General features: G+C 63.1%; 56 protein-coding genes and 1 pseudogene (2 of these 57 cut by a window edge). 30 read left to right on the forward strand and 27 right to left on the reverse strand.

Annotation, left to right across the window (positions count from 1 at the left end; all coding sequences use genetic code 11):
• Positions 1-947: the beginning of an efflux RND transporter permease subunit gene (locus tag WFR25_RS16245; RefSeq protein WP_336972279.1), read on the reverse strand. 2,209 nt of this gene lie to the left of the window's left edge; 947 of the gene's 3,156 nt are visible here — the first part of the coding sequence; it begins with the start codon at positions 945-947; the stop codon falls past the left edge of the window.
• A gap of 4 nt (positions 948-951) precedes the next feature.
• Positions 952-2,073, reverse strand: a complete 1,122-nt coding sequence (locus WFR25_RS16250; RefSeq protein WP_419723161.1) for an efflux RND transporter periplasmic adaptor subunit — start codon at positions 2,071-2,073, stop codon at positions 952-954.
• A gap of 144 nt (positions 2,074-2,217) precedes the next feature.
• Between WFR25_RS16250 and WFR25_RS16255 the strand changes: the two are divergent.
• Both WFR25_RS16255 and WFR25_RS16260 read left to right on the forward strand, forming a co-directional pair.
• Positions 2,218-2,385 (forward strand): annotated as a pseudogene (locus WFR25_RS16255) (TetR/AcrR family transcriptional regulator); the annotation flags it as partial.
• Positions 2,386-2,421: 36 nt separating this feature from the next.
• The gene (locus WFR25_RS16260) at positions 2,422-2,805 is read left to right on the forward strand and encodes a TetR/AcrR family transcriptional regulator (RefSeq protein WP_336975052.1); all 384 of its coding nucleotides are present in this window, start codon (positions 2,422-2,424) and stop codon (positions 2,803-2,805) included.
• 28 nt (positions 2,806-2,833) lie between these two features.
• Here the strand turns inward: WFR25_RS16260 and WFR25_RS16265 are convergent, their stop codons facing one another.
• The 4 genes from WFR25_RS16265 to phaR all read right to left on the reverse strand — a co-directional run bounded on the left by WFR25_RS16265 (position 2,834) and on the right by phaR (position 8,360).
• Positions 2,834-5,734, reverse strand: coding sequence for a M16 family metallopeptidase (locus WFR25_RS16265; protein ID WP_336972283.1), 2,901 nt, complete (start codon positions 5,732-5,734; stop codon positions 2,834-2,836).
• 69 nt (positions 5,735-5,803) lie between these two features.
• Positions 5,804-7,330, reverse strand: coding sequence for a proline--tRNA ligase (gene proS, locus WFR25_RS16270; protein WP_336972285.1), 1,527 nt, complete (start codon positions 7,328-7,330; stop codon positions 5,804-5,806).
• Between the two features lie 94 nt (positions 7,331-7,424).
• Positions 7,425-7,772: a hypothetical protein gene (locus WFR25_RS16275; protein WP_336972287.1), complete on the reverse strand. Its 348-nt coding sequence runs from the start codon at positions 7,770-7,772 to the stop codon at positions 7,425-7,427.
• Positions 7,773-7,793: 21 nt separating this feature from the next.
• Complete coding sequence (gene phaR / locus WFR25_RS16280) at positions 7,794-8,360, reverse strand: polyhydroxyalkanoate synthesis repressor PhaR (protein WP_336972289.1); 567 nt, start codon at positions 8,358-8,360, stop codon at positions 7,794-7,796.
• Between phaR and WFR25_RS16285 the strand changes: the two genes are divergently transcribed.
• A complete protein-coding gene (locus WFR25_RS16285) occupies positions 8,359-9,462 on the forward strand; it encodes an alpha/beta fold hydrolase (protein WP_336972292.1) in 1,104 nt (367 codons plus the stop codon). The two genes, phaR and WFR25_RS16285, sit on opposite strands and share 2 nt — an antisense overlap.
• A 45-nt stretch (positions 9,463-9,507) precedes the next feature.
• Entirely contained in the window at positions 9,508-10,680 is a 1,173-nt protein-coding gene (locus WFR25_RS16290) for an acetyl-CoA C-acetyltransferase (protein WP_336972294.1), read from the forward strand.
• Positions 10,681-10,745: 65 nt separating this feature from the next.
• Here WFR25_RS16290 and WFR25_RS16295 read toward each other — a convergent pair whose 3' ends face one another.
• The 10 genes from WFR25_RS16295 to WFR25_RS16340 form a co-directional block, all read right to left on the reverse strand.
• On the reverse strand, positions 10,746-11,309 hold the full coding sequence (locus tag WFR25_RS16295) for a sugar O-acetyltransferase (RefSeq protein ID WP_336972296.1): 564 nt from the start codon (positions 11,307-11,309) through the stop codon (positions 10,746-10,748).
• Positions 11,310-11,321: 12 nt separating this feature from the next.
• Positions 11,322-12,365: an alanine racemase gene (gene alr, locus WFR25_RS16300; RefSeq protein ID WP_336972299.1), complete on the reverse strand. Its 1,044-nt coding sequence runs from the start codon at positions 12,363-12,365 to the stop codon at positions 11,322-11,324.
• Positions 12,366-12,418: 53 nt separating this feature from the next.
• Positions 12,419-14,011, reverse strand: a complete 1,593-nt coding sequence (locus WFR25_RS16305; RefSeq protein WP_336972300.1) for an MFS transporter — start codon at positions 14,009-14,011, stop codon at positions 12,419-12,421.
• Positions 14,012-14,030: 19 nt separating this feature from the next.
• Positions 14,031-14,402: a tRNA-binding protein gene (locus WFR25_RS16310; protein ID WP_336972302.1), complete on the reverse strand. Its 372-nt coding sequence runs from the start codon at positions 14,400-14,402 to the stop codon at positions 14,031-14,033.
• Positions 14,403-14,477: 75 nt separating this feature from the next.
• Positions 14,478-16,463: an acetyl/propionyl/methylcrotonyl-CoA carboxylase subunit alpha gene (locus tag WFR25_RS16315; RefSeq protein ID WP_336972303.1), complete on the reverse strand. Its 1,986-nt coding sequence runs from the start codon at positions 16,461-16,463 to the stop codon at positions 14,478-14,480.
• A gap of 125 nt (positions 16,464-16,588) precedes the next feature.
• Positions 16,589-17,590 (reverse strand): biotin synthase BioB, encoded by a 1,002-nt coding sequence (bioB, locus tag WFR25_RS16320; RefSeq protein WP_336972304.1) that lies wholly within the window; start codon positions 17,588-17,590, stop codon positions 16,589-16,591.
• Positions 17,590-19,743, reverse strand: coding sequence for a methylmalonyl-CoA mutase (gene scpA, locus WFR25_RS16325; protein ID WP_336974914.1), 2,154 nt, complete (start codon positions 19,741-19,743; stop codon positions 17,590-17,592). The genes bioB and scpA overlap by 1 nt, the downstream gene beginning before the upstream one ends.
• A gap of 24 nt (positions 19,744-19,767) precedes the next feature.
• On the reverse strand, positions 19,768-20,205 hold the full coding sequence (gene mce / locus WFR25_RS16330; protein ID WP_336972305.1) for a methylmalonyl-CoA epimerase: 438 nt from the start codon (positions 20,203-20,205) through the stop codon (positions 19,768-19,770).
• The gene (gene bktB, locus WFR25_RS16335) at positions 20,202-21,383 is read right to left on the reverse strand and encodes a beta-ketothiolase BktB (RefSeq protein WP_336974915.1); all 1,182 of its coding nucleotides are present in this window, start codon (positions 21,381-21,383) and stop codon (positions 20,202-20,204) included. The genes mce and bktB overlap by 4 nt, the downstream gene beginning before the upstream one ends.
• Before the next feature lie 33 nt (positions 21,384-21,416).
• Positions 21,417-22,949, reverse strand: coding sequence for an acyl-CoA carboxylase subunit beta (locus WFR25_RS16340; RefSeq protein WP_336972306.1), 1,533 nt, complete (start codon positions 22,947-22,949; stop codon positions 21,417-21,419).
• A 109-nt stretch (positions 22,950-23,058) separates the two neighbouring features.
• Here WFR25_RS16340 and WFR25_RS16345 point away from each other — a divergent pair, with 109 nt between their 5' ends.
• The 5 genes from WFR25_RS16345 to WFR25_RS16365 all read left to right on the forward strand — a co-directional run bounded on the left by WFR25_RS16345 (position 23,059) and on the right by WFR25_RS16365 (position 28,621).
• The gene (locus WFR25_RS16345; protein WP_336972307.1) at positions 23,059-24,474 is read left to right on the forward strand and encodes a helix-turn-helix domain-containing protein; all 1,416 of its coding nucleotides are present in this window, start codon (positions 23,059-23,061) and stop codon (positions 24,472-24,474) included.
• 44 nt (positions 24,475-24,518) lie between these two features.
• A complete protein-coding gene (locus WFR25_RS16350; protein ID WP_336974916.1) occupies positions 24,519-25,679 on the forward strand; it encodes an aromatic ring-hydroxylating oxygenase subunit alpha in 1,161 nt (386 codons plus the stop codon).
• Positions 25,676-27,286: a phytoene desaturase family protein gene (locus WFR25_RS16355; RefSeq protein WP_336972309.1), complete on the forward strand. Its 1,611-nt coding sequence runs from the start codon at positions 25,676-25,678 to the stop codon at positions 27,284-27,286. The genes WFR25_RS16350 and WFR25_RS16355 overlap by 4 nt, the downstream gene beginning before the upstream one ends.
• 14 nt (positions 27,287-27,300) lie before the next feature.
• Positions 27,301-28,317, forward strand: coding sequence for a 2-oxoadipate dioxygenase/decarboxylase family protein (locus WFR25_RS16360; protein ID WP_336972310.1), 1,017 nt, complete (start codon positions 27,301-27,303; stop codon positions 28,315-28,317).
• Between the two features lie 61 nt (positions 28,318-28,378).
• Positions 28,379-28,621: a hypothetical protein gene (locus WFR25_RS16365; protein ID WP_336972311.1), complete on the forward strand. Its 243-nt coding sequence runs from the start codon at positions 28,379-28,381 to the stop codon at positions 28,619-28,621.
• A 321-nt stretch (positions 28,622-28,942) separates the two neighbouring features.
• On the opposite strand, the gene WFR25_RS16370 is transcribed toward WFR25_RS16365, so the two are convergent.
• From WFR25_RS16370 to WFR25_RS16385, 4 genes are all read right to left on the reverse strand, one after another.
• Entirely contained in the window at positions 28,943-29,164 is a 222-nt protein-coding gene (locus WFR25_RS16370; RefSeq protein WP_336972313.1) for a DUF2093 domain-containing protein, read from the reverse strand.
• A gap of 16 nt (positions 29,165-29,180) precedes the next feature.
• Positions 29,181-30,584, reverse strand: coding sequence for an NAD(P)H-dependent flavin oxidoreductase (locus WFR25_RS16375; protein WP_336972315.1), 1,404 nt, complete (start codon positions 30,582-30,584; stop codon positions 29,181-29,183).
• A 156-nt stretch (positions 30,585-30,740) separates the two neighbouring features.
• Positions 30,741-31,886, reverse strand: coding sequence for a glycosyltransferase family 4 protein (locus WFR25_RS16380; RefSeq protein ID WP_336972316.1), 1,146 nt, complete (start codon positions 31,884-31,886; stop codon positions 30,741-30,743).
• Positions 31,887-31,894: 8 nt separating this feature from the next.
• On the reverse strand, positions 31,895-32,764 hold the full coding sequence (locus tag WFR25_RS16385; RefSeq protein WP_336972318.1) for an alpha/beta fold hydrolase: 870 nt from the start codon (positions 32,762-32,764) through the stop codon (positions 31,895-31,897).
• 37 nt (positions 32,765-32,801) lie between these two features.
• Here WFR25_RS16385 and WFR25_RS16390 point away from each other — a divergent pair, with 37 nt between their 5' ends.
• Both WFR25_RS16390 and astD read left to right on the forward strand, forming a co-directional pair.
• Positions 32,802-34,196 (forward strand): protein adenylyltransferase SelO family protein, encoded by a 1,395-nt coding sequence (locus tag WFR25_RS16390; RefSeq protein ID WP_336972321.1) that lies wholly within the window; start codon positions 32,802-32,804, stop codon positions 34,194-34,196.
• 40 nt (positions 34,197-34,236) lie between these two features.
• On the forward strand, positions 34,237-35,670 hold the full coding sequence (astD, locus tag WFR25_RS16395) for a succinylglutamate-semialdehyde dehydrogenase (RefSeq protein WP_336974917.1): 1,434 nt from the start codon (positions 34,237-34,239) through the stop codon (positions 35,668-35,670).
• Here astD and WFR25_RS16400 read toward each other — a convergent pair.
• Positions 35,651-35,932, reverse strand: coding sequence for a hypothetical protein (locus WFR25_RS16400; RefSeq protein WP_336972323.1), 282 nt, complete (start codon positions 35,930-35,932; stop codon positions 35,651-35,653). The genes astD and WFR25_RS16400 overlap by 20 nt on opposite strands.
• Before the next feature lie 357 nt (positions 35,933-36,289).
• On the opposite strand from WFR25_RS16400, the gene cobA reads away from it, so the two are divergent.
• Genes cobA through WFR25_RS16425 form a run of 5 tightly spaced genes read left to right on the forward strand, consistent with a single transcriptional unit; the run spans position 36,290 to position 40,204 of the window.
• Complete coding sequence (gene cobA / locus WFR25_RS16405; protein ID WP_336974918.1) at positions 36,290-37,066, forward strand: uroporphyrinogen-III C-methyltransferase; 777 nt, start codon at positions 36,290-36,292, stop codon at positions 37,064-37,066.
• Positions 37,063-37,359 (forward strand): DUF2849 domain-containing protein, encoded by a 297-nt coding sequence (locus tag WFR25_RS16410; protein ID WP_336972325.1) that lies wholly within the window; start codon positions 37,063-37,065, stop codon positions 37,357-37,359. Before cobA ends, WFR25_RS16410 begins: the two co-directional genes overlap by 4 nt.
• Before the next feature lie 2 nt (positions 37,360-37,361).
• Complete coding sequence (locus WFR25_RS16415) at positions 37,362-38,993, forward strand: nitrite/sulfite reductase (RefSeq protein ID WP_336974919.1); 1,632 nt, start codon at positions 37,362-37,364, stop codon at positions 38,991-38,993.
• Entirely contained in the window at positions 38,986-39,426 is a 441-nt protein-coding gene (locus tag WFR25_RS16420) for a DUF934 domain-containing protein (RefSeq protein WP_336972326.1), read from the forward strand. Before WFR25_RS16415 ends, WFR25_RS16420 begins: the two co-directional genes overlap by 8 nt.
• Positions 39,419-40,204: a phosphoadenylyl-sulfate reductase gene (locus WFR25_RS16425; RefSeq protein WP_336972329.1), complete on the forward strand. Its 786-nt coding sequence runs from the start codon at positions 39,419-39,421 to the stop codon at positions 40,202-40,204. The genes WFR25_RS16420 and WFR25_RS16425 overlap by 8 nt, the downstream gene beginning before the upstream one ends.
• Before the next feature lie 49 nt (positions 40,205-40,253).
• Here the strand turns inward: WFR25_RS16425 and WFR25_RS16430 are convergent, their stop codons facing one another.
• Positions 40,254-41,741 (reverse strand): replicative DNA helicase, encoded by a 1,488-nt coding sequence (locus tag WFR25_RS16430; RefSeq protein ID WP_336972330.1) that lies wholly within the window; start codon positions 41,739-41,741, stop codon positions 40,254-40,256.
• Between the two features lie 137 nt (positions 41,742-41,878).
• On the opposite strand from WFR25_RS16430, the gene WFR25_RS16435 reads away from it, so the two are divergent.
• From WFR25_RS16435 to WFR25_RS16455, 5 genes are read left to right on the forward strand one after another with little or no spacing between them, the layout of a single operon-like run.
• On the forward strand, positions 41,879-42,361 hold the full coding sequence (locus WFR25_RS16435) for a UPF0262 family protein (protein WP_336972332.1): 483 nt from the start codon (positions 41,879-41,881) through the stop codon (positions 42,359-42,361).
• A gap of 28 nt (positions 42,362-42,389) precedes the next feature.
• Positions 42,390-43,058, forward strand: a complete 669-nt coding sequence (locus WFR25_RS16440) for a GH25 family lysozyme (RefSeq protein ID WP_336972334.1) — start codon at positions 42,390-42,392, stop codon at positions 43,056-43,058.
• The gene (locus WFR25_RS16445) at positions 43,055-43,537 is read left to right on the forward strand and encodes a cytidine deaminase (protein ID WP_336972336.1); all 483 of its coding nucleotides are present in this window, start codon (positions 43,055-43,057) and stop codon (positions 43,535-43,537) included. Before WFR25_RS16440 ends, WFR25_RS16445 begins: the two co-directional genes overlap by 4 nt.
• An 8-nt stretch (positions 43,538-43,545) precedes the next feature.
• Positions 43,546-44,100, forward strand: coding sequence for a dCTP deaminase (gene dcd / locus WFR25_RS16450; RefSeq protein WP_336972338.1), 555 nt, complete (start codon positions 43,546-43,548; stop codon positions 44,098-44,100).
• A gap of 46 nt (positions 44,101-44,146) precedes the next feature.
• The gene (locus tag WFR25_RS16455; RefSeq protein WP_336972339.1) at positions 44,147-44,920 is read left to right on the forward strand and encodes a metallophosphoesterase; all 774 of its coding nucleotides are present in this window, start codon (positions 44,147-44,149) and stop codon (positions 44,918-44,920) included.
• A gap of 228 nt (positions 44,921-45,148) precedes the next feature.
• Here the strand turns inward: WFR25_RS16455 and WFR25_RS16460 are convergent, their stop codons facing one another.
• Both WFR25_RS16460 and WFR25_RS16465 read right to left on the reverse strand, forming a co-directional pair.
• Complete coding sequence (locus WFR25_RS16460) at positions 45,149-45,853, reverse strand: anti-sigma factor family protein (protein WP_336972340.1); 705 nt, start codon at positions 45,851-45,853, stop codon at positions 45,149-45,151.
• The gene (locus WFR25_RS16465; protein ID WP_336972342.1) at positions 45,850-46,338 is read right to left on the reverse strand and encodes a sigma-70 family RNA polymerase sigma factor; all 489 of its coding nucleotides are present in this window, start codon (positions 46,336-46,338) and stop codon (positions 45,850-45,852) included. The genes WFR25_RS16460 and WFR25_RS16465 overlap by 4 nt, the downstream gene beginning before the upstream one ends.
• 134 nt (positions 46,339-46,472) lie before the next feature.
• Here WFR25_RS16465 and WFR25_RS16470 point away from each other — a divergent pair, with 134 nt between their 5' ends.
• Positions 46,473-47,729, forward strand: a complete 1,257-nt coding sequence (locus tag WFR25_RS16470; protein WP_336972344.1) for a S8 family serine peptidase — start codon at positions 46,473-46,475, stop codon at positions 47,727-47,729.
• A 97-nt stretch (positions 47,730-47,826) separates the two neighbouring features.
• Positions 47,827-48,480 (forward strand): hypothetical protein, encoded by a 654-nt coding sequence (locus WFR25_RS16475; RefSeq protein WP_336972345.1) that lies wholly within the window; start codon positions 47,827-47,829, stop codon positions 48,478-48,480.
• A 132-nt stretch (positions 48,481-48,612) separates the two neighbouring features.
• On the opposite strand, the gene ctrA is transcribed toward WFR25_RS16475, so the two are convergent.
• Both ctrA and WFR25_RS16485 read right to left on the reverse strand, forming a co-directional pair.
• Positions 48,613-49,320, reverse strand: coding sequence for a response regulator transcription factor CtrA (gene ctrA / locus WFR25_RS16480; protein WP_336974920.1), 708 nt, complete (start codon positions 49,318-49,320; stop codon positions 48,613-48,615).
• A gap of 255 nt (positions 49,321-49,575) precedes the next feature.
• A complete protein-coding gene (locus tag WFR25_RS16485; protein WP_336972347.1) occupies positions 49,576-50,469 on the reverse strand; it encodes a LysR family transcriptional regulator in 894 nt (297 codons plus the stop codon).
• Between the two features lie 115 nt (positions 50,470-50,584).
• On the opposite strand from WFR25_RS16485, the gene WFR25_RS16490 reads away from it, so the two are divergent.
• Together WFR25_RS16490 and wrbA are read left to right on the forward strand one after the other, a co-directional pair.
• Complete coding sequence (locus tag WFR25_RS16490; protein WP_336972349.1) at positions 50,585-51,304, forward strand: pirin family protein; 720 nt, start codon at positions 50,585-50,587, stop codon at positions 51,302-51,304.
• A 109-nt stretch (positions 51,305-51,413) separates the two neighbouring features.
• Positions 51,414-52,016: an NAD(P)H:quinone oxidoreductase gene (gene wrbA, locus WFR25_RS16495; RefSeq protein ID WP_336972351.1), complete on the forward strand. Its 603-nt coding sequence runs from the start codon at positions 51,414-51,416 to the stop codon at positions 52,014-52,016.
• Positions 52,017-52,148: 132 nt separating this feature from the next.
• Here the strand turns inward: wrbA and WFR25_RS16500 are convergent, their stop codons facing one another.
• Positions 52,149-53,105, reverse strand: a complete 957-nt coding sequence (locus WFR25_RS16500) for an acyltransferase family protein (protein WP_336972353.1) — start codon at positions 53,103-53,105, stop codon at positions 52,149-52,151.
• 70 nt (positions 53,106-53,175) lie between these two features.
• On the opposite strand from WFR25_RS16500, the gene WFR25_RS16505 reads away from it, so the two are divergent.
• The 5 genes from WFR25_RS16505 to WFR25_RS16525 form a co-directional block, all read left to right on the forward strand.
• Positions 53,176-53,853, forward strand: coding sequence for an RluA family pseudouridine synthase (locus tag WFR25_RS16505; protein ID WP_336972355.1), 678 nt, complete (start codon positions 53,176-53,178; stop codon positions 53,851-53,853).
• A 6-nt stretch (positions 53,854-53,859) separates the two neighbouring features.
• The gene (arfB, locus tag WFR25_RS16510; RefSeq protein WP_336972357.1) at positions 53,860-54,282 is read left to right on the forward strand and encodes an alternative ribosome rescue aminoacyl-tRNA hydrolase ArfB; all 423 of its coding nucleotides are present in this window, start codon (positions 53,860-53,862) and stop codon (positions 54,280-54,282) included.
• A gap of 68 nt (positions 54,283-54,350) precedes the next feature.
• On the forward strand, positions 54,351-54,851 hold the full coding sequence (locus WFR25_RS16515) for a GAF domain-containing protein (protein WP_336972359.1): 501 nt from the start codon (positions 54,351-54,353) through the stop codon (positions 54,849-54,851).
• Between the two features lie 179 nt (positions 54,852-55,030).
• Positions 55,031-56,080: an RcnB family protein gene (locus WFR25_RS16520; RefSeq protein WP_336972360.1), complete on the forward strand. Its 1,050-nt coding sequence runs from the start codon at positions 55,031-55,033 to the stop codon at positions 56,078-56,080.
• An 85-nt stretch (positions 56,081-56,165) separates the two neighbouring features.
• Positions 56,166-56,388, forward strand: partial view of a VOC family protein gene (locus WFR25_RS16525; RefSeq protein WP_336972361.1) — the 5' portion only. 155 nt of this gene lie beyond the right edge of the window; only the first 223 of its 378 coding nucleotides appear in the window; its start codon is at positions 56,166-56,168; its stop codon lies beyond the right edge, outside the window.

The following is a 56,388-nucleotide window of genomic DNA, read 5'->3' on the forward strand; positions in this document are numbered from 1 at the left end:
TTCTTGGACAGCGTGTTTATCTGCGCCTTTACGGATTCCACGGTGTCGAGTGCATTCGCGCCCGGCGCCAGCTTGATGCCGAAACCTGCGGCTGGATGGCCGTTGAACTTGGCGCTGAAGCTGTAATTTTCCGAGCCCAGTTCGACCCGGGCAACGTCAGACAGACGTACCACGGACCCGTCGCTGTTCGAACGCAGCAATATCTGCTGGAACTGCTCGGGCGTGCGAAGGCGCGACTGTGCCGTCACCGTGGCGTTAAGCGCCTGCCCCTCAGGTGACGGAGCGCCACCGATCTGGCCGGCCGAAACCTGCGCATTTTGGGCAACAATCGCCGCCTTGACGTCTCCGGTGGTGACCGCCAGCGTCGCCATCTTATAGGGGTCAAGCCAGATCCGCATCGCATATTGGGCGCCGAGCAACTGCGTATCGCCAACACCCGGCACGCGGCTCAATGGGTCCTGAAGCGTCGCAGCAACGAAATCGCCTGCATCCTGCTGATCATGGATACCATCGTCAGCATAGAGGGCCATGATCATCAGGAAGCTGGAGGTCGACTTGGTGACGCGCAGACCCTGCTGCTGCACTTCCTGCGGCAACAGCGGCGTCGCCTGGGCCAGCTTATTCTGCACCTGCACCTGTGCGATGTCGGCGTCGGTCCCCTGCTCAAAGGTCAGATTGATCGACAGATTGCCTGCGCTGTCGCTGGTCGAGGAGAAATAGCGCAGATTGTCGATGCCCTTGAGCTGCTGCTCAATGATCTGCGTGGTGGTGCTTTCCAGCGTCTCCGCGTTCGCGCCCGGATAGGTGGTGGAGATCGTCACCGAAGGCGGCGCAATCTCAGGAAATTGGGCGACCGGGAGCGAGCGGATAGCCAGAAGACCCGCCAGCATGATGACGACCGCGATGACCCATGCAAAGATGGGTCGATCAATGAAATACCGTGCCATGCTGTCAGTTCCCGCCCGTCGCGACCGTAATCTGTTGCGGCTTGCCTGGCTTCACGACCGTTCCTGGACGCAGATTGAGCAGTCCTTCCACGATCAACTGATCGCCAGCCTTCAGTCCGCTCGTCACGATCCACTTGTCGCCAATCGCGCGATCAATCTCTACGGTCCGCACTTCAACCTTGTTCTGGGCGCCAACGACCATCGCCGTCGCACGACCGCGTGCATCACGTGTGATGCCCTGCTGCGGCGCCAGGATCGCCTGAGTCCGCTGTCCTTCGACTAGTTGCGCGCGCGCATACATGCCCGGCAAAAGCAACCCGTCGGGATTGGGGAAGATCGCGCGCAGCGTGACCGCGCCCGACGTCGGATCAACCGACACCTCGGAAAATTGCAACCGCCCTTCGATCGGATAGGCCTTGCCATTGGGCAGCAGCAGCTTGACGCGCGCACCCTCCGCTTCGGTCACGCCACCGCTCCGCATCGCTTCCTTCAGGTCCAGCAACTGCGCCGCCGACTGCGTCAGATCCACAAAGACCTGATCGGTCCGCTGAATGGTTGACAGCGCGTCCGCCTGCCCAGCCTGCACCAGCGCGCCAGGCGTATAGAGCGATCGCCCGATCCGACCGGAAATAGGCGCGCGAATGCGGGTAAACCCCTGATTGACCTGGGCCGCCTGCACCGCCGCACGCTGCGCCGCAACATTTCCGCGCGCCTGCATGGCAGATGCATTGGCGTTGTCAGCCTCCTGCTTGCTGACCGCGTTGATGCCGACCAATTCCTTATATCGCTGGGCCTGCAGCGCAGTCGCGTTGATCGTTGCCTGCGCATTGGCCAGACTGCCCTGCGCCTGCGCCAGCGCAGCCCGATAGGGCGCGTCCTCAATCTCGTATAGCACCTGCCCGGCGCGCACCATGCTGCCCTCCGTGAACAGGCGGCGACGGATCACGCCACTGATCTGCGGGCGCACTTCCGACGTTTCCACGGCAGAAATCCGGCCAGGAAGCTCATTCAACAACGGCGCTGCCTCGACCTTCATCGCCACCACACCCACGGCGGGCGGCGGAGGCGCAGGCTGTTCCTTTTCACCGCAGGCGGCAAGCGCCAGGGACGAAACACATATCATCATGCCCAGGCGGCTGAAGGGTCGCATAAAGATTCCTATTTTTCTTATTTGCAGGCGCAAGCACCGGAATGAATGTTCATTCCGCTTGCCCTGCAATTAGGATTGTGCAACTGCGAGTTCAAGAAGAAAATGGAGTGGACAGGAAAAATGGTTGCGGTGCAGCATGAATTGGGAAGCCGAGAACGCATATTGCTGGCTGCTCGCTCCCTGTTCGCAAATCAGGGGTTCCATCAAACCCCCATCGCCGAACTCGCAAGCGCGGCAAAAGTTTCCGTTGGCCAGATATATCGGCTTTTCAAGGGCAAGGAAGACATTATTTCCGCCATTGTGGAGGCAGATTCAGCCGAACGCATGACTGAATTGACCAGCCTTTGCGAACAGCTAAAGGCCGGCGACCTCAGCATCGAACGGACCTTCGAACTGATGACGCTCATGGTGTTCGATTCGAAGGAAGAGGCTTTGTCCTTCGACATATTGGCCGAAGCGTTTCGCAATGCGTCGGTGGGAGCGACGATCACGAACATGTGCCTGCGCTATCGCGAGGTGCTGCGCGAATTGGCCTGCGTCGCCAACCCGCGACTGTCGGGCGACGCGCTCGACGCCGCTGAGGAGATGATCATGGCCTGCATGTTCGGCCTTGGCCATCGCAGTCTTTCCATGCCCCGGTTAAGCGCAGAAATGACCGCCATCTGGACGGCTCGTCTAATCGTAGCGGGGCTGAAGGCAGCCGGTTAAGGCAATACCTCCATTCTCTACCCGCCCCTCATTTCGCTGTCACGCCCTCGGGCAGCACGACCGCCGACCAGCTTTTGCCCGGCACCAGATATTTCCCGGCCAGCGCCTGTACATTGGCCGGGGTAACGCTCAACAGGTCCGCCGCCATGGTTCGCATCGCCTCGACATAACGGGGATCGCGGGTCGCGCCCTCCATCTGATTCATCCAGAAGACATTGCCTGTGCTGGCCCGCGCCAGCATCTGGCGCATCGGCGCGACGGCCCGCTGCAATTCATCATCGGAGACAGGCTTGGCCACCAGGTCCGCAGCGGTATCTTTGACGATACCATAGAAATAATTGACCTTTTCCGGCTTCACCTGGCTTGACACCAATATGTAACCGCCACTGTCGAACGAGAAAGGCCAGTTATTCTGAACACTGGGCGAATAGGCTGCCCCTTCGGCGGAGCGCAGCTTGTCGAACAGCCGATCGTTGAAAATCTGCGTCAGGATTTCCAACTGCCGCGCCTCGCGGGTCATGGCAAAGCCGCCCGCCGTCGGCCATGCCATGACGGCGCCCGCCTGCTCCTTGTCGCCCTTGTGCCGCAGCACTACAGGCACTTCGACATGCGCCGGAAAGCGCGAAACCTTATTCGCGGCCGGGACAGGCTTGTCCGCCCGCGCAGGTAGCGCGCCAAAGGTCGCAGCCACCGCCTGGATGGCGTCATCGGCCTTCACCTGCCCGAAAATCTGCACCTCGATCGGCCCGGATGCCAGGATCGGCTCCCATGTCGCGCGGAAGGCCTGCGGCGTCAGCGCCTCAATCTCCTGCCGCGATGGCGTGCGATAGCGCACGTCCTTGCTGTGCAGAAGCCAGTTGAGGTCGCGACCCAACACCGCGTCAGGTGAGCGCGACATGGCGTCATAGGCCAATATGGCCCCCGCTTTCACCCGTGCAATCGGCGCGGGATCCCAGCCGGGCTGGGCCAGCTTGGTCGCGAACAGCTTGAGTTGATCCTTATAGTCCGCAGGCCGCGTCACCGCCGCCATCTCGAACGCATCGTCATCGACCGAGAAATCGAAGCCCATGCGGCGACCATTGGTCAGGTCGTCCAGTTCGCGCTGCCCCAGCTTGCCAATCCCGCTCGCCACCAGCGCATAGTCCGCCGCCCAACTGGGCACCGGCTTGGTCGGCGACAGGTCCAGTTGGCCATGTCCAAAGCGCACATTGATCCGCACCTTCTCCGTTTCGGCATCATTGGCGAACAGCGTCAGCTTGACGCCGTTGGAGAAGGTCACGGTCTCCATGCCCTGCAAACCGACCGGCGTGCGCGACACGACCGTGCCCGGCGCACCCAGCTTGGGCAGGTCGTCCATCGTCACCGTGCCATTGGCAAGCCGTGCATTTTTCGCCGCCGCGACCGGTTCGGCCAGCGCCGCCGCCAGCTTCTGCTCGGCCCCCGGCTGCGCCTTGCCCATCATCAGCAACGCGCGGAATACCCCCGCCGAAAAGAGCCGCTGGGTGGATTCCAGCATCTTCTGCGGCGTCATCATCGGCTTACCCGACCGGAAGATATCAAGCGCCGCCTGCGGGCTGACCGTGGTTTCGCGAATATCGACCGCGCTCACCAGATCGCTCGCCTGCTTGGCGCCCGCCTCGGTATCGTAATTTTCAACCTGCACCGCCAGCGCCGTGTCGAACTGGGCATATTCGCGGTCAATCTCTTCCTTGCTCGGCGGAGTCGCCTTCGCATCCTCGATAATCGCGCGAACGTCGGCCAGCGCCTTTTCCCAATTATCCGCCACCGGAACGATGGTGATGAAGGTGCCGTCGACAGAGCGGCTGACATCCTGCTGATCCGCGCTCGCCTGCAAAAAACTGCCCCCACCACGCGCCGCCTGCTCCAGCCTGCGGTTGATGATCTGCAGCGCCAGCATGTCGGTCAGCTTGTCCTGATTATAGACAATCGTGTCCGCACGCGGCTTCCATGGCCGCAGGAAGGCCATGGTGATCCCGGTTGGCACCCCCGCTTCCACCAGCACCTTTGTCGCGGGCCTCTTGGCGTCCGGCTCACCGAAATCGGGCTGCGTCGCCCCCTGCCCCGGCACGGTCCAGGCCGAAAAATGATCCTTGATCAACTGCTCCGCCACCACCGGGTCAATATCGCCAGCGATGGAGATCACCGCATTTTCTGGGCGATACCAGCGCTGATGAAAGGCCTCCGCGCTTGCAGCGGTCGCGCCGGTCAGTGTCTTCACCGTGCCGATCGGTGCGTGATCCGCCAGCGGTTGCCCGGCAAAGAAATGCAGGCGGCTGGCATCCGAAAGCCGCATCTGCGGCCCATAGGCTTCGCGCATCTCGGCCAGCACCACCGCCCGCTCGGCGGCCACCGCACTGTCGACGATGTTCGGCTCGGTCATCATGCCCGACAGGATTTTCATGCTCTCACCCAGCCCCGCCGGGGTCGCCTGTGGCAGATCGAGCGCATAAGTCGTGCCGGTCGGTGTCGTCTGCGCGTTGCTGTCACTGCCGAAGGTCACGCCCAGCCGCTGCCAGATCCGCTTGGATTCGCCATCGGGCACATGTTTGGAACCGCGCATCGTCAGATGCTCCATGAAATGGGCGAAACCCAATTCATCGGGCTTTTCCATCAGCGACCCGACATCGACCCGCAGGCGGATACTGACCTGCCCCGGCGGCACGCCATTGCGCCGCACGGCATAGCGAAGTCCGTTGGGCAATGTGCCGAACCGCCATGCCGGATCAATCGGCACGTCACTATTTTCATATAGCCACGGCCGCGCCTGCGCCTTGGCCGACCCCTGTTTGACCGGGGTGTCGGTCTGCGTTGCAAGGGGGGCCTGCGCCTGCGCCGGGACGGCAAGCCCCGAAAGCATCAGCGAAAGGACAGACAGCGAAGCGGCGGTGCGCCGAAAGGAAAGGCTCATAGACTGTGCAGCCTAGAGCGATTTTCCTGAATGGCTACTGACAATCGGGGCAATGACCCCGACGCACGATCAATAGGAGCGCCCGACCAACACCCGCTCCACCGCCTTGTCGCCGGTAAAGATGCATGTGCCGTCCGCAGCAATCGCGTCCATCGGCACATTCCGCAGCGTCAGCTTCTCGCCCTTCAGCCACGCGATCACCTTGTCCAGCGCTTCGCCGGTCGGCTTCGCCCACTGCACCTCGGCCCAGCCCGGCCGCGCACTTGCATCGAAATAGGCCTTGAGCGCATCCAGAGTCGCCACGTCGCGATTGATGTTGGTATGCAGCCGCGCAGAGGCCTGATCGAACAGCGTTTGCTGGATTTCCTCCAGCATCGCCGTTGCGCCCGCGACGAAATCGCCTCGCGCAACGCCAGCGCTATTCAGCTTGCCATCTTCCCGATACAGATGATCGCGGCGGATGACCGACACATTGCTCGCCGCCAGATCACGGCCGCCAACCTCGATCACGATCGGCGCGCCCTTCTTGACCCAGCCCCAGCGCTTGGTCGCCGCCTTGGCCGGACGACGATCCAGCAGCGCGCGCACTGGCTCACGGAACACGTCCAGCCTGTTGAGGTCAGCCACGATCGCGCTGCAATAGTCCAGGATCGCAGCGTCTTCCTCTGTATCGCGCAGCATCGGCACCACCACCACCTGATAGGGTGCAACGCGTGGCGGCACGCGCAGACCGTCATCATCGCCATGCACCATGATGAGGCCACCGATCATCCGCGTGGACATGCCCCAACTCGTCGTCTGCGCCAGTTCCTGTTGCCCTTCGGCGTTCTGGAACTTGATATTCTGCGCCGCGGAAAAGGTCGTGCCCAGAAAGTGCGAGGTGCCAGCCTGCAACGCCTTGCCATCCTGCATCATCGCCTCGATCGAGTAGGTCGCGACGGCGCCGGGAAAACGCTCATTCTCAGGCTTTTCGCCCGCAACCACGGGCAGCGCGATGCATTCCTCGGCAAAGCTGCGATAGACTTCCAGCATCTTCATCGTTTCTTCCAGCGCCTCAGGCACGGTCGCATGGGCGGTATGCCCCTCCTGCCACAGAAATTCGCTGGTGCGCAGGAACATGCGGGTCCGCATCTCCCAGCGCACGACATTGGCCCACTGGTTGATGAGCACGGGCAGATCGCGCCACGATTGAACCCAGCGAGAGAAAGCCGCGCCGATCACCGTCTCCGATGTGGGGCGCACCACCAGCGGCTCCTCCAGCTTCGCTTCGGGATCGGGGACCAGCTTCCCGTCCTTCTGGATCAGCCGGTGATGGGTGACGACCGCCATTTCCTTGGCGAAGCCATCGACATGCTCGGCCTCTTTCTCGAAATAGGAAAGCGGGATGAACAGCGGGAAATAGCAATTCTCGTGGCCTGTCGCCTTGATCCGGTCGTCCAGCAGCTTCTGTATCCGCTCCCAGATGCCATAGCCCCATGGACGGATGACCATGCATCCACGCACGCCACTTTCCTCGGCCATGTCGGCCTCCGAAACGACGGCCTGATACCAGGCGGAAAAATCCTGCTCGCGGGTAACGGAAAGGGCATGTTTCACGGGATCGACGGGCCTTGCACTGAAAGGAGACTATGGACCGCGCCATAGGCGATGCGCGGTGCCGCTGTCGACCCCTCCCCAATGGCCATGGAAGTCAGCCGCCCGTAGGCACGCCCAGCCTGTCGAGCCAGGCCCGCGCCTGCTTCGGCTCTCCTACGGCGCTTGACGGGACCGGTCCCCGCGCCGCCATGAAGCCTTGATGCAGCGCGAACGGTTCCAGCCCCAGTTGCGCGCGCATGTCGTCTATATCCTCGGCCATGTCGCAGAGGCTGGCCACCACGGGAGCAATCTTCGCCCGCGCCGCCTTATCCTTGTTATGATCGAACAGGCCCCACGCCCCGGCAGCCGTTGCTTGAAGGGCCGCGATCAGCGCGGCCCTATAGTCGCTTTCCAGCTCCTCACGATGGACGTCCAGTCTTTCAAGGCGATCTGCCTTTGCCATGAAATCGCCCTGACGCCCCGTTCAGCCCAGCTTGTCGATTTTCGCGTTCATCGCCGCCAGTTGCGCCTTCAGTTCCGCGATCTCGTCATCCTTGTCGCTCTCTTCAGCCGGGGCGCTCGTACCGGGGACACCCGGAACGCCGCCCTTGAAGGCGCTGGTCGCGGCCTCGAACATCTGCATGTTGCGCTTGGCGATCTCGGCCAGCGGACCACCGCCAAAGGCACCCTGCATCGCCTGCTGGAACTGCAGCTGGTTCTTGCGGAATGCATCCATCGACGCTTCCAGATATTGCGGCACCATCGACTGCATCGAATCGCCATACATGGAAATCAACTGCCGCAGGAAGTTGACGGGCAGCATGTTCTTGCCGCGCTGCTCCTCTTCCATGATGATCTGGGTCAGGACATTATGGGTGATGTCATCACCACTCTTGGCATCGACGACCACGAACTCGCGCCCCTCGCGCGTCATCTGCGACAACAGGTCCAGCGTGATGTAGCTGGAGGTTTCGGTATTGTAGAGACGTCGATTGGCGTACTTCTTGATGACCACAGGTTCCGACTCGTTCGCCGGTTTCGACTTTGCCATGAAAGCTCCTCCCATCCCTGAGAATGTTGCATTAGCACAAGGCGTTGCCGCACCGCAACATGGCCCCCGCCCATTGCCGCTGTTTCTGGACCTTTTATGGCGCCAGACAGAGGGCGATCCCGATTTGAGACGCCGCGCCTTCCTTGGCTTGCGCCGCTATCAGTCGGCCATTCGCCCATCACCACCGCCTGCTTTGCCCGCCTTTGCTGCGGCGGGATCTGCAAAAATGCTGCGCGCCGGCACGGATGACGCCAGCACGAACGATGATCGCGCGCCCGTGGTCTTCATCCCCTCACTCATCAATCCGCCGCGCGTGCTGGACATATCGGCGGACCGCTCGATGGTGCGCCATATGGCGGCGGCGGGACATGACGCCTTCCTGATCGACTGGGGCACACCGACCGCTGCCGACCATGGCCTTGACCTGACCGGCCATGTCACCGACCGACTCCTCCCTCTCCTTGCCACACTCTCGCGCCCGCCGATCCTGGTCGGCTATTGTCTTGGTGGCACGCTGGCGCTGGGTGCGGCAAAGGCAGCGGGCGTACAGGCAATCGCGACCATCGCTGCGCCCTGGCAGTTCAGCGGTTTTCCGCAGGCCGACCAGCAACAGGTCGCCTCCCTCTGGCGCGGTGCAAAACCGATGTGCCAGCGACTGGGCTATGCGCCGATGGAGGTGCTGCAATCGGGCTTCTGGTCACTCGATCCCGACCGCACGATCCGCAAATATGCTGCCTTTGCAGACATGGCCGACGGCTCGGCGCAACAACATGCCTTCATGGCGATCGAGGATTGGGCGAATGAAGGCCCCCCCCTGACCTTTGCCGCCGCGCGTCAATTGTTCGAAGATTTCTACACCGGGAACGATACGGGTGAAGGCCGCTGGCAGATTGCGGGCGCAGCCGTCGATCTCGCAGCCCTCTCCTGCCCCAATTTTTCGATCTGCTCCTCAACCGATCGCATCGTGCCCGCTGCCGCCGCGCCGCCGCTGGCCGACACCCGCACGCTCGCCACCGGCCATGTCGGCATGATCGTCGGCAGCAACGCGCGCGCAAACGTCTGGAATCCGCTGTCCGACTGGCTTTCGCGTGTTGGCGGATGATGCTAAAGGGCCGCGAAACGCTCCCTTGAACAGAGGATATGTCCATTGACCGATATCGTCATCACCGCCGCCAAGCGTACCCCCGTGGGCAGTTTCCTAGGCAGCCTCGGCAGCGTTCCCGCGCATGAACTGGGCAGCATCGCAATTCAGGCCGCACTGACGCAGGCGGGCGTGTCGCCCGATGAAGTCGACGAAGTGATATTGGGCCATGTCCTGACCGCCGCGCTGGGCCAGAACCCGGCTCGTCAAGCCGCCGTCGCCGCGGGCATCCCCGTCGATCGCACCGCCTTCGCCATCAATCAGGTCTGTGGTTCCGGCCTGCGCGCCGTCGCCCTCGCGGCGCAGGCGATCGCCACCGGCGACGCGCGCATCATGGTCGCGGGGGGACAGGAAAGCATGTCCCTCTCCCCCCACGCGCAAAAGCTGCGCGGCGGCACCAAGATGGGTAATGTCAGCCTGGTCGATACGATGGTCCTCGACGGCCTGACGGATGCCTTCAACGGCTATCATATGGGCATCACCGCCGAAAATCTGGCGGAGAAGTATCAGATCACCCGCGAAGATCAGGACGCCTTCGCCGTCGCCAGCCAGAACAAGGCCTCTGCCGCCCGCGCCTCGGGCCGCTTCAAGGACGAGATTGCAGCGGTCACGATCAAGGGCCGCAAGGGCGACACCATCGTCGACACCGACGAATATATCCGCGACGGCGCGACGATCGAGGCGATGGCTGGCCTGAAGCCCGCCTTCAAGAAGGACGGCACCGTCACCGCCGCCAACGCCAGCGGCCTGAATGACGGCGGCGCAGCGCTTGTGCTGATGAGCGCGGATGATGCCGCCAAGCGCGGTGCGACCATCCTTGGCCGCGTTGCCAGTTGGGCGACCTGCGGCGTCGACCCGTCGATCATGGGCATCGGCCCGGCCCCGGCCAGCCGCAAGGCGCTGGAAAAAGCGGGCTGGTCGGTCGCCGACCTCGACCTGATCGAAGCCAATGAAGCCTTCGCCGCGCAGGCACTCTCGGTCGGCAAGGAACTGGGCTGGGACGCGTCGAAGGTCAACGTCAATGGCGGCGCGATCGCCATCGGCCATCCCATCGGCGCATCGGGCGCGCGCATCCTGACCACCCTGCTCTATGAAATGGGCAAGCGCGACGCGAAGAAGGGTCTTGCCACCCTCTGCATCGGCGGCGGCATGGGCATCGCCCTGTGCATCGAGCGGTAAGCTAACGCATCGCCAACCGGCGAGAGAGGCCGCTGACCTGTACAGGTCAGCGGCCTTTTCTTTATTTAGTCTATCGGCGTTCTTACCCGCGCCGGGTTACCCATCACCGTGGCGCCCGCAGGCACATCGCGGGTGACGACGCTACCCGCTCCGATGATGGCATCATCACCGACCGTCACACCCGGCAGGATAATCGCGCCGCCGCCAATCCACACATTGCGACCGATCGAAATGGGCTTGCCCGACTCCAGCATCCGCGCCCGCAGCGCCGGGTCGCGCGGATGATCCGCCGTCAATATCTGGACGCACGACCCGATCTGCGTTCCCGCGCCGATGGTCACGGCGACCACGTCCAGGATGACGCAGTTGAAGTTCAGGAACACCCCGTCGCCCAGGCTGATATTATAGCCATAGTCGCAATGAAATGGCGGACGGATGACCGCACCCGCGCCGACGCTGCCCAACGCCTCCACCAGCATCGCGTGGCGGGCCTCGACCGTCTCGGCCAGCGAAGCATTATATCGCGCCATCCATGCAAAAATGCGCGCGCTGTCGGCGATCAGTTCGGGGCTATTGGCGATATAGAGGTCGCCCGCCAGCATCTTCGCCTTCTCGCTCCGTTCATCCATATCGCTTGGCCATTAGTTCCAAAGCCGATCGAACCGCGCGCCAAGCCCCGTCAGCAATTCATATTGCGAAAGCCCCGACACCGCTGCCGCTTGCGGAAGTGCATAGTCGATCGTCAGCCAGTCCCCCTCCCCCACATGCGGAGCCGCACCCACATCCACCGCGATCAGATCCATCGACACCCGCCCGATCACCGGCAGCCGCACGCCATCGCCGACCGCAGCCCCACGCCCGGAAAAGCCGCGCAGATAGCCATCGGCATAGCCCAGATTCAGCACCGCGACCTCCATGTCCGCTGGCGCCTCATGGGTCGCATTATAGCCGATCGTGTCGCCCGCAATCACACGCCGCCGCTGCAAAATCTGCGCCTGCGGCTGCACTACCTGCGCGATATGCCCCTTTGCTTCCCCACGCGGCACCCCGCCATAGAGCGCCACGCCGGGCCGCGTCAGGTCATGGGCATAATCCTCACCCAGACAAATACCCGCGCTGTTCGCGAGGCTGTAGCGCCGCGCAGGGACCACCGCCCGCAGCGCCGCGAAACGATCCCGCTGTACGGCATTCAGCGCGCTCTCCTCATCGCCCGAGGCAAGGTGGCTCATCAGCGTTTCGACCCGCAGCCCCGCGATCATCGCCGCCACATCGCCGCCCCAGTCCAGCCCCAGCCGGTTCATGCCGGTATCGACCATCACGTCGCAGGCGCCACCACCCGCCGCTTTCCAGCGCGCGATCTGCCCGATCGAACATAATACAGGCCGTGCGCGCGATTTGAGTGCCGGCGCCATATCCTCGTCTCGCACGCCATGCAGAACCGAGAGCGAGAGGCCATCAGCGATCGGCTCCAGTGCCGCCGCCTCCGCCCAGTTGGAGACGAAGAAATCGCGGCACCCCGCCGCCGCCAGCCGCGCCATGACCTCAGCCGCGCCCAGCCCATAGCCGTCCGCCTTGATCGCCGCGCCGCAAGCCGCGCCGCCGCCCCGCGCCCTCAGCCAGCGCCAGTTGGACACAAGCGCGTCGCCATTCAGGCGCAGGCGCAGCGGAGCGGTAAAGCCAGTCATTGCCCCGCCGATAGCGCCATCCCGCCCCAAGGTCGAGCGTCCGCTTCGCCTATTCAGGCGTCCAGCCTGTTGCCCCGCGTCTCCGGCAGGGCGATCAGGCAGGTCACGAGTGCGGCGGCAACCACGACCATTGTGTACCACAGCCCCGCATAGGGATCGCCCGTCCGCGCGACCATATATTGACTGACCAGCGGTAGAAATCCGCCGAAATAGCCGGTGCCGATATGATAGGGGATGGACAGAGAACTATAGCGGATGCGCGCCGGAAAATATTCCGACAACAAAGCCGCGACCGGCCCATAGGTCGCCCCCGAAAGCGTCCACAGCAGCAGCAACGCGCCGAACAACAGCATCGCCCGCGGCCAGTCCGGCGTTATCGTCCCGAAATCATAGCCCTTGGCCTTGAGCGCGTTATCCAGCCCAACCGCGCTCAAATCCACAACCGGCAGCCCGCCGATGCTGACGGCGGGCGTTGCACCAACCTGTTTCTCATAAGGAAGGCCGCGCTTGGAAAAATGATCGAGCAGTTTGCCACAGACGGTTGGTTGCACCTTCGCGAAAGGATCGAAACGACAATCCGGCCCGCTGACGACTACGGGCGCCCGCTCCGCCGCTGCGGCCAGCGCCGGGTTCGCCGTGCTGCCCATGAACTGATAGAGCGGTATCAACAGCGCCAGCACCAGCGCATAGCCGATGATGATCGGCTTCTTGCGCCCCACCCGATCCGACAGCCAGCCAAAGAAGATGAACGCGCCCATCCCGGCAAAGGCGCTGCCGCCCACCAGCAACTGCGCGATACCGGGCGACACATGCAGCCCGCTCTGGAGGAAATAGAGCGCCTGGAACATCACCGTATAGGCGATCACGGTAAAGCCCGCCGCGATCCCGATCATAGCGACCAGCATCCGCTTCCTGTTGCCGGGATAGGTGAAGGCTTCCTTGAGCGGATTTTTCGCCTGCGTCCCCGCTTTCTTCATCGCCATGAATACCGGGCTTTCGCGCAGCATCAACCGCATCCAGAGCGAAATCGCCAATAGCGCAAGCGAGAAGATGAAGGGCAGCCGCCAACCCCAGGCCTGCCACACCTCTGGCCCCACGATCCATTGCGTACCGACCACGACGATCAGCGACAGGATGAACCCGCCGATCACGCCCGCCTGAATGAAGCTGGTATAGAAGCCGCGCTTGCCCGCTGGCGCATGTTCCGCGACATAGATCGCCGCCCCGCCATATTCACCGCCCAGCGCCAGCCCCTGCGCGATCCGCAACAGGATCAGGATGATCGGCGCGGCCACGCCGATGCTGGCGGCGGAGGGCGTCAGCCCCACCCCCGCCGTCGCGACCCCCATCAGGATGATGGTCGCCAGGAATGTATATTTTCGTCCCAGCCGATCGCCCAGATAGCCGAACAGCATCGCGCCCAGCGGCCGAAAGCCGAAGCCGATGGCGAAACCCGCCAGCGAATAGAGCAACTCCACAGTCGGATTGTCGGTGGGAAAGAAGGTGCGGCCAATGATCGGCGCCAGCACCCCGTAGATATAGAAATCATACCATTCGAACACGGTGCCCAGCGCCGAAGCGGTAATGACCAACCGGTCCCGCTTCGCGTCCATCACATAGTCACCACCGACTGCCGCCCCCGCCATCCTGCCCCTCCCAAAGTCCTTAGAACAACCGCGCCCCGTTCGGCACTGCCTTGTCCGGCGCGAACAGCGTCACCGCACCCGCCTCGTCCGCAAAGCCCAATGTCAGCACTTCAGACAGAAATTTGCCGATCTGGCGCGGCGCAAAGTTGACCACTGCCGCGACCTGACGCCCCGGCAGGGCATCCAGCGTGTAATTCTCTGTAATCTGCGCACTCGATTTCTTATGGCCAATCCCCGGCCCGAAATCGATCAGCAGTTTATAGGCCGGCTTGCGCGCATCGGGATAGGCTTCCGCCGAAACGATGGTCCCGATGCGGATATCGACCGCCAGGAAATCATCGAAATCGATGGTATCAGCAGGTAGCGCGGCAGGGTCGTGAGTCAGGTGCATGGAGGCACCCTATCCGTTCGTCGCGGGCGAAGTCGAGAGAGGCTCTCGCTTCCCCCGAAACGAACGGCATGAAGGCTATTCCATCTCCAGGATGATCGCATCCACCGGCAGGCTTTCGCCCTGCGCCGCCGACACGCTCTTGACGGTCCCCGACTTCTGCGCGCGCAGGATATTTTCCATCTTCATCGCCTCAATGACCGCAAGCGGCTGTCCGGCCTCCACCTTGTCGCCTTCCTTGACGTTCAGCGCGACAAGCAGGCCCGGCATCGGGCAAATCAGGTAGCGCGACAGGTCTGGCGGGATCTTTTCGATCATGTGCGCCGCATAGGGCGCAGCATGTGCGGGCAGGATGCGCAGCTTGTGGCTCGCCCCATGCGCCGTCAGCACGAAGCCCGCGCGCACGGACGCGATCTTCACGGCCAGTTCGTCGTCGCCAAACTCGGCCTCAATCAGCCGGTCGCCCGGCGTATATTCCAGCGCCATGTCGATCGCTTCGCCATCCACGCTCACATCGTCGCCCTTGATGACGACGTCGTGCAACAGGTCGCCAATCTTCACCTGCCAGCCGGTCGGGGCCTTCAGCTTGTTGCCCAGTTGCCCGTCGATCCGCCGTGCGCGATCAGCCTGCGCCATCGCCGCAAAGGCTCCGATCGCCGCCAGCCTCTTGAGCAGTTCCGGTGACGCGGGCGCGCCCTGGAAGCCGTCGGGATATTCCTCTGCGATGAAGCCGGTGGTGATGTTGCCCGAGCGGAACCGCTCATGCTGCATCAGCGCCGACACGAAATCGATATTGTGGCCCGGCCCGTCAATTTCGAACCGGTCGAGCGCCGCGATCTGCTTGTCGATCGCCTCCAGCCGCGTCGGCGCCCAGGTAATGAGCTTGGCGATCATCGGGTCGTAGAACATGCTGACCTCGCCGCCCTCTTCCACGCCATCGTCCACACGCACGCCGTCAATGGCCTCGGGCGGATTATAGCGGATCAGGCGACCAGTGGACGGCAGAAAGCCGCGATAAGGGTCTTCGGCATAGACACGATTCTCGATCGACCAGCCGTTGATCTTCACATCGTCCTGGCCGAACGCCAGCGCCTCGCCATTGGCGACGCGGATCATCTGCTCGACCAGATCGAGGCCGGTGATTTCCTCGGTCACGGGATGTTCAACCTGCAACCGGGTGTTCATCTCCAGGAAGTAGAAGCCCTCGCCGGTCGTGTCCGCGCCCGACACGATCAGTTCGACCGTCCCCGCGCTGAAATAGCCGACCGCACGCGCCAGCGCGACGCACTGTTCGCCCATGGCCTTCCGCATCTTGGGCGTGACGAAGGGCGACGGCGCTTCCTCGACCACCTTCTGGTGGCGACGCTGGATCGAACATTCGCGTTCGTTCAGATAGACGATATTGCCGTGCTGATCGCCCAATATCTGGATTTCGATATGGCGCGGGCTTTCGATGAACTTCTCGATGAACACGCGGTCATCGCCAAAGCTGTTCAGCCCTTCGCGCTTGGTTGCCTCAAAGCCTTCGCGCACATCCTGCTCGCTATAGGCCAGCCGCATCCCCTTGCCGCCGCCGCCAGCCGATGCCTTCATCATCACCGGATAGCCGATCTCGTTGGAGATCTTCACAGCATGTTCGGTGTCCTCGATCACGCCGACAAAGCCGGGGACGACATTGACGCCCGCTGCCATCGCCAGCTTCTTGGACTCGATCTTGTCGCCCATCGCCGCGATCGCATTGGCGGGGGGGCCGACAAAGATGATGCCCTCGGCGTCCAGTGCCTTCCGGAAGCTCTCCCGCTCCGACAGGAAGCCATAGCCCGGATGCACGGCGTCAGCGCCTGTATCCTTGCACGCCTGAATGATCTTGTCCGCGATCAGGTATGATTGGGCGGCGGGCGACGGGCCGATATGTACAGCCTCATCCGCCAGCAGCACATGCGGCGCGCGGCTGTCGGCGTCCGAATAGACCGCCACGGTCTTGATGCCCATCTTGCGCGCCGTGCGAATGACGCGGCACGCGATTTCGCCACGGTTCGCGATCAGGATCTTGGTGATTGCCATTCTTGTTCCTGCCCCAGTCTGTCTAAGTCCATGTCCGTCACCCCGGATTTAAGCGGGACCAGAACCGCAGGCACTTCCCGCGACACTCTGGATACCGGATCAATTCCGGCATGACGGGTGTGTGATTATTCCGCCGCCTCCAGATGCGCCTTAACTTCGGCCTGCATCGGCACCACGCCCAGCTTGGCGAACAACGCCGTGTCGGCATTGTCGCCTGCGTTCGGCGTCGTCAGCAGCCGGTCGCCGGTGAAGATACTGTTCGCGCCCGCCATGAAGCACAGCGCCTGGCACGCCTCGCTCATGCTCTCGCGGCCCGCACTCAACCGCACCATGCTCTGCGGCATCACGATCCGCGCCACGGCCACGGTCCGCACGAACTCGATCTCGTCGATCTTGGCGAGCGGCGTGTCGGCCAGCATATCGCCCAGCACCGTGCCCTTGACCGGCACCAGCGCGTTGATCGGCACGCTTTGGGGGTGTTCGGGCAGGGTCGCGAGCGCATGGAGAAAGCCGACGCGATCCTCACGCGCCTCACCCATGCCGACTATCCCGCCCGAGCAGACGTTAATCCCGCTATTGCGAACATTTTCCAGCGTTTCCAGCCGGTCGTCAAAGGTCCGGGTGGTGATGACCTTCTCATAATGTTCGGGCGAGGTGTCGATATTATGGTTGTAATAATCGAGGCCCGCGTCGGCCAGCGTCTTCGCCTGCCCCTGCGTCAGCATCCCCAGCGTCATGCAGGTTTCCATGCCCATCTGGCGCACACCCTTCACCATCGACACGATGGCGGGCATGTCCCGCTCCTTGGGATTGCGCCAAGCAGCACCCATGCAAAAGCGCGAACTTCCCGCATCCTTCGCTTGTGCCGCAGCCTGCATGACCGATTGCACGCTCATCAACTTTTCAGCCTTCAGGCCCGATTCCGCCGAGGCGGACTGGTTGCAATAGCCGCAATCCTCCGGGCACCCACCGGTCTTGATCGACAGCAGAGTCGATAGCTGGACCTCATTGCGCGGGAAGTTCGCGCGATGGATGGTCTGGGCCTCGAACATCAGATCGTTGAAGGGCAGGTCGAACAGGGTCGCGATTTCCTCGCGCGTCCAGTCGATGCGAACAGGTGCGGTCATTAGGCGGCTTCCTCCAGCCCGGCAGGGGGCATGTTGTGGCCGAGGAGGCGCAGCACATCGGCGGCGCATTCCACGACATTGGAACCCGGCCCATAAATGCCCTGAACGCCCGCGTCACGGAGGAAGTCATAGTCCTGCGGCGGAATGACCCCGCCTGCGATCACCTTGATGTCGTTGCGACCGGCCTCGCGCAGCTTGGCGATCAGGTCGGGGATCAACGTCTTGTGCCCTGCCGCCAATGATGACGCCCCCACTACGTCGACGCTGCTCTCCAGCGCCAGCACCACGGTTTCCTCCGGCGTCTGGAACAACGGTCCCGACACGACGTCGAACCCCATGTCCCCGAACGCGGAGGCGATGACGTTGGCGCCTCGATCATGCCCATCCTGCCCCATCTTTGCGACGAGCAGTTTGGGCTTGCGACCGAGGCGCCGCTCGACGGCCTGCACTCCGTCAAGAACCTGTTGCCAGCGGCTATCCCCCTCATAGGGGGCCGCATAAACGCCCTTCACGGGCGTTGGCGTCGTACCGTAGCGATTGAAGCTCTCTTCCATCGCCGATGAAATCTCGCCCAGCGTGGCGCGTGCGCGCGCGCACTCCACGGCCAACGCCAGCAGGTTATTCTCGATGCTCGAAGGCTTGGTCGCGCCTTCGCGCAACGCCTGCAAAGCGGCTTGGCACTTGTCCTCGTCACGCTCGGCCTTGGTCTTATTGATGCGGGCGATCTGGCCTTCGCGGACCTTGGCGTTGTCGATGTCCAGCGTTTCGAGGAAATCCTCGGTCGCGAGGCGGTATTTGTTGACGCCCACGATCACGTCATCGGCGCGGTCGACACGCGCCTGCCGCCCGGCCGCCGCTTCCTCGATCATCGCTTTGGGCCAGCCAGCCGCCACGGCCTTCGCCATGCCGCCTTCGGCCTGTACGCGGTCGATAATCTCCTGCGCGGCGTCGACCAGTTGCTGGGTCAGCGCCTCGATATAATAGCTGCCACCCAGCGGATCGACGACCTTGGTCATCCCGGTTTCTTCCTGGATGATGATCTGCGTATTGCGCGCGATGCGGGCGGAAAAGTCGGTGGGCAGCGCGATCGCTTCGTCCAGCGCATTGGTGTGCAGCGACTGGGTACCGCCCAGCATCGAGGCCATCGCCTCGACCGTGGTGCGGATGATGTTGTTATACGGGTCCTGTTCGGTCAGCGACACGCCGCTGGTCTGGCAATGCGTCCGCAGCATCTTGCTGCGCTCATCCTGCGCGCCCAGCTTGGTCATGGAGCGGTGCCACAGCACGCGGGCCGCGCGCAGCTTGGCGATCTCCATGAAGAAGTTCATGCCGATGGCGAAAAAGAAGCTCAGACGTCCGGCGAATTTGTCGATGTCGAGGCCCGACGCCACGCCATATTTCACATATTCCATGCCGTCGGCGATGGTGAAGGCCAGTTCCTGCACCTGCGTCGCCCCGGCCTCCTGCATATGATAGCCGGAGATGGAGATGCTGTTGAACTTGGGCATCTCACGCGACGTATAGCCGAAAATGTCGGAGATGATCCGCATCGAGGGTTCGGGCGGATAGATATAGGTGTTGCGGACCATGAACTCCTTCAGAATGTCATTCTGAATGGTTCCGTCCAGCAGCTTGCGGTCGACGCCCTGTTCCTCTCCCGTCACGATGAAGAAGGCCAGGATCGGGATCACCGCCCCGTTCATCGTCATGGACACGCTCATCTTGTCGAGCGGAATCCCGTCGAACAGGATCTTCATATCCTCCAGCGTGTCTATCGCCACGCCTGCCTTGCCGACGTCGCCGGTTACGCGCGGATGGTCGCTGTCATAGCCGCGATGGGTGGCCAGATCGAACGCGACCGACAGCCCCTTCTGCCCCGCGGCCAGATTGCGCTTGTAGAAGGCGTTGGACTCCTCGGCGGTCGAAAAGCCCGCATATTGACGGATGGTCCAGGGACGGCCCGCATACATGGACGCGCGCACCCCGCGCGTGAACGGCGCAAAGCCCGGCAGGCCCGGATCGACGGTGACGTCCTCCGCCGTATAGAGCGGCTTGACGTCGATCCCCTCGGGCGTGCGCCAGGTCAGATCCTTGCCCTTCACCTCCTTGTCGGCGGCGGCGGCCCACTGGTCCTGCGTCGGCTTCTGCGTCATTTCCATCAAACCTTCAGCAATTGCTCAATGCCCGCCCTTGGGCGTTTCCATGATCTCGGTCAGCACCCCGTTCATGTCCTTGGGATGCACGAAGAAGATCAGCGTGCCGTGCGCACCGATGCGCGGTTCACCCAGCACCTTCTTGCCCAGCTTTTCGAACCACGCTTTGGCCGCATGGATGTCGGGTACTTCATAGCACATATGATGCTGCCCACCGGCCGGGTTCTTGGCGATAAAGCCATGGATCGGCGAGGCTTCACCCAGCGGCTCGATCAATTCGATCTGCGTCCCATTGGTGCCATTCTCACCCGGCGTATCGACGAAGCATACCTTCACACCCTGCGCGGGCAGGTCGAACGGTTCATGCGTGATGGTCGCGCCCATTACGTCGCGATAATAAGCGATGCTCGCCTCCAGCGAGGGGGTAGCAACGCCGATATGGTTGAGGCGGCCCAGCTTCATGCCACATTCTCGATGATCATCGCGATGCCCTGCCCGCCACCAATGCACATGGTGATCAGCGCATATTTGCCGCCGATCCGCTTCAGTTCATAGGCGGCCTTCACCGTCAGGATGCAGCCCGTCGCACCGACCGGATGGCCCAGCGCCACGCCCGACCCGTTGGGGTTCAGCTTCTCACGATCGAAACCCAGCTCCTTGGCGACGGCCAGCGCCTGCGCCGCGAAAGCCTCATTCGCCTCGATCACGTCCATCTGGTCCAGCGTCAGTCCGGCGCGCTTCAACGCGACGGGGACAGCCTTGATCGGCCCTTCACCCATATATTCGGGTTCAACCCCGGCATGGCCCCAGGCGATGATCTTCGCCAGCGGCTTCAACCCGCGCTTTTCCACTTCGGCGCCCGTCGCCAGCACGACTGCCGCCGCACCATCGTTGATGCCGGATGCGTTCGCCGCCGTTACCGTGCCGTCCTTCTTGAACACCGCCCTCATGCCCGCCAGCGTCTCAGCGCTGGTGTCGGCGCGCGGATGCTCGTCGGTGTCAAAAAGGGTCATGCCCTTGCGGGTCTTGATCTCGATGGGAAGAATCTGGTCCTTGAACCGTCCCTCGGCAATGGCGCGGCTCGCGCGCTGATGCCCTTCCAGCGCCAACGCATCCTGCTCCTCGCGAGTGATGCAATGACGTTCGGCCACATTTTCCGCCGTGACGCCCATATGATAGCCGCCGATCCCGTCCTGCAATCCCTGCGTCAGCGCGTCGACCAGAACATTGTCGCCCATCTTCTTGCCCCAGCGCACGCCATGGTCGTGATAGGGCACGTTGGACATGCTCTCGGTACCGCCCGCGACCGTGATCCCGGCTTCGCCCAGTTTCATCATCTGCGCAGCGGATATAATCGCCTGCACGCCCGATCCGCACAGGCGGTTCAGCGTCAGCGCGGGCGTCTCCACCGGCACCCCGGCGTTCAGCGCGCAGGCGCGCGCCAGCATCCCATCCTTCGCGCTGGTAGGCATGACCTGCCCGAATACGACATGTTCCACATCGCCCGGCGCAACCCCGGCGCGGTTCAGCGCCTCCGCCACGACCTTGGCTCCAAGGTCGCTGGGCAGGAAGCCCTTGAGCGCGCCGCCAAAGTCGCCAATCGCGGTCCGCACGCCGCTGACGATGTAAATATCCTGCAATTCAGCCATTTGGAAATTCTCTCCGATACCGCGTCAAAGCGGGATATTGTCGTGCTTCTTCCAGGGATTCTCAATCGCCTTGTTCCGCAGCTTGCGAAGCCCCAGGGCAATCCGCTTGCGGGTCGAGTGCGGCTGGATCACCTCGTCGATGAAGCCCTTGCTCGCCGCCACGAACGGGTTGGCGAAGCGGTCCTCATATTCCTTGGTCCGTTCGGCGATCTCGTCCGCCGTCTTGCCGCGGAAGATGATCTCTACCGCGCCCTTCGCGCCCATCACCGCAATCTCGGCGGTCGGCCAGGCATAGTTCAGGTCGCCGCGCAGATGCTTGGACGACATGACGTCATAGGCGCCGCCATAGGCCTTGCGCGTGATCAGCGTGATCTTGGGCACCGTCGCCTCGGCATAGGCGAACAGCAGCTTGGCACCATGTTTGATGATGCCGTTATGCTCCTGCGCCGTCCCCGGCAAGAAACCCGGCACGTCTACCAGCGTGACGATCGGAATCTCGAACGCGTCGCAGAAGCGCACGAACCGCGCCGCCTTCTTGGACGAGTTGATGTCGAGCACCCCGGCCAGCACCATCGGCTGGTTGGCGACGATGCCGACGGTCTTGCCCTCGATCCGCCCGAAACCGCACAGGATATTGCCCGCATGGGCTGGCTGCACCTCGAAAAAATCGCCTTCGTCCACGATCTTGCGGATCAATTCGTGCATGTCATAGGGCTGGTTCGCATTGGCGGGGATCAGCGTATCCAGACTCGGCTCGCTCCGATCCCATGGGTCCGCGCTTGGCCGCTCGGGCACCGGCTCCTTGTTCGACGCGGGCAGGAAGTCGACGAAATCGCGTACTGCCAGCAGCGCCTCGATATCATTCTCGAACGCCACGTCGGCCACGCCCGATTTGGTGGTGTGGGTGACGGCGCCGCCCAGTTCCTCCTGGGTCACGACCTCGTTGGTGACGGTCTTCACCACGTCCGGCCCGGTCACGAACATGAAGCTCGAATCTTTCACCATGAAGATGAAGTCGGTCATCGCCGGGGAATAGACCGCGCCGCCCGCGCAAGGCCCCATGATGACGCTGATCTGCGGAATGACGCCCGACGCCAGCACGTTGCGCTGAAAGATTTCGGCATAGCCCGCCAGCGATGCAACGCCTTCCTGGATGCGCGCGCCGCCGGAGTCGTTGAGGCCGATCACCGGCGCGCCGACCTTCATCGCGCTATCCATGATCTTGCAGATCTTCATCGCGTGCCGCTCGGACACCGCGCCGCCATAGACAGTGAAATCCTGGCTGAACAAAAATACCAGGCGGCCATTAATGGTGCCCGATCCGGTGACGACGCCGTCGCCCGGAATATGCTGCTCCTCCATGCCGAAATCGACGCAATTATGCTCGACATACATGTCCAGCTCTTCAAAGCTGTCCTCGTCCAACAAAACCTCTACCCGCTCGCGCGCGGTCAGCTTGCCCCTGCCATGCTGTGCGTCGATGCGACGTTGCCCGCCGCCCAGACGCGCGGCGTCGCGCTTGGCTTCCAACTGTTCGATGATGGCCAGTTTCGACATAATGCCCAGTCTCTCCCGTTCTGCGGAACCCTTTCACAGTCTCCGCAGAATTTCGCAAATGTAAATTTGCGGATTTGCAAATCACGACTTCGCAAAATATGGAGGACGAATGGCACGTGGTACACGAATCTTCGCCGGTCCCCGGCTGCGGCAGCTCCGGCTGGACCATCGCATGGATCAGGCCGCGATGGCGCAGGCACTGGGCATCTCCGTCTCCTATCTTTCGCAGTTGGAAAATGACGACCGCCCGCTGACGGCAAAGGTGAAGGCCGCGCTCGCCAACGCCTTTCCAGTCGATTGGGCCAGCTTCGACAAGCAAGAGGAGGAGCATCTGCTGGGCGCCTTCACTTATGCGCTCGCCCACCCTGAACTGACCGGCCCGCCGATGGAACCGGAACGGATCGAAAAGCTGCACCTGCAATTCCCCGAATTCGCCGCCCGCTATGTCGACCTGTACAACGCCCATCTGCGCGCCAATGAGCGAATCAACATGATCGAGGAGGCGATTGCCACCGACAGCGCCGTGCAGGCCCGCCTGCCATGGGAGGCTGCGCGCGACTGGTTTCATGAGTCCGGCAATTATGTCCACGCGCTTGATTGCCTGGCTGAAGACATGGCCGCAAAGCTGACCGCCGGGCAACCGCTGGACGAGGGAATGCTGGTCGAGGCGCTGGCCCGCCGCCACGGCATCGAAACGCTGATCGCGGACACGCCGGACACGGCGCTGCGCGCTTTCTACCCCGCCGAAAAACGCTTGTTCGTCAACGCCGCGCTACCGACCGAGAGCCGCAAGTTCATGCTCGCTCATCAGTTGATGCTGCTGGAGGGCGCGGCGGAGATCGCCGACATCACGGGTCGCGCCAACTTACCCGTCACCGGCGCGGACCGACTGCTCGCCATCGGCCTTGGTAACTATGCCGCTGGCGCATTGCTCCTGCCCTATGCCCAATTTCGGGAGGCTGCCCGCACCCTGCGCCACGATATCGACCGGCTGGCCCGCAATTTCGGCGTCAGCTTCGAACAGGCCTGCCACCGCCTCTCAACCCTCCAGAGGCCGGGGCTGCGCGGCATCCCCTTCTTCTTCTGCCGGGTCGATATGGCGGGCAACATCACCAAACGGCACAGCGCCACCCGCCTGCAATTCGCCCGCTTCGGCGGCGGCTGCCCGCTGTGGAACGTCCACGAAGCCGTCGCCATTCCCGACCGCATCAACGTGCAGCTTGGCGAAACGCCGGACGGCGTGCGCTACGTCTCCATGGCCAAGGGGCTGGTCAAGCCCTCTGGCAGCTATGCCCGAACCCCGCGCCGCTACGCCGTGGTGCTGGGCTGTGAAATCGCCCATGCCGCCAACTTCGTCTATGCTGATGGCCTGCGGCTGGAGGATGAGGGCGCGGCCACCCCCATCGGCATCACCTGCCGTCTCTGCCCTCGCCAAAGCTGCGATCAGCGCGCCTTCCCGCCCGCCGACCGGCAAATCCATGTCGATCCCGACCATCGCAACATCGTCCCCTACTGGATCGCCTGAGAGCGATGGACGAGGAGGAACGGCTGTTATACACACGTACAACCATGCAAGCGCCCGCCGGAAGCCAGTTGCAAGACCCCGACGCGGGCTGGAGCCTGCCTGCATGGACCTATGGCGACCCGGATTTCTTCGCGGCGGAAGTGCAGCGCATCTTCCGCCCCTCCTGGCAGATCGTCTGCCACCAAAGCGACATCCCCAACCCCGGCGACTATCACACGCTCGATACGCTGGGAGAAAGCATCATCGTCCTGCGCGGCGAAGATGGCGTCATCCGCGCCTTCGCCAATGTCTGCCGCCATCGCGGCGCTCGCTTGGCTGATGGTCCTTCCGGGTGCGCCCGCAATTTCGTCTGCCCCTATCACGCCTGGACCTACGACCTGTCCGGCGCCCTCACCGGCGTCCCCAACCGCGCCACCTACACGATGGCCCCCGCCGCCCATGGCCTTGCGCCGGTCGATCTCGATCAGTTTCAGGGCTTCCTTTTCATCCGGCTTGCGGACGATGGCGGCCCGACCATCGCCCAGATGATGGCCCCTTATCTTGCCGAAATAGCGCCCTATCGCTTCGACGACCTGCGCTCCATCGGCCGGATGACACTCCGCCCCCGCGCGGTGAACTGGAAGAATATCGGCGACAATTATTCCGACGGCCTGCACATCACCATCGCCCATCCCGGCCTCAAGCGACTGATGGGCAAGGACTATGGCGTGGAAGCCAGCGAGCATGTCGATCGCATGTGGGGACCGATCCACGACCGCCCCTCGACCAACCTTTCCGAACGCGCCTATCAAGCGCTGCTGCCGTCCGAGCCGCACCTGCCGCCCGAACGGCAACGCCTGTGGACCTATTTCAAGCTCTGGCCCAACATGGCCTTCGACATCTATCCCGACCAGATCGACTTCATGCAATGGCTGCCCGTCAGCCCGACGCAGACGCTGATCCGCGAAATCGCCTATGCCATCCCGGATGATCGCAGAGAAATGCGCGCCGCCCGCTACCTCAACTGGCGCATCAATCGACAGGTCAATGCAGAAGACGCCGCATTGGTCGAGCGCGTCCAGCAGGGCATGGCCAGCCACAGCTTCACCGTCGGCCCATTGAGCGAGGACGAAGTCGCCCTGCGGCACTTCAACAGCCGCGTCCGCACCCTGATCCCGCAGGCCCGGCAGCACCGTGCCCCGTCGCCCGGCTGGAGCCGCCCATGACGAAACGCTATGATGCCGTGATCGTCGGCGGCGGCCATAACGGCCTTGTCTGCGCCTTCTACCTCGCCCGCGCAGGCTATTCCGTCCGCATTCTCGAACGGCGTAGCATCGTCGGCGGCGCGGCGGTGACGGAGGAATTTGCCCCCGGTTTCCGCAACTCGACCGCCAGCTACACCGTCAGCCTGCTGAACCCGAAGGTGATCGCCGACATGGCGCTCGCCGATCATGGCTATCGCGTGATCGAGCGGCCGATCAGCAATTTCCTGCCCCAGCCCAATGGCGGCTATCTGAAACTCGGTGGCAGCCTTGAGCGCACACAGTCCGAGTTCGCCCGCTTCTCCACCCGCGACGCTGCGGCTCTGCCCGCTTATTATGACGCGCTGGAAACCGTCGCCGACGTGCTGCGCGAGATGGTGCTGAAAGCCCCGCCCAATGTCGGCGAAGGCATGGCGACCATCCTCGACGCTATCCAACAGGGCCGCCGCCTCGCGGGTCTTTCGATCGAGCAACAGCGCGACGTCCTCGACCTCTTCACCAAATCCGCGCGCACCTTCCTCGATAGCTGGTTCGAGAATGAGGCTGTAAAAGCGACGTTCGGCTTTGATGCGGTGGTCGGCAACTTCGCCTCCCCCGACACCCCCGGCAGCGCCTATGTCCTGCTCCACCATGTCTTTGGCGAGGTGAACGGCAAGAAAGGCACCTGGGGCCACAGCGTCGGCGGCATGGGCGCGATCACGCAGATCATGGCAAAGATCGTGACCGCCATGGGCGTGGAAATCAGCCTCGATGCCCCCGTCTCCCGCATCCTTGTGGATGGTGATCGTGCGGTCGGCGCGCGCATCGAAAGCGGCGAGGAGGTGATCGGCAGCACGGTGATCGCCAATGTCGGTCCAAAGCTGCTCTACGAACGCCTCATAGATACCGCCGACGTCCCCGCCGACTTCCTGCGCCGCATTCGCGCGTTCAAGGCTGGCTCCGGCACCTTCCGCATGAATGTCGCGCTATCGACTCTCCCCGACTTCACCTGCCTCCCCGGCGCGGGGGAGCATCACCAGTCCGGCATCATCATCGCGCCAACCCTCGACTATATGGATCAGGCCTATCTGGACGCGAAGCAGCATGGCATCGCGAAAAAGCCGATCGTCGAGATGCTGATCCCCTCGACCATCGACGACAGCCTCGCGCCGCCCGGCGCCCATGTCGCCAGCCTCTTCTGCCAGCAATTCGCATCAGAGCTACCGGGTGGTCGCAACTGGGACGATGAACGCGAAGCCGCTGCCGACCTCATCCTCCAGACGGTCGAGGATTATGCCCCCGGCTTCAAGGCATCGGTCATCGCCCGCCAGATTCATTCGCCCCTCGACCTGGAACGAAAATTCGGGCTGGTCGACGGCGACATCATGCATGGCAATATGAGCCTTGATCAGCTTTGGGCCGCGCGCCCGGTACTGGGCCATGGCAGCTATCGCGGACCGCTAAAGGGGCTGTATATGTGTGGAGCGGGCACGCATCCGGGCGGCGGCGTCACCGGCGCGCCCGGTCATAATGCCGCCCGTGCGGTGCTGGCCGATCGCAGCCTCATTGGGCGGATGCGCGGACGCGGTTAGGAAGGAGCAGGGATATGGCTGAAAACGGCACGATCGCAACACTGGTCGCCGCCCATCTGGGTGAGGGCAATGCCCGCGCCGCCCTCGATGCGCTGGAGATCGCGCCCGCCCTGCTGGCCGAACAGGGGGACACCGCCTCCCGCGCCGCCTTTGCGATGGCGATGAACGTCATCCTCTTCCACGACCTGCTGGCCCGCGTACCGACCGGCGCCGCCTATGTCGCCGACCGGCTGGCGAGCGGTGGCAGGGTACTGTTCGACCATGGCGCGCTGCGGACGATCCGTTTCCCTTCGGGGCCTACCGGCGCGCTTCCACCGGGCGAAGACGCCTTCACCCGCATCTTCCTGCCCCTTGGCTACCGGCTGGCCGACCTCTATCCGCTCGACCGGCTGCGGATGACGGGCCGCGCCTACACCCACACGGATCACCCCGAAGTCATCCCCCAATTTTTCCTGAGCGAACTCCATATCGATCGTTTCGACCCGGACTTCGCAGAGGCGGCGCACCGCATTTTTGACAATTCAGGCGATCCGCTGGACGATGCCGCGCAAAGTCTGCTCGCTCGCATGGCGCAAGCAAAGGAAGCCCCCCTTCCCATGGCAAAGGCCGCGCTTCCCGCGATCATCGCTGCCTTCGATCGTCAGCACCAACCGCCAAGGCTAGAGGACTACGATCTCCTCCTCTCCCGCTCCAACGAAGCCGCCTGGATCGCCACCGAAGGCAATGCTTTCAACCACGCAACCGACCGTGTGCCCGATGTCGCGGCCCTGGCCGATCGGTTGAAGGCGCAGGACAAGCCGATGAAGCCCAAGCTGGAAATCTCCGCCACAGGTCGCGTCCGCCAGACGGCCTTTCGCGCCGACAGCCTGGAGCGCCCCTTCGCAGACGGCGAATGGCGCACCGTGCCGGGGTCTTTCTACGAATTTATCAGCCGCGATCTCGATCCGGCGACGGGCGCCCTGGACCTCGCCTTCGATACCGGCAACGCAACAGGCATCTTCGCCATGACCAGCGCTACCGAGCCGAGTTGAGAACAGGTACAAAGCCTCCACACAGGGGCTTGCGGGAGTTGGGACAGGAACTGTTTAGAGCATGGTGCGGAAAATCGGGCGACGGCTTTCTGAAAGAAATGATGCGATCAGCCGACGTGCAGATTGGATTGGATTGGATTGGATTGGATTGGATTGGATTGGATTGGACCGCCACGCCAGAATGCATAGTGGACAGCACCCAGCAGCCAAGCGAACATCACCCTGGGAAAGTCGCAGGAAAACGGATCAAATGATCAACGTTTCTTACAATGCCGCGCGCAAAGGCGGCGCGCTGGCCGACTGACAGGTCAGCCGATGATATTATAAACGAACCAGCCGACAATGGCCATGCAGGTCGCCACGCAAATACGATCGCCGAAAATATCCATACGAGACATAAGTCCCCATCCTTTCCAGTTGGACGATCTTTGCCGTCTCAGTGGAAAGAGTAGAACATCTCAGCGCCAGAGTGAATAGTAAAGTTACGATGACTAGAGGCAATTTAGCGTTTGAATGCGTTAAAGGCCCCTTGTTTTCATGCTGCGTTGCAACAATCCATCGCTCATGTGATGGACGACCGGTCAGGCCCGCCCACAGACCATTGTCGACCGTCGATATTCAGACCTTAAGAATCACGACCGCCCGGCATTCCGCGATGCTTCAGGAAAGACCGCGTCGCTTCCACCGGCCCACGATAGGCCTCCTGAAACTCCGCGCTCCAATATTTCAAGTCGTCGAGGTCGATCCGCTCGCCAGATACAGCGCACAGCACAAACTGCCCCGGACGCTCCACGTCGAAATGCGGCGTGTCATAGTGCAGCACCGCCAGTCCCTGAATATCCGCCATCAACGCATGTCCGCCATCAGTCGCCCGTCAGGATGCGGTCGACCAACTGCTTGACCGTCGGTACGAACCCGTTGGAATAGAAGGGGTCCTGCTTGAACTTGTAGGCGCCATGCCCAGCAAACAGCAGGTTATCGTCCAGCGACCCGCCATGCACAGCCTCCTGCAACGACTTCTGGATACAGAAGCTGCGCGGATCGGCGAGGCGCCCCGTCGAATTGGTCTCGCTGTCCATCCAGCTCGAAAAGGCGCATTGACTGAGGCAACCCATGCAATCCGTCTGGTCCTTGCGGATCACGGCCTTGTCGGCTTCATCGACGAAGACCAGCGTGTTGTCCGGCGTCTTGAGCGCGGCGGTAAAGCCCTGCCCATGCCACTCGCGCGCGCGCATCAGGTCGCCGCGAGTCACCCAGAAATTCTTGCCCTTCACGCCCACGTCCAGCTGGTGGGTATGGTCGCCCGCCTGCTCCATGCTGAAAGGAACCTGCCGCTCCGACCGCGCTTCCAGATGGCGCAGAAAGGGATTGCGAATCGCCGAACTATAGAAACCGGTGGGCGAGAAACGATGGAGCAGGATGTCGCCTTCGTTCAGTTGCGTCAGCACATCCTTCCAGCCCTGCGGGATGGGACTTTCCTGCGTCAGCAGCGGCCGGGTGCCAAACTGGAAAGCGATCGTGCCCAGCTCGGGATTGTCGATCCAGTCGTTCCAGTCGCGCAGATACCAGACGCCGCCCGCCATCACGATCGGCACCTCGTCGGAGATTCCCCCCTCGCGCATCGTGTCGCGCAGCGCCTTCACGCGGGGATAGGGATCTTCCGGCTTGCGTGGATCTTCGGCATTGGACAAGCCATTGTGCCCGCCCGCCAGCCAGGGATCTTCATAGACCACCGCTGCCAGCCATTCCGACGCCTTGGAATAGGCGCGCTTCCACAGCGCGCGAAAGGCGCGGCCAGAGCTGACGATCGGCAGATAGGAGACATTGTAGGACGCCGCGATCTCGGACAGCTTGTAGGGCATGCCCGCGCCGCAGGTGACGCCCGCTACCATGCCGCGCGTACGATCCAGCACACCATGCAGCACACGCTGCGCGCCGCCCATTTCCCACAGCACATTGATGTTGATCGCGCCCTTGCCGCCCGCAATCTCATAGGCGCGTTTCACCTGTTCGACCGCGCCCTCGATGGCGTATTCGACCAGTTCCTCGTGCCGGTCGCGACGGGTGCGGCCGTGATAGATTTGGGGGATCGGATTGCCGTCAGGGTCATAACTGTCGGCATTGACGGCCGACACGGTGCCAATGCCGCCGGCCGCCGCCCAGGCGCCCGAACTGCTATGGTTGGAGACCGCAACACCCTTGCCGCCTTCGACCAGCGGCCACACTTCGCGGCCGCCATAGACGATAGGCTTCAAACCCTTGAACAAAGAAATCTCCCGTGTGACCTCAAGCGAATTCCAGTCAGATGATCCATCTGACGGTTCGGAACGCGCGGACAACAAACAAATTCAGCGTCGCTTTCCGATCCGCGAATATCCGCCTTATAGCAGATACGGCTTGGAAAACGAATAATGGCGCGCGCCCTAGCGCAAAATGGAGGGACTGGCCAGTGCTTCGCCATAGAGGCGCGCATAAGAGTCCAGCATTGCGTCTTCGGCAAAGTCGCGGATCGCCCGCGCCCGGTTCGCCGCGCCCAGCCGCGCCCGCAAATCGCCGTCATTCGCAAGCGCGCCCAGCGCCTGTGCCAGCCCTTTCCCATCGGCCACAACGAAACGCTGGTTCTCCGGCGCAACCATATGCGCGACGTCGCCCACATCCGTAGACACGACCGGTAAACCAGCCGCCATTGCCTCTACCAGAGAGATCGGAAACTGCTCGCTGTCGGAGGACAAAGCGAAGATGTCGAACAACCCGACATAGCGCGACGGATCGGGCAGAAACCCGGCCAGACACAGGTCATCAAGCCCCGCCGCCTGCGCCGCCGCGATGATGGCGTCCCGCTCAGGCCCCTCGCCCACGACCACCAGTTGCAGCCGGTCGCGATGCGCCGCAACCGCTTCCACCAGCCGGGGAATATTCTTGACCGGTCGCAACCCCGCCAGCGTGCCCACCAGCAGCTTGCCGGGCGTCCGCCGCAGGGCCGGAATGGCGTTGGGTTCAGGCGTCTCGTCATAGCGCTCCACCGCGATACCATTGGGGATCAGATGCACGCGCCGCGGGGGCTGCCCCCATGCCCGCCGCGCTATGTTCTCCAGCGTGACGGACGGCACAACCAAAGCATGGGCCGTGACCAGCCCCGCCCGACGAAACAGGTTCCGCTTGGGCTTCAACCCCTCATTTTCATCAACGTTGAAGCCATCCTCATGATGGATCAGCGGCGGCAGCGTCCTGAATGGCGCAAAGGTCCGCCGCGCCATCACGCCGTCCATCGCCCCCCAATTATAGGTCAGGATCAGGTCGAACTGCGCCATGTACCGCGCCAGAACCCGATAGCGGGTCAGGCCCGGCAGGCCCGTCAGCAGCGGCGCATCATGGGGGAAATCCACCTTCACGTGTCGATCGATTGCATCGCGCGCGCTCATCGCTTCGGGGTCGCCGCTGATGATCGTGTGGTTCGCCTGGTCGCCCCAGTGATTCATCAGACGCACCGCGCGCGCCTCCTTGCCGCCAAGCTGGAAGCTGCTGTGCAGATGAAGCAGCCGGGGTGGCCGCCCGGAAAGATCAGCCATGGGCAAAATCAGCCATGCAGAACGCGCGTCAGCAGCCGGTCAATGCCCGCCACCGCGTCCGGCTCGTCCATCGCGGGCGCATGGCCGACCTGCGGCACCGTCACCAACTCCGCCTGTGGGCCGATGTCGCGCACCATCCGCTGCGCCGTTTCTTCGCTCAAAAGGTCGGACAATGCGCCGCGCAGGATCAGTGTCGGCACCGACCGGAAAGCCGCCATTACAGGCCACATATCGACCCCGGCCTCACCCCCGGCCACGCGCAGCGGTTCAGCGATCCGCATGTCATAATCCAGCACGATCCGGCCCGACGGGTTCAGACGATACAGCCGCTTGGCCATCGCCAGCCATTCTTCCAGCCCATAAAGCGGATAGACGTCGCCTTGCGCCTCCTGCAACGCGCGAGCCGCCTGCACCCAGGTCGGATGCGTGCTGCCGCTCCCCACATAACCGCGAATCCGGTCGAGGCCCGCAGGTTCGATGAAGGGGCCGATGTCGTTCAGCAACGCGCCTGCCAGCCGCTCAGGTTGGGTCGCGGCAAACAACATGGTGATGATCCCGCCCAGCGACGTGCCCACCGCCACGAATCGGTCGACCGCCAGATCGGTGAGCAGCCGCCCGACGTCCTGCAAATAGGTGAGCGGCACATAGGTCATCGGATCTTTCGCCTGCGCGCTTTCCGCGCGCCCGCGCATATCCGGGCAGATCAGCCGCCATTCGCCCGCCAGCCGCTCGGCCAGCGGCTCGAAATCGCGCGCGTTGCGGGTCAGGCCCGGCAGGCACAGCAACGGCGGGCGCCCATCCGCCCCTCCCGAATAGTCGCGATAATGCAACCGCAAGCCATCAGGAGACCACCAATATCCGTCGCTGAACCGGCTCAACCTTGATCCTTCCGCGTGTTCACCCCCATATCGCCGCATGAGCATCACCCCGCAACCCGGCATTTACACCCCCGCGACCGAAATCACCGTCCTTGGAGAAGGGATTGCCGACCCGGTGAAGGCCGCCGCCTTCCCGCAAACGATCCTGCGCTTCCGCAATGACCGCTGGGCGCCAACGGTTGGACTGGGCGGGCTGAACGACGAACAGTGGATCGATCATTTCGGTCGCTTCGCGCCGCTGGAAGGCTCGCTGCCCCAGCCGCTGGCGTTACGCTATCACGGCCACCAGTTTCGCAACTATAATCCCGACATTGGCGATGGACGCGGATTCCTCTTCGCCCAGTTGCGCGATGGCGAAGGCCGCCTGCTCGATCTGGGCACCAAGGGGTCGGGCCAGACGCCCTATAGCCGGTTTGGCGACGGACGCCTGACGCTGAAGGGCGGGGTCCGCGAAATATTGGCAACCGAAATGCTCGAAGCCCTTGGCGTCAACACCTCCAAGACTTTCTCCATCATCGAAACCGGCGAAGCGCTGGAGCGCAACGACGAACCCTCCCCCACGCGCGGCGCGGCGATGGTCCGCCTCAGCCACAGTCACATCCGCATCGGCACCTTCCAGCGCGCGGCCTATGAAAACAACGTGCCCCTGCTCGAACGGCTGGTCGATTACGCCCTCACCCGCCTCTATGGCGAAACGCCGGGCGAGCAGCCCGCCGCCCAACTGCTGGGCCGCGTGGTCGAGCGCACCGCTGATCTTGCCGCCAGCTACATGGTCGCGGGCTTTGTCCACGGCGTCCTCAACAGCGACAATATCAACGTGACTGGGGAGAGTTTCGACTATGGCCCCTGGCGCTTCACCCCCTTTTGGGAACAGGGCTTCACGGCCGCCTATTTCGATCAGACCGGCCTCTATGCCTTTGGACGACAGGCCGAAGCGATCCACTGGGACGTCGCTCAATTGGCTGTCTCGCTCCGCCCGCTGATCGAGGCGCAGCCGCTCATCGAACAGCTCGAACGCTTCCCCGCCCTCTATGCAGAGGCACTCGGCCACCGTTTCCTCTGGCGCCTTGGCGTCACGACCGGCGAGGACGCCCCTGCGTTGGTGGAGGCAGCCGTGCGCGCCATGGTCGCTTCCCGAACACCGATAGACCGCTTCTTCCTCGACTGGCGCGGCGGAAAGCCACGCGATCCCGCAGTTTATGACGATCCGGCCTGGGACAGCTTTCGCATGCAGATAGCCACCCTCCTTCCCGCCGGAATCATGGATCATCCCTATTGGTCCGACCCCGATCCCTGCTCCATGCATATCGAGGAAGTGGAGGCCATCTGGTCCGCCATCGACACCAACGACGACTGGCAACCGCTTCATGCAAAGGTCGCCGCGATCCGGCGCATGGGAGAGGCGCATGGAGGCTCTCCGGCTCTCCCCTGACCCCCTTCCCAATCCCCCGGATTTACGCCATATCGATGCCATGTCCGCCACGCTGATTTCCACTGAACCCGCAACCGGAGCATTTCTGTGGGAAGGCCCCGTAAGCGATGTGGAGGCGCAGGTTGCCCGCGCCCGCGCCGCCTGGCCCCGCTGGGCCGCCCAGCCGATCGCCGTGCGCGTCGAAACCCTGCGCCGCTTCGCCAACGCCGTGCGCCGGGACGAAGAGAAGCTGGCCGACCTTATTGCCCGCGAAACCGGCAAGCCCTTGTGGGATGCGCGCGGCGAAGTAGAGGCCGTGATCAACAAGGTGGAGATTTCGATCGCCGCCTATTCCGAGCGGACAGGACAAAAGCGCCTCGACGCGGCCATGGGCGCGCGGCAAGCGCTGCGACACAAGCCCCACGGCCTGATGGCGGTGCTTGGCCCCTATAATTTCCCCGCGCATCTGCCCAACGGCCATATCGTCCCGGCCCTGCTTGCGGGTAACGCCATATTGTTCAAACCGTCCGAAAAGACCCCCGCCGTGGGCGAAATGCTGGTTCGTCTTTACCATGAGGCAGGCGTGCCGCAGGACATTGTGCGGCTGATCGTCGGCGGCCCGAAAGAGGGCAAGGCGCTGACCGCCCACACCGATGTCAACGGCATCCTCTTCACCGGATCGGCAGCCACAGGCATCGCCATCAATCGCCAGTTCGCCAGCGATCCGGGCAAGATACTGGCGCTCGAAATGGGCGGCAACAATCCCATCATCGTCTGGGACACCGTCGATATCGCCAGTGCCGCAGCATTGGTGGTCCAGTCCGCCTTCATGTCCAGCGGACAACGCTGCACCGCTGCCAGCCGCCTGATCGTGCGGGACAGCATGGCCGACATGGTGATAGCGGAGGTCAAGAAGATCGCCGATCGCCTCATCATCGACCATCCCCATGCCGACCCGACCCCCTATATGGGGCCGCTGATCGACAATCAGGCCGCCGATGGCCTGACCGAAAGCTTTCTCATCCTGATGAGCAATGGCGGGCGCCCGATCAAGCATATGGTCCGTCCGGTGAAGGACCGCCCCTTCGTCACCCCCGCGATGATCGACGTCACCGCCATGACGGAGCGCCCGGACATCGAACTGTTTGGCCCGTTGCTCCAGATCATCCGCGTGCCCGACTTCGCCGCCGCCATCACCGAAGCGAACAATACCCGCTATGGCCTGTCGGCATCGCTGATCGGCGGATCGCCCGACCAGTATAACCAGTTCTGGGCCAATATCCGCGCTGGTATCGTCAACTGGAACCGCCCGACCAACGGCGCTTCTTCCAAGGCGCCCTTTGGCGGCGTCGGTATCTCCGGCAACCACCGTCCCAGCGCTTATTACGCTGCCGACTATTGCGCCTATCCGGTCGTTTCCTCTGAAATCGAACAGCCCCGCGCTTCGATCGGCGTGGGCATGCGGGATATCGACGTCAGCGCAATGGGCGACTGATAGCCCGCATAATCTGCGAGACAAGACGCGTGAACCGCTTCTGCTTGCCCCATAATTTTATCTGACGATCCTCAGCCGCGCGCTGAAGATCGCGCGCGAAAGATCGCAACTGACGATCATTGAGTGCGATCGCCACCAGATCGAAGGATTTCTCGTCAAAAGCCGAACTGTCCCGCGCGACCTGAAGTGTGATGACCGTGCCGTTTTCGCTCTTATCGCGCTTCCACCCAGCAAGTGCGCCGACGATCCTGATATGGCCCATTGCTGTTCTTTCTTGATAATCGACGGATCCAGCACTGAATTCACACAACCAAGACGTTCATTTCCAAGCTTATCCTGCTCGTCATAGATAGATTTATTCGCAAATTCATGCCCGGCATATTCGGAGTGTTCATGAGATGGATTCACCATGATCGTTGCCAGACTATAGCCATAGCTTGCTGCGGATCAGGCCAATCTTAAGAGCTACACCTTTGTGCCTATCGCCCTGATCGACCGGGCACGCACCCATCGCCCAACCCGCCGCGCGCCCACCGCTCCATCGCGTAAAAACATTTCCTACCCCCCCGCCAACCCATTATGGATTGAACTCGTGGCCCCCATCGGCCATCTGCCCAGCATGGCTAATGATGCACCCGCTACCGTCTATCTCGTCGGCGCGGGTCCGGGTGACCCGGACCTTCTGACCGTCCGCGCCGCGCGGCTGATTGGCAGCGCGCAGGTGATCGTCCATGACGGCCTCGTTTCCGCCGAAATCATGGCCCTCGCCTCACCACAAGCGGAGTTCATCTCCGTCGCAAAGCAGCGCAGCCGTCATTCCATGCCGCAAGATGGGATCAACGCCCTGCTCGTCGGCCTCGCCCTTGAAGGATGCCCTGTCGTCCGCCTGAAGGGGGGCGACCCGTTCATCTTCGGCCGTGGCGGTGAAGAGCTTGAGGCCTGCCGCGCCGCTGGCGTGCCGGTGGAGATCGTGCCGGGCATCAGCGCCGCGATCGGCTGCGCCGCCGCCGCGCAGCTTCCCCTCACGCACCGCGACGCGTCCAGCGCCGTCACCTTCGTCGCGGGGCAGTGCAAGGGGCTGTCGGATCAGGACTGGTCAGGCCTTGCGGGCAAGGGGCGCACCCTCGTCATTTACATGGGCGTCGCCACCGCGCGCGCCATCGCCGACAAGCTGATGGCCGACGGCGTATCGCCCGCCATGCCCGTCGCTGTGCTGGAAAAGGGCACGCGCGCCGACGCCCGCACCTTGCGGACCTTGCTGGCGGACCTTGCGGACATGATCGTTCGGGACGATGTGCAAAGCCCCGCCCTGATCGTGGTGGGCGATGTGGTACATTATGCGCAGGCGCTCGATCGCCTCGGCGCCCAAGCAGAACAAATGGAGTTGAATGCGTGAAGATCCTGACCGGCAATGACCTGAAGTCCGGCGACGTTATCTGGTGGGCCGGTGACGGCTGGTCGCGTCAGGTCGCGGAATCGGCGGATGTCGGCGACAAGGGCGACGACCTCGCCCGCAAGGAGGAAGCCGCGCTGCGCGTCATCGGCGCCTATGTGATCGACGCCACCGTTGGCGAAGACGGCCCCCGCCCCGCCCATATCAAGGACCGCATTCGTGCGCTCGGCCCGACCGTGCGCCCCGACCTTCTCGTGAAACCGGCCGAAACCGACATCGGCAAGTGGGTGATCTGACCATGTATCGTTACGACCAATATGACCAGTCGATCGTCGAAGCCCGCGTAGAGGAGTTTCGCGACCAGACCCAGCGCCGCATCGCCGGCCATCTGACCGAGGATCAGTTCAAGCCGCTGCGGCTGATGAACGGCCTCTATCTTCAACTCCACGCCTATATGCTGCGCGTCGCCATTCCCTATGGCACGCTGTCCGCCGTCCAGATGCGTAAACTGGGTGAGATCGCGCGCAAATATGACAAGGGTTATGGCCACTTCACCACGCGCCAGAACCTGCAATATAACTGGATCAAGCTGGAGGACGCGCCCGACATCCTCGCCGAACTGGCGACGGTGGAGATGCACGCCATCCAGACCAGCGGCAACTGCATCCGCAACATCTCGTCCGATCAATATGCGGGCGTCAGCGCCGATGAAGTCGCCGACCCGCGCCCCTGGGCCGAATTGCTGCGTCAATGGTCCAGTTTCCACCCGGAATTCACCTATCTGCCCCGCAAGTTCAAAATCTGCGTGATCGCCTCAGAGGAGGATCGCGCGGCCATGCGCCTGCACGACATCGGCCTGCAACTGGTCGAGCGTGACGGTCAAATCGGCGCCAGGGTCTATGCCGGTGGCGGCATGGGCCGCACGCCAATGGTTGCACCTGAAATCAGGGGCTTCGTGGCCGAAGATGAGATTGTTTCTTATCTGGAGGCCTGCCTGCGCGTCTATAACCGCCACGGCCGCCGCGACAACAAGTATAAGGCGCGCATCAAGATTCTGGTCCATGAGATCGGGGTCGAGGAATATAAGCGCCAGGTCGAGGAAGAATATGCCCATATGCGGACCCAGGGCCTCAACCCGCCGGTCAAGGAACTGGCGCGCATCCGCGCTTTCTTCTCCGGCCCGACCTATGAAACCGGGCTGTCGGAAGACATCGACCGTGCCGACCCGGCCTTCGCCCTGTGGATCGACCAGAATATCGCCGCGCACAAGCAGCCGGGCTATGCGATCGTCAACATCAGCCTGAAGCCGCTCAAGGGCATTCCGGGCGATGCGTCCGACGTGCAGATGGAACTGGTCGCCGACCTCGCCGAACGTTATTCCTTCGGCGAGATTCGCGTCACCCATGCGCAGAATCTGGTCCTGCCCCATGTCCGCAAGGCCGACCTGCCCACCATCTGGCAGGCACTGGATGAGGCTGGCCTGTCGGAGTCCAATCTGGACCTCATCACTGACATCATCGCCTGCCCCGGCCTCGATTATTGCAGTCTCGCCAATGCCCGCGCGATCCCGCTGGCGCAGAAGATCGCGAACCGCTTCGCCGATCCGGTGCGGCAGCGCGATCTGGGCGAATTGAAGCTCAAGATTTCGGGCTGCATCAACGCCTGCGGCCATCATCATGCGGGCCATATCGGCATCCTCGGCGTCGATCGTCGCGGGGTCGAGAATTACCAGTTGCTGCTGGGCGGATCGGGCGCGCAGGACGCGTCACTCGGCCAGATCACCGGCCCCGGCTTCTCGGAGGATGGCGTGGTCGACGCGATCGAGAAGGTGACGGACATCTATGTCGCCCAAAGGGAGGAGGGAGAGCGCTTCCTCGATACCTATCGCCGCATTGGCATGGCCCCTTTCAAGGAGGCGATCTATGGTTGATTTCCTGTCCTTTCGCGACGGTGACGCAACCCAGGAACCGACCGTCACGGTCGAATCCTTCACTGGCCAGTCCAACGCCACCGCCGTCCGCATCGAACCGGGCGAAGAGGTGCGCGAACTGCTGCCGCACATCGACCGGCTTTCGCTGGTTGAGGTGAACTTTCCGGCCTTTGGCGACGGACGCGGCTATTCCGCCGCCCGTATCCTGCGGGAATCGGGCTATACCGGCGAATTGCGCGCCGTAGGCGACGTACTGGTGGACCAGATCGTCGCCATGCGCCGTTGCGGCTTTGACAGCTTCCACCCCGACAAGCCGCTGGACGATGCGGCCGTCGACCGCGCGCTCAATCGCTATGCCGACGTTTATCAGCGCACCATTGATGGCCGCGCGCCCGTCTGGGCAAAGCGCCACCCGGAGAAGACAGATGGGTGAACCCGCCCGGAGGATTGACATGATCGATGCCCGCCCCGCCTTTACCCAGGCGGACGCGGATGCGCTCAACGCCCGTTTTGAGGGCATTGCGGCGCTGCCGATGCTGACCACCCTTTTTGCCGAGGGCATATTGGGCAATGTCGCGGTCGTCTCCTCCTTCGGCACGGAAAGCGCGGTGCTGCTCGATCTCGTGGCGCGCGCCGATCCGTCGACGCCCGTCATCTTCGTCGACACGCTCAAGATGTTCGCCGAAACGCTGCATTATCGCGACACGCTGATCGCGCGCCTTGGCCTTACCGACAGCCGCAGCGTTACGCCCCATGCCGCTGTAATCGCCGCAAAAGATGAAACCGGCCTGCGCTGGTCCTACGATCCCGATGGTTGCTGCGAAATCCGCAAGGTGGAGCCGATGGCCCGCGCCAAAGAGGGCCTCGACGCCTGGATTTCCGGTCGCAAGGCCTTCCAGTCCGTCACCCGCCAGAACATCCCCCGGTTCGAGGTCGAGGACGGCCGCCTGAAGGTCAATCCGCTCGGCGACTGGACCAAGACCGATCTGGAGGCCTGGTTCGCCCGGTACGACCTTCCCCGCCACCCGCTGGAGGCACAAGGCTATCTGTCGATCGGTTGCGAACCCTGCACGTCGAAGGTGCAGCCCGGTGAAGACCCGCGCGCGGGTCGCTGGCGCGGCTGGGACAAGGTGGAATGCGGCATTCACAGCCCGGTAACGCCCATCCCCGCCGTCGACCCCGACGATCCGGCCAATCAGCCCGTCTTCTGACCGGATCAATTCTGGTTGGAAACGAGGCTGCGGACGATCCCGCGCTGGATTATTCGTAATCCTCCAGCGGTGCATAGCCCTCTGCCAGATCGCTGAACCGCGTGATTTTGGCGTCGAACTTCATGCGGATGCGCCCCGTGGAACCGTGACGCTGCTTGGCGACGATCAGTTCCGCCAGACCATAGATGCGCTCCATCTCTTGCGCCCATTCCATATGGGCCGCGCCTTCCTTGTCGCCCGGCTCCTTGGCGGCGACATAATAGTCCTCGCGGAACACGAACCACACCATGTCTGCGTCCTGCTCGATCGAGCCGGATTCACGCAGGTCCGATAGCTGCGGTCGCTTGTCCTCGCGCTGCTCCACCGCACGGCTGAGCTGCGACAGCGCCAACACTGGCACATGAAGTTCCTTCGCCAACGTCTTCAAACCACGGGAAATTTCCGAAATTTCATTGACGCGATTGTCGTTACCCTTGCCGCTGCCCTGCAACAGTTGGAGATAGTCGATGACGATGAAGCCGATATCGTGCCGTCGCTTCAACCGCCGCGCCCGCGTCCGCAACGCCGCGATGGTCAGGCCCGGCGTATCGTCGATGAACAGCGGCAGATCCTGCAACTCGCGCGCCGCCCGCGACAGGTTCTGGAAGTCCGCGCGGCTGATCTTGCCCATGCGCAGCGCTTCGCCGCTGATGCCCGACTGCTCGGCCAACACGCGGGTCGCCAACTGGTCGGCGGACATTTCCAGGCTGAAGAACGCCGTCTTAGCGCCCATATTCTTTTCACGCGGAATGCCGTCCGCCTCGTCCCGCACCCAGCGCGAGGAGGCATTATAAGCGATGTTGGTCGCCAGCGACGTCTTCCCCATGCCCGGTCGCCCGGCCAGGATCATGAGATCCGAATTGTGCAAACCACCGATCTTTTCATTGAGGCAGTTGATGCCGGTGGTAATACCCGACAGATGCCCGCCGCTGTTCAGCGCGCGCTCTGCCACCTGCACAGCCATGGTGGAGGCGGACAGGAAGCTCTTGACTGACCCGGTCTCCCCCTCACCCTCCGACACCTTGTACAGCGCGACTTCCGCTGCCTCTATCTGCTCGCGCGGGTTGACATCTTCACTGGTATCCAGTGCATTTTCAACCAGTTCCCTGCCAACACCGACAAGTTCTCTCAGCAAAGCCAGGTCATAGATCTGCGCCGCAAAGTCGCGCGCACCGATCAGCGCCGCGCCATTGCCGGTCAGTTGCGCCAGATAGGCGACGCCCCCCAATTCCTTCAACGCCGGGTCCTGCTCCAGCATCGGCTTCATCGTCACCGGATTGGCGACCATGTCGCGTTCCAGCAACTTCATCAATGCTTCATAGATACGTCCGTGCAGCGGCTCATAAAAATGCTCCGCGCGCAGCTTCAACTGCACATCCTCGGCAATCCGGTTGTCGATCATCAGCGCCCCCAGCAGCGCAGCCTCCGCCTCGACGTTGCGGGGTAATTGCGCGGCGGCGTCAGTTGCGGGGGGTAGCAATGTCAGATGTTCGGCCATGACCGCGTTCATCGCGCCGTCGCCGCGTCAACGCAAGGCACAACCCTGAAACGATCGCACATAAGTCCGTGGATAACTTCCGTGCGCCCGGATTCGCTTGCATTTCGCATCGCCTCGCCGCACTGACGATAACCCTCATGGCCGACCCGCGCATCATAGATATCAAGCTCGACGAGCGCACGATCCTGTGGCGGAACGCCGATGTGGAGCAGGAACGGCGCATTGCGATTTTCGACCTGCTGGAAGAAAATCATTTCCAGCCTCAGCGCATCCATGGCGACGCCTATGCCGGCCCCTATAAGGTGCGCCTGCGGGTCGAAGAAGGACGCCTTGTCATAGAGATAGACCGGGAAGATGATACGCAACTTGAAGCGATCATCCTCGGCCTTGGCCGTTTCCGCCGCCCGATCCGCGAATATTTCGCCATTTGCGACAGCTATTATCAAGCGATCAGCAATGCTTCGCCGCAACAGATCGAGACGGTGGATATGGCCCGACGGGGCATCCATAATGATGCGGCCGACATGCTGATCGAACGGCTGGAGGGGAAGATCAAGGTCGATTTCGATACCGCCCGGCGGCTGTTCACGCTGATCTGCGTCCTGCATATCAAGGGGTAGGGTAATCGGGGGACTGACATTCAGGCAGTTGTTCGCCTGGGCGGGCACGGTGTTGGCGATCGCCTTTCTGGCGACGCTGGGCACGTGGCTCTATGCCCGCGGCTGGGCGCCTGACCGTGCCGACTATGCGGTGCAGGGCCTTTCCGTGGACGCGACCACCGGTCCTGTCGACTGGGGCACGGTTGCCGCGCAGGGAGCTGACTTTGCCTATATCCGCGCGGCCCATGGCGCCGACCCTCGTGACCCGGCCTTCGCCACCAACTGGGCGGGCGCGCGGGCAGCGGGACTGCGCTATGGCGCGGCACTGGATTTCAGCCTGTGCCGTACCGCAACTGATCAGGCGACCCGCTTCATGACCACCGTCCCGCGCGACAATGCCGCCCTGCCGCCGGTCGTCCGCCTTGCCTTCGATACCAGCTGCCCGGCCCGCCCCGGCCGTGACACCATGCTTTCGGAACTGAACACGCTGGTCAATCTGGTGGAAAGCCATGCGGGCAAACCCGTGCTGCTCAACATCGCGCCTGACTTCGATGCGCGCTACGATATCGGCAGCGGCATCAACCGGACGCTGTGGCTGGACGGCAACTTCTTTCCGCCCGATTATGCCACCCGCCCCTGGGTGATGTGGACGGCGTCGGACTTGCGCCATATTGACGGCGTGGATGGTCCTGTCAGATGGAATGTAGTCGCACCATGACGTCACTCATAACCCCAACGCCGGACATCGCCGCGCTGATCGCCGCCGCGCGCGCCGTGCTGGTCAATGCCCATGCGCCCTATAGCCGCTTTGCAGTCGGCGCCGCCGTGCGCCTGACCGACGGGACTATCATTACCGGCTGCAATTTCGAAAATGCTAGCTATGGCCTCTCCCTCTGTGCCGAGACGGTCGCTCTCGCCGCGACCAACGCGGCCGGACGCCTGGCCGATGTGGCCGCGATTGCGGTCGTGGGCGGCGCCATGGCTCCGGACGGATCGGTAGGTGGCGACGCCATCGTCTCCCCCTGTGGCCGTTGCCGCCAGATCTTGAACGAAGCCGAACAGATGGCCGGCCGGCCGCTCGCCATCTACTGCGCCCCGCCAGAGGGCGACGCGGTCGTCGAACACAGCGTCGCCACCCTCCTTCCCCACGCCTTCGGCCCAGCCGATCTGGGCATCACCCCCCGCAACAAGAGCTAGAACCAGCCATGTCGATACTTTCGGACAAATGGATTCGCGAGCAGGCGCTGAAGACGAACATGATCGAGCCGTTCGTGGAGAGCCAGCGGCGCGATGGCTGCATCAGCTACGGCCTGTCATCCTATGGCTATGACGCCCGCGTCGCCGATGAGTTCAAGATTTTCACCAATGTCGACAGCGCGGTGGTGGACCCCAAGGATTTCGCCGCCAACAGCTTCGTCGATCGCAAGACCGACTGCTGCATCATCCCGCCCAACAGCTTCGCGCTGGCCCGCACGGTCGAATATTTCCGCGTGCCGCGCGACGTGCTGGTCATCTGCCTTGGCAAGTCGACCTATGCCCGTTGCGGCATCATCGTCAACGTGACCCCGCTCGAACCGGGCTGGGAAGGGCATGTGACGCTGGAATTCTCCAACACCACCCCGCTCCCGGCAAAGATCTACGCAAATGAGGGGGCGTGCCAGTTCCTTTTCCTCAAGGGGAACGAGCCATGCGAGACAAGCTATGCCGACCGCGCGGGAAAATATATGGGGCAGCAAGGCGTGACGTTGCCGCGCCTATAGGCGCGTGCGATACTGAACGGGCCGGTTGCTCGCAAAGTCGATCCTCATGTTGAATTTCCTGAAGCGCAAACGTTCAGCGCCTGAACCCAGCCTACCCCCGTCCGTGGGTTCGGGCAGGCGCGTCTATGCGATCGGCGACATTCATGGTCGCGCCGACCTGTTGCTGGAACTGCTCGAACTGATCGGCCAGGATGATGCCCGGCGCGGCCACCTGCCATTTCACCTTGTCCTGCTGGGCGACCTTATCGACCGCGGCCCGCGATCGGCCCATGTTATCGACCAGGCAATGCTTCTGGCCCGATCGGGGATAGATGTCCGTTTCATCAAGGGCAATCATGAGGAAGTGTTCATTCTCGCGGCTCGCGGGGATATGAAAGCGGCTCGTTTCTTCACCCGCATCGGCGGTATGGAGACGCTGGCCAGCTACGGCCTGCCCCCTGCGGAACAGGCGATGATGAACGATGCCCAGTTGACGGACTGGATGGTCAGGCATGTCCCGCGCGCTCATGTCGATTTCGTCGATGGCTTTGAGGATCAAATAGAGTTTGGGGACTATCTGTTCGTCCATGCCGGCATAAAGCCCCATATTCCACTGGACGTCCAAAATCCATCCGATCTGCGCTGGATCAGGGCCGAGTTTCTGGAGCATCAGGCGCCGTTCGATCGCATGATCGTCCACGGCCACACCATCACCGACGTGGTGGATGAGCGGCCCAATCGTATCGGCATCGACACGGGCGCCTATTATAGCGGTCACCTGACCGCCATCGGCCTTGAGGGCGAGGAACGCTGGTTCCTCGCAACGGGTGCCCCGGCCTGAACGCCGCGCCATGCGCCAATGGGGGAATGACCGATGCCGCTCCCCATCACGCTCCAAAGCAACGGCCGCTCGCTCTGCAATCAATATCGTCCCATGGCACCAGCGGCGGCCGCCCGCCTTGCCTTAAGCTTCTAGAGCATGGTCCGATCCGATTGCCTCGGCTCGGCTGCTCTAGTCTTTTGATTTAGCGCGTTTTCCAAGCAGGTGATTCCACCTGTTTGGAAAATGCTAGTGCCAGTCTGCGGCCTCCGCCTGTGCCTCCTGTGCAGCATTGGCGGGTGCGCCCTCAACCATCGCCTCGATCGTCGCCATGATACGCGGATCGGCGGATGCAGCCTGTCGATAATCACTCGCCCCGATACTACCGGGCACCAACTGCTCCAGCCGCCAATATTTGCCCCTCCGGCATGCTACGCCCGCCATCGCCGCGCTGTCGAAGCTACGGCACCAGTGGCCATCCTTGCGCCGGAAACTCAGGCCGATCTGCACTGCCCGCCCTTTTTGCGCGGAAGCCAGTTGGGTATCCAGCGCCGAGGCAATCACGCCCTGCGCCACCATATGTCCGCTCCGCAAAGCCACGCCATCGTCTTCGCCGCCAGAAAGACGTCCGATCGCCAGACCCACCAAAAGGCTGGCGGCGATCCCGCTACTGATGGCCCAGCCAGCCCAGCGTGCTGGCCGTGCCTGATCGCTTTTGGCCTCTGCGATCGGTACCACCCCCTCGGTCAGCATCGCCGCGAAGCGACCGGGCACATCCTCTTCCATGATCGGCGCGAAATGGCCCGCCAGCGTCTCGCGCAGTTGCTGATGCACCGCCACACGCGCCGCCAGTTCCGGATCGTCCGCCACGGCCAGGTCGACCCGCCGTCGATTGACCTCATCCAGTTCGCCATCGCACCAGGCGACCAGCATTTCCTCGCTGATCCTGTTCATGCCGCTTCCCCCATCATTGCGATCAGCGCCCCGCGCCCGCGCACCAGCCGCGATGTCAGCGTCCCCATCGGCACGCCCAGCACCTCTGCGGCATCTTTGTAGGACAGTCCCTCGACCAGAACGAGTGCAATGGCCTCGCGCTGCTCGTCGGGCAGCGCCTGCATCGCGCGATCGACATTGGACAGGGTCATCGCATCCTCTATCTGCCGGTCCCCGGCATAGCCAATAGCCTCCCCAGCGGCCTCGGGCGCAAAGGTCCGCGCTGATCGCTGCCGCGCCCGGCCCTCATCAATCCACAGGTTTCGCATGATCCGGTACATCCAGCTATCGAGTCGCGTTCCCGGCTGCCACTGTGCGCGAGATCGCAACGCGCGCTCCAACGTCGCCTGACACAGGTCGTCGCCATCGGCGATATCGCGCGACAGGCTGGCGGCGAACCGCCGCAGTCGCGGCACCAGTTCAAGCAGATCGCCTTCGAACGACATTGCTTCTCCATAAGATAGTCAGGGATTAAACGGCTATCCCCACACGTTTCATCCCAGGCGCTGGAAATAAACATCGCCAGCATCATTGTCTCAGGGTGATTTCGCTTTCGTAAGGACAGGGACGGGATGAAACAATGGGTATGATGAAAGGCCTCATAATGGTTATCGGCCTTGCCTTCCCGCTGTCCGTCGCAGCGCAATTGCTGCCCGGCACACCGCTTGGCGGCGCAACACAGGTCGTGCCGGATCTACTGGATAGGGTCGATCGCACGCTCGACCGTACCAACCTCGATCGCCTGTCTCCCTCCCGGCTTGCCGACCGGCTGCTGGCTGCGCGCTCAGCCCGCATCGCCGACCTGCTGCAACGGCATGGCGACGTGATTGAATTGGACGATCGCCGCCAGCCAGCCCGGCGCGGCGCCATCCTGCTGACCGGAGCGGATGCCGCTGCGCTCGATGCGCTGCGTGAGGCAGGCTATACGATCGAGCAGTCACGCATCGACGGCCTCGACCTGCTCGTAACCGGATTGACAGCGCCAAAGGGCAAGAGCCTGATCGCGGCGCTCCGCGAAATTCGCGCCCTCGCCCCGTCGGCACAAGCCAGCGCAGATAATCTATATTTTCCCAGCGGTGCGACGTCAGCGCAAACTGGAGGCACACTCGCGACCAGCACGGGTGCGGGCGGCCAGGCCATCGGCCTCATCGATGGCGGCGTGGCGGCGCATCCCACCCTCACCGCTCCAGTAGAGCAGCGGGGCTTTGCGCGTGGCGCACCCCGCGCCAGCGCCCACGGCACTACCGTCGCCTCGCTGATCAGCGGCACAGGGATAATCAAGGGCGCAGCCCCCGGCGCACCGTTGCTGGTCGCCGATGTCTATGGCAATGATCCGGCGGGCGGCGGCGCTTTCGCCATTGCCCGCGCACTGGGCTGGATGGCCGCGCGGCGCACTCCCGTTGTGACGGTCAGCCTTGTCGGCCCCGACAATCCGCTGCTCGCCGGTGCCATTCGGCTGGCGCGTGATCGGGGCGTCACCGTGGTCGCCGCCGTCGGCAATGACGGCCCTGCCGCGCCGCCCGCTTTCCCCGCCTCCTATCCCGGCGTGGTCGCCGTGACCGGGGTGGATGGCCGCAATCGACCCCTTCCTGAAGCGGGTAAGGCCGCGCATCTTGATTTTGCAGCACCGGGCGCGGACATGGATGCCGCGCGCGCCGATGGTGGCCGTGGCCCGGTGCGCGGCACATCCTTCGCCGCGCCGCTGGTGGCGGGACGTCTTGCGCGTGCAGGCAGCCTGTCGGCATTGGAGCGCGAGGCGCAGGATCTGGGCGACAAGGGCCGGGACGCGCGATTCGGCAATGGTCTCATCTGCGGAAATTGCAGAAATAGACGTTGAATATCATTGCAGTAGAGTATTTTTCGCGATCGATGGATTAAAGCCGATCACCCCACCGTTCTCCTTTCATCGGATCGAAACATAAAGGAGACGATCGATGAAAGCACAGTTTCTGCTCGCCGCGGCCTGCCTGATGGGCGCCGCGACCCTTCCTGCTCAGGCCCAGCTTCTTGGCGGCAGTGGAGGCCTTGGTGGTTCGCTCGGTGGTTCGCTGGGCGGCGCGACCGGTTCGCTCGGCGGCACGCTGGGCGGGTCTGGCATGGGCGGCCTCGACCGCAGCGTCGATACACGCAGCGGCCGTGCCAGCGCCGGTGGATCAGGATCGGGCGCGCTTGACGGGGCGCTGGGTGGCTCGGCCACGCGTGGCGAACGCAGCAGAACCGCCCGCGCTTCGGGGTCCGCTAGCGGCAGCGGCAGCGGCAATGTCGCGGTCGATACGCTGGGCACCGACGACGCCCGCAATACCGTGAGCGGCGTCCGCGACGACGCATCCAGCGCAGTCGGCAATGCCCGTGATCGGGTCGGCACCGCAGCCGCCAACACCCGTGACCGCGCAGGCAATATCGCTGGTGCGGCCCGCAACCGGGCGGGCAATGCTGCCGGGTCTGTCGCTGGTGCAGCCTCCAGCGCCACAGATGGAGCGGCCTCGGTCGGGGCTGGTGGACAGGTCAATGGGGGTGGACAAGTCGGCGCGGATCGTACCACCGGCACAAGCGGTGATACGCCCAGCTCAGGTCAGGCGGACGATTGACCCCCGCTGGCGTGCGCTGCTTCAAGGGCATGTTCCACCCCTGACGCATCACGCTACCGCCTGACCGAAAAGGCCGGCGATCCGATGGGATCGCCGGCCTTTTCACGCCTTGGGTCTCATACAAATTGCCGGTCAGGCGACCTGTGTTTCAAGTTCGACAATTTCGTCCGGATCACGCAGCACATAGCCACGACCCCAGACCGTCTCGATATAATTGTCGCCGCTGCACGCCAGCGCCAGTTTCTTGCGCAGCTTGCAGATGAAGACGTCGATGATTTTCAGTTCCGGCTCGTCCATCCCGCCATAAAGGTGGTTCAGGAACATTTCCTTGGTCAGCGTCGTGCCCTTGCGGAGCGACAACAGCTCCAGCATCGCATATTCCTTGCCGGTCAGGTGAACGCGATTGCTATCCACTTCCACCGTCTTGGCGTCCAGATTGACCGCCAGCTTCCCGGTGCGGATGACCGACTGGCTATGGCCCTTGGACCGACGGACAACCGCATGGATGCGGGCAACCAGTTCGTCGCGATGGAACGGCTTGGTCACATAATCGTCCGCACCAAAGCCGAAGGAGCGGACCTTGCTGTCCATCTCCGACACGCCCGACAGGATCAGGACCGGCGTCTGCACCTTGGCGGCGCGCAGCTTTTTCAGCACGTCATAGCCGTGCATGTCCGGCAGATTCAGGTCGAGGCAGATGATGTCGTAATCATACAACTTACCCAGATCGAGGCCTTCCTCGCCCAGATCCGTCGTATAGACGTTGAAGCCTTCGGTCGTGAGCATAAGCTCGATCGCCTTGGCGGTGGTCGGTTCGTCCTCAATCAGCAGCACGCGCATGTGAAGCCCCTTTGCGTCGCAGGTCCGTTCACCCCACCAGAACGGCATCCGCATCAATTCATTAACCAAAAAACTTCTGAACGCAAAAGGTTAATTTTTCGCTAACCCGCAGGATTCCGCGAGTCGCGCAAAAACGAATCTGTTTACAAAGGGTTGAAGCCGAAATGATCGCTGGCGAGTCAATATTCGTTCGTTCCCGAAACGACAGCTTTGCAAGGCTCAGCGAATGCATGGCCTTCGACGCTCAAAATCGCCTCAGCACCCGTGTCGTGTCGTCAGAAAGTCCAGCAGCGCTTCGACCCTTGCCGGCCGTAACCGCGAGGGCGGCGTCACCAGATGCAACCCCATCGCAGGGGGGCGCCAGTCGACCAGTATCTCCTCCAGCTCGCCGCGCGCCATCGCCTCGCCGACGATGAAGTCCGGCAGCATGGCGATGCCAACACCGCTCGTCAGCGCAGGCAGCATCGCCTCGCCACTGTTGACGGTGATCCGTGGGCGAACCTGCACCGCCACCGTCTGTTGCCCCGGCCCCGCAAAGCGCCAGGTGTCGGGCGTCGCCGCATTGGCGTAACATAGGCAATCATGGTTCCCCAGGTCCGATGGGTGGGTCGGGCGCCCCCGCTCGGCCAGATAGCCGGGCGAAGCGACGATATGTATCTGCACGTCCGCCAGCTTCCTCGCCCGCAATGAACTGTCGGGCATGTCGGCAATCCGCAATGTCGCATCCAGCCCCAGTTCGATGATGTCGATCCGGGCGTCGGACAGATGCAGGTCGACATCCACGCCGGGGTGCAGCTTGACAAACTGCGCGATCAACGGCGCAACGCGGATCAGCCCAAAGGTCATCGGCGCTCCCAATCGGACCGTCCCCACCAGTTCATCGGTTTCGTCCCGCGCCGCTTCTTCGGCCGCTTGCCCCTCAGCCATGATCCGCGCGGCATTGTCGGCCAGCCTCTTCCCGCTCTCGGTCAGGGTCAGCCGTCGGCTGGTGCGGCTGAACAGGCTGGTGTCCAGATGCTGTTCCAGCCGTGTCACAGCCTTCGACACGGTGGCCTTGGACACGCTCAGCGCCTTGGCGGCGTCGGTGAAGCTGCGGTGCTCGACCACGGCGGCGAACATCGCCCAGGCCTCAAAATCAGGAAGTCGCATGGTATGGAAACAATCCGTTTCGATGCTGCTTGTTCAAGAAACGATCCTGATCGCTAGATTAGTGGAAAGCAAGCCGGTTCGTCCGGCACATCACAGGACAAGAAAGGACAGCAAGATGACGACGATCGTTCAAAACCGCATCGACCGCCGCCCCTTCGCATCGCTCGGCCATGCCGATCATGGCTGGCTCAACGCCCGCCACCATTTCTCCTTCGCGGACTATCATGATCCCGCCCGCATGGGCTGGGGCGCGATCCGGGTGTGGAATGATGACGAGATCGGGCCGCGTTCCGGCTTCCCGCCGCACCCCCATGCCGACATGGAGATCATCACCTATGTCCGCACCGGGGCGATCACGCATCAGGACAGCCTGGGTAACAAGGGCCGCACGCAAGCAGGCGATGTGCAGGTGATGAGCGCGGGCACCGGCATTCGCCACGCAGAGTATAATCTGGAGGATGAGACAACCACCCTCTTCCAGATATGGATACATCCTCGTGCGCGTGGCGGCAACCCAAGCTGGGGCACCCGCCCCTTTCCAAAGGATGACCGCTCGGACACGCTGGCCGTACTGGCCAGCGGCTATGATGAGGATCGGGAAGCGCTGCGTATCCGCGCCGACGCCCGCTTGCTGGGCGGCACGATAAGGGCCGGGACCAGCATCACCTATGACAGCGATGAAGGTCGCCACCTCTATCTGGTGCCCGCCACAGGTCGGGTAGAGATTGATGGCCAGACGTTCGAAGCCCGCGATGGCGCCGCCATATTGGGCGGTCAGCCCATCACCATAACCGCGATCGAGGACAGCGAAATCGTCCTGGTCGACAGCGAATAAGGCGCACCTCCCAGGACTTCACCGTCCGCGCCTTGCCGCCCGCGCCTCTCCCCCCTCCCCAGCGCGGGCGGCCCCCATTTCTTACCCTTCATCTTCAAGGAGACATCACATGGCCAAGGTTCTGGTTCTCTATTACTCGTCCTACGGACATATCGAAACGATGGCCCACGCCATCGCCGAAGGCGCCCGCTCGGCAGGCGCAACCGTTGACGTCAAGCGCGTGCCCGAAACCGCCCCGCTGGAGGTCGCCAAGAACGCGCATTTCAAGCTGGATCAGGAAGCCCCCATCGCCACCGTCAACGACCTGGCCGACTATGACGCGATCATCATCGGCACCGGCACGCGCTTTGGCCGCATGTCCAGCCAGATGGCGGCCTTTCTCGATCAGGCGGGTGGCCTGTGGGCGCGCGGCGCCCTGAACGGCAAGATTGGCGGCGCCTTCACATCGACCGCCAGCCAGCATGGCGGCCAGGAAACCACGCTCTTCTCGATCATCACCAACCTGCTGCATTTCGGCATGACCATCGTCGGCCTCGACTATGGTCACGCGGGTCAGATGGGCGTTGATGAAGTGCGCGGCGGCGCGCCCTATGGCGCGACCACGCTGGCCGATAGCGATGGCAGCCGTCAACCGGCCGGGCACGAACTGGATGGCGCGCGCTATCAGGGCCGCCGCGTCGCCGAAGTCGCAATTAAGGTGCACGGAGAATAAGGCCTACGGATAATTCAGGGCCATGTCGTCATGACATGGTAGCCTGCCGAGCCAACGGGTCGCACCTTCGGCTCTGCAAGGCGGCGGGGTCGGCGCACCATCTGTCTGCGCCGACCCCGTTTTCTGGCCGTGCTACAGCAGCAATCTCGCGGCCAGCTTCGATTTTCGGATTGCATGATAAGCCGCAAATGGCCCCGCAAGGCCCAGTAGCATCAGCATCGGCTTGCCCAGAAAGGGCGAGAGATAGTGGATGACGGCCACATGCAGATACATGATGACCAGCGATGCCCGGCCCAGCGCGCCCAGCACTGAGGCGTGCGGCGCGATGGCGACGGACAGGCGAAAGATCAGCAGCGATGTCGCGATGGCTGCGGCGATCGACAGGATTGACCAGCCATAATAGGCCGCTTTCATGTTGAGCGCCGGGACCATCCCGCTCAGCCCCGCCCATGCCAACAGTCCCAGCGGCACAATCATCCACCCGCGCCACTGAACACCGCGCCAGACCGCGCCCACCCAGAGCAGGAAAAGCGCCATCGGCACCGCGATCAGCCCAAACGGCCCTTCGCTGGTCCACGCCCCCACCGCATAGGCGAGCGCCAGCGACAGCAAGCCAATTGCGACCTGCGGCAACGCCCGTGGATCGGGCCACCGCGCCGCCACCATGTTGTGAATTATGCGCCCAACCATCAGGCACGGCACGAACCAGAAGGTCGTGTACGGCCCCCGCAGCGCCGACCCGCCATAAGCCAGCACGGCGAAATCAGCAGGCCAGTCGTGAAAAATCGGGCGATGCCCCCGCATCGGCTCGATGATCTGATCGATCAACACCAACATCCCCAGAAACAGGATATAGGGCTGCATCTGGCCGACAAGCTGCCGCATCGTGAAGCGCCCCACTGGCTGGGGGCGGCACAGCATCCCCGACAGCAGGAAGAATAGCGGCATGTGAAAGCTGTAGGCCGCATCGCGCAGAGGACCGCGCGTCCACACATGCCCGGCGACCACGGCCAGGATGCCGATCCCGCGCGCGACATCGACCCAATCCAGCCGCGTCGCCTGCCAGTTGATGCTGCCCCTTCCGCCCATGGACGTCAGGCCCTATAGCAGCCACGCGCCGCGTCAATCGCGCGCCTCCCTCTTTCGACTGGATTCCCTTTTGGCTCTGCTCTCCGACCTTGTTCTTTTTCTGGATGGGGAAGCCATCATTCTCGACAAGCCTGCGGGCCTGCCGGTTGACGCGCCGCGCGATGGGACGATGAGTCTGGAGAACCACCTCGCCTCGCTGACCTTCGGTTTCCAGCGCTGGCCGCTGGCGGTCCATCGCCTTGACCGCGACACCAGCGGCTGCCTGCTGCTCGCCCGCAATCCCAAGGCGCACAAGCGCTTCGCCGCAGCATTCGAGACGGGGACCGTCGCCAAACGCTATGTCGCGGTGATCGAGGGCGTACCCGAAGGCGACAGCGGCACAATCGCCATGCCGCTCAAGAAAATCAGCAGTGCAGAAGAGGGCTGGCGGATGGTCCCCGACGATCGGGGCAAGCCCGCCTCCACCGACTGGGTTAAGGTCGCCGAGCATGAAGGCCGCGCCCTCATCGCCTTCACCCCGCAAACCGGCCGCACCCACCAGATCCGCGTTCATGCCCTGCATGGGCTGGGCTTCGCCATCGTCGGCGATCCGGTCTATGGTCAGAGCGGCGCGGACATGCTCCTGCACAGCCGCTTCCTGTCGATCCCGCGCGGGTCCAAGCCCCCGGCAGAGGCCACCGCGCCGCTGCCCGCGACCTTCGGGCGGGCAGGCTTTACCCAGGACATGCTGGATAGTGCTGGACTCTGAGCGTCCATGGTCGCCATACCCATCACCCGCTCCATCTCGATCGATAGCGACGAAATCACCGAGTCCTTCACCCGTTCGACCGGGGCGGGCGGCCAGCATGTAAACACGACCGACAGCGCCGTTCTGTTGCGCTTCGATGTGGCCGCCTCACCCAATCTGCCCGAGGCGGTAAAATATCGGCTCGCGGATCTGGCCGGTTCGCGCATGACGCGCGATGGCGTCCTGCTTCTGCGCAGCGAAGGCTCGCGATCGCAATTGCTCAATCGTCAGGAGGTGCGCGATCGCCTCTTCGCGCTCATTCGGGAAGCTACGATCGTCCCCAAAAAGCGTCGCCCGACCAAGCCGACCAAGGCGTCGCAAAAACGGCGTGTCGATGGCAAGGTAAAGCGCGCAGCAGTCAAGGCCGGGCGCGGGAAGGTGCGGGAGTGAACGGGTAGGGCTGGTCGGCGACGAGCGGCAGCTAGGCAAAGATGCACGCGCCTCCTATATCTCGCCCTATGTTTGACTTTGCCCCGACCGACACCGCCGCGCTCGATAAGGACGTGCTCCACGCAGACCTGCTTTCCGCCGCTGATGCAATCACGGCAGGGGAACCGGATGCCGTGGCCAACATGGCCAATATCGCGGCGCTGATCTGGCAATTCCTGCCGGATCTCAATTGGGCGGGGTTTTACCGCATGGTCGATGGCGAACTGGTGCTGGGACCGTTTCAGGGCAAGGCGGCCTGCATCCGCATCCCCCTGGGGCGCGGCGTTTGCGGCACCGCTGCGGCGACACGCGAAACCCAACTGGTCGCGGATGTCCACGCTTTCCCCGGCCATATCGCCTGCGACGCGGCCTCCGCGTCGGAGATCGTCGTGCCGATCGTGCATGAGGACGAACTGGTTGGCGTCCTTGACCTCGACAGCCCGATCCCGGCGCGTTTCGACTCGCTTGACGCGCGGGGTCTTGAGACGCTTTGCGCGCGCATCGCATCGCGGATAGCCGCCGCGCGTTAACCATATCGGCCGCGCAAGCACCGGCAATCGCACCCCTTTCTGACCCGTTTCGGGACGAAACGTGGCGCGCAGATGCGTGGAAAGCCGCGCAACCCCATGCTAAAAATCCCGTTAAATATCGCTTCGATCATCGCCGCTAGCCACACGGCCCGACGCGACACGAACAGGGAGTGTTAACCATGCGGACCCGGACATCATTGCTGATCGGTGCAACCATCCTGATCGCTGGACTCAGCGCATCGGCGGCGGCCTCGGCCGAGACGGCCGGCGCGGGCGGACAACGGGCAAGCGCCGGACGGCCCGGCCCTCACCCCGGCGCGACGAATGCCAACCGATGGGGACCGCGTCAAAATGGTCGCTGGTATGCGGGCTGGCGCGCGCCGGGCGGCTGGAACGCCTATCGTCGCCCTGTCTATGGCTATGTGCTGCCGCGCTATTGGGTGCAGCCACGCTATTATATCCCCAACTATTCGGCCTATGGCTTCCCGACGCCTGCCGCGGGTTATGGCTGGTCGCGCTATTATGATGATGCGGTGATGACCGACCGCTATGGCCGGGTGTACGACACGCGCAGCAATGTCGACTGGGATCGCTATGATGGCGGCTATGCAGACGATGGGGACTATCGCGACAGCCGGCGCGATCGGCGGGACAACGGTGTCGGCGGCGCGGCGATCGGCGCAGTCGTCGGCGGTGTTGCCGGTAACCGTATCGCCGGACGCGGCAACCGCACGGCGGGCACCCTGATCGGTGCAGGCGCAGGTGCCGTCGCTGGCGCGGTCATCGACAAGGCCGAAGATGGTGATCGGCGCGCGCCTCCGCCACGCCGCGACGGCTACAGCTATGGCGCGGGCCGCGATTATGCCTATGCCGATGATGGCGTGACCTATGGCGGCGATTATCAGGGCCGCTGGGCCGGCACCTGGCACGGTGCAGACGGTACGACCTACACCGGTGAATATGAAGGCGAATATCGCGGCACGGCCCACGGCGTGACCTATGATGCGCCTGCCTATGAAGGCCGGTCGCATTGGTCGAATCAGGGCGTACCGGCGCTTGCCGCAGGGGGCTATGTCGCCAATGGCTGGTATTATCCCGCGCCAACCCTCACCACTGTCACGGTGCAGCCCGTAATGCAGACCACCACCACCACAAGCTATGTGACCGAAACGGTACGCGCCGCGCGCCCGGCCATCCGGCGCAAGGTTCGCCGCTGCAACTGCAAATAAGCGGCTGTTGCCGGGGCGTATCCACGCCCCGGCAACTTGCCACACTTTTGCGCGTTCCTGCCGTCAGTCAGACAGGAGCACAGCCATGATCCATCACGTCTCGATAGGCACCAATGACATCGCGCGGGCGCGCGCCTTCTACGATCCGCTCATGGCGCTGCTGGGCTTTCGCTCACTCAGCAACCATGCGGCATCCTGCGACTATGGGATCGCTGAAATCCAGTTCAGCGTCGAAACCCCGGTCGATGGTCGCCCTGCAAGCGCAGGCAATGGCGTCCATATCTGTTTCCAGGCGCTCGATCGGTCGA

It is taken from the genome of Sphingobium aromaticiconvertens, assembly GCF_037154075.1.
GTDB classification, from domain to species: Bacteria; Pseudomonadota; Alphaproteobacteria; order Sphingomonadales; family Sphingomonadaceae; genus Sphingobium; species Sphingobium aromaticiconvertens.

Excerpts from the sequence above, each read along its gene's own strand:
- WFR25_RS16250 (WP_419723161.1), bottom strand. The coding sequence starts at position 2,073 with ATGATGATATGTGTTTCGTCCCTGGCGCTTGCCGCCTGCGGTGAAAAG.
- WFR25_RS16260 (WP_336975052.1), top strand. The coding sequence starts at position 2,422 with ATGACTGAATTGACCAGCCTTTGCGAACAGCTAAAGGCCGGCGACCTC.
- WFR25_RS16265 (WP_336972283.1), bottom strand. The coding sequence starts at position 5,734 with ATGAGCCTTTCCTTTCGGCGCACCGCCGCTTCGCTGTCTGTCCTTTCG.
- WFR25_RS16275 (WP_336972287.1), bottom strand. The coding sequence starts at position 7,772 with ATGGCAAAGGCAGATCGCCTTGAAAGACTGGACGTCCATCGTGAGGAG.
- WFR25_RS16285 (WP_336972292.1), top strand. The coding sequence starts at position 8,359 with ATGAAAGCTCCTCCCATCCCTGAGAATGTTGCATTAGCACAAGGCGTT.
- phaR (WP_336972289.1), bottom strand. The coding sequence starts at position 8,360 with ATGGCAAAGTCGAAACCGGCGAACGAGTCGGAACCTGTGGTCATCAAG.
- WFR25_RS16295 (WP_336972296.1), bottom strand. The coding sequence starts at position 11,309 with ATGGATGAACGGAGCGAGAAGGCGAAGATGCTGGCGGGCGACCTCTAT.
- alr (WP_336972299.1), bottom strand. The coding sequence starts at position 12,365 with ATGACTGGCTTTACCGCTCCGCTGCGCCTGCGCCTGAATGGCGACGCG.
- WFR25_RS16305 (WP_336972300.1), bottom strand. The coding sequence starts at position 14,011 with ATGGCGGGGGCGGCAGTCGGTGGTGACTATGTGATGGACGCGAAGCGG.
- WFR25_RS16310 (WP_336972302.1), bottom strand. The coding sequence starts at position 14,402 with ATGCACCTGACTCACGACCCTGCCGCGCTACCTGCTGATACCATCGAT.
- WFR25_RS16315 (WP_336972303.1), bottom strand. The coding sequence starts at position 16,463 with ATGGCAATCACCAAGATCCTGATCGCGAACCGTGGCGAAATCGCGTGC.
- bioB (WP_336972304.1), bottom strand. The coding sequence starts at position 17,590 with ATGACCGCACCTGTTCGCATCGACTGGACGCGCGAGGAAATCGCGACC.
- scpA (WP_336974914.1), bottom strand. The coding sequence starts at position 19,743 with ATGACGCAGAAGCCGACGCAGGACCAGTGGGCCGCCGCCGCCGACAAG.
- mce (WP_336972305.1), bottom strand. The coding sequence starts at position 20,205 with ATGAAGCTGGGCCGCCTCAACCATATCGGCGTTGCTACCCCCTCGCTG.
- WFR25_RS16340 (WP_336972306.1), bottom strand. The coding sequence starts at position 22,949 with ATGTCGAAACTGGCCATCATCGAACAGTTGGAAGCCAAGCGCGACGCC.
- WFR25_RS16345 (WP_336972307.1), top strand. The coding sequence starts at position 23,059 with ATGGCACGTGGTACACGAATCTTCGCCGGTCCCCGGCTGCGGCAGCTC.
- WFR25_RS16350 (WP_336974916.1), top strand. The coding sequence starts at position 24,519 with ATGCAAGCGCCCGCCGGAAGCCAGTTGCAAGACCCCGACGCGGGCTGG.
- WFR25_RS16355 (WP_336972309.1), top strand. The coding sequence starts at position 25,676 with ATGACGAAACGCTATGATGCCGTGATCGTCGGCGGCGGCCATAACGGC.
- WFR25_RS16360 (WP_336972310.1), top strand. The coding sequence starts at position 27,301 with ATGGCTGAAAACGGCACGATCGCAACACTGGTCGCCGCCCATCTGGGT.
- WFR25_RS16365 (WP_336972311.1), top strand. The coding sequence starts at position 28,379 with ATGGTGCGGAAAATCGGGCGACGGCTTTCTGAAAGAAATGATGCGATC.
- WFR25_RS16370 (WP_336972313.1), bottom strand. The coding sequence starts at position 29,164 with ATGGCGGATATTCAGGGACTGGCGGTGCTGCACTATGACACGCCGCAT.
- WFR25_RS16380 (WP_336972316.1), bottom strand. The coding sequence starts at position 31,886 with ATGGCTGATCTTTCCGGGCGGCCACCCCGGCTGCTTCATCTGCACAGC.
- WFR25_RS16390 (WP_336972321.1), top strand. The coding sequence starts at position 32,802 with ATGAGCATCACCCCGCAACCCGGCATTTACACCCCCGCGACCGAAATC.
- astD (WP_336974917.1), top strand. The coding sequence starts at position 34,237 with ATGTCCGCCACGCTGATTTCCACTGAACCCGCAACCGGAGCATTTCTG.
- WFR25_RS16400 (WP_336972323.1), bottom strand. The coding sequence starts at position 35,932 with ATGGGCCATATCAGGATCGTCGGCGCACTTGCTGGGTGGAAGCGCGAT.
- cobA (WP_336974918.1), top strand. The coding sequence starts at position 36,290 with ATGGCTAATGATGCACCCGCTACCGTCTATCTCGTCGGCGCGGGTCCG.
- WFR25_RS16415 (WP_336974919.1), top strand. The coding sequence starts at position 37,362 with ATGTATCGTTACGACCAATATGACCAGTCGATCGTCGAAGCCCGCGTA.
- WFR25_RS16420 (WP_336972326.1), top strand. The coding sequence starts at position 38,986 with ATGGTTGATTTCCTGTCCTTTCGCGACGGTGACGCAACCCAGGAACCG.
- WFR25_RS16425 (WP_336972329.1), top strand. The coding sequence starts at position 39,419 with ATGGGTGAACCCGCCCGGAGGATTGACATGATCGATGCCCGCCCCGCC.
- WFR25_RS16430 (WP_336972330.1), bottom strand. The coding sequence starts at position 41,741 with ATGGCCGAACATCTGACATTGCTACCCCCCGCAACTGACGCCGCCGCG.
- WFR25_RS16435 (WP_336972332.1), top strand. The coding sequence starts at position 41,879 with ATGGCCGACCCGCGCATCATAGATATCAAGCTCGACGAGCGCACGATC.
- WFR25_RS16445 (WP_336972336.1), top strand. The coding sequence starts at position 43,055 with ATGACGTCACTCATAACCCCAACGCCGGACATCGCCGCGCTGATCGCC.
- dcd (WP_336972338.1), top strand. The coding sequence starts at position 43,546 with ATGTCGATACTTTCGGACAAATGGATTCGCGAGCAGGCGCTGAAGACG.
- WFR25_RS16455 (WP_336972339.1), top strand. The coding sequence starts at position 44,147 with ATGTTGAATTTCCTGAAGCGCAAACGTTCAGCGCCTGAACCCAGCCTA.
- WFR25_RS16460 (WP_336972340.1), bottom strand. The coding sequence starts at position 45,853 with ATGAACAGGATCAGCGAGGAAATGCTGGTCGCCTGGTGCGATGGCGAA.
- WFR25_RS16465 (WP_336972342.1), bottom strand. The coding sequence starts at position 46,338 with ATGTCGTTCGAAGGCGATCTGCTTGAACTGGTGCCGCGACTGCGGCGG.
- WFR25_RS16470 (WP_336972344.1), top strand. The coding sequence starts at position 46,473 with ATGGGTATGATGAAAGGCCTCATAATGGTTATCGGCCTTGCCTTCCCG.
- WFR25_RS16475 (WP_336972345.1), top strand. The coding sequence starts at position 47,827 with ATGAAAGCACAGTTTCTGCTCGCCGCGGCCTGCCTGATGGGCGCCGCG.
- ctrA (WP_336974920.1), bottom strand. The coding sequence starts at position 49,320 with ATGCGCGTGCTGCTGATTGAGGACGAACCGACCACCGCCAAGGCGATC.
- WFR25_RS16485 (WP_336972347.1), bottom strand. The coding sequence starts at position 50,469 with ATGCGACTTCCTGATTTTGAGGCCTGGGCGATGTTCGCCGCCGTGGTC.
- WFR25_RS16490 (WP_336972349.1), top strand. The coding sequence starts at position 50,585 with ATGACGACGATCGTTCAAAACCGCATCGACCGCCGCCCCTTCGCATCG.
- wrbA (WP_336972351.1), top strand. The coding sequence starts at position 51,414 with ATGGCCAAGGTTCTGGTTCTCTATTACTCGTCCTACGGACATATCGAA.
- WFR25_RS16500 (WP_336972353.1), bottom strand. The coding sequence starts at position 53,105 with ATGGGCGGAAGGGGCAGCATCAACTGGCAGGCGACGCGGCTGGATTGG.
- arfB (WP_336972357.1), top strand. The coding sequence starts at position 53,860 with ATGGTCGCCATACCCATCACCCGCTCCATCTCGATCGATAGCGACGAA.
- WFR25_RS16515 (WP_336972359.1), top strand. The coding sequence starts at position 54,351 with ATGTTTGACTTTGCCCCGACCGACACCGCCGCGCTCGATAAGGACGTG.
- WFR25_RS16520 (WP_336972360.1), top strand. The coding sequence starts at position 55,031 with ATGCGGACCCGGACATCATTGCTGATCGGTGCAACCATCCTGATCGCT.